Below are 49,450 nucleotides of genomic sequence, written 5' to 3'. Positions count from 1 at the left end.
GATTGGTTCAACTAACCATCCGTGAGTGACCTCACGGATGGAAGTTTCACTTTATCCCGCACAAACGGGCTGTAAAACTTCCACCATAAATTTTGGAAATCAAGAGCAGTTTAGGTGGGAAGTAACAGCCCGTAAGTGCCCGATTGGTTCAACTAACCATCCGTGAGTGACCTCACGGATGGAAGTTTCACTTTATTGTAAAACAAATTCATGAAAAATTTTTTCGGGATTGGTAATGACTTGTTCCATTAATTTTACGGCGTGAAGGAGGAGGTACTTATTTGATAAACGTTCATATTTGGATAATTGTGGGTGGTTAAAAATGGAACGTCCGGGCTTGGCATTGGCCTCGAACATCCAAACCTGCCCACTCTTGTCGACTCCAAAATCAAATCCAATTTCTGCAACGATTCCATTTATGTTTTTCTCGATATATTTACTAAGAGTAAGAGCTGCTTCAACTAATTTTTTTGTTTTTGTCTTTCGTTCCTCATGATCGGGAAAAATCTCTTCTAATGTTTTTATTTGGCCCCCCGCTAACAGATGGGTTGTCGGGCTACCGCTGCCGGCCACTTTACAGCCAATTGTAGTCACAACCCATTTTCCGTCCGGCAATTTATTTGTATGGATGCGAAAATCGGCAATATGTTGATCAACACGGAAGAGCTTGACTCCTTGTTGAATAATATATGGACCTGACAGATGTTCTTGCAAAAAATTACATAATTTTGTGATGTTGGCACATTTGATTAATCGATTGTTACCCGCATTATCCCGGAATCGGACAAAAATCTCATCATCTACGGTCTGGATTTGATATATACCTTTGCCGGAGCTGCCGTGATCCGGTTTTACATATAGAAAACCAAATTCGAAGAGCATATCCTTTAATGCTTTTTCTTCAAAGGGAACTGTTTTTGGCAAATATTTGTTTACAGCTGATTCATTTACCAAACGGTTATAGATATCCAGTTTATTAAAAAATCCGGGATTAAACCAAGGAATGGCATATTCTTCTTGCAATCTTGTTTTTAAGGACTGAATATTTTGCAGGTTTTCAACAGCACGGTTTGGCAGTCGGTCATAAATAACGTTCGGTAAAGGAACTTCAATTTGTTTCCATTTGTTTTTATGGTAAACATAACCGGTAACGAAACCTTGCTCCCAATCAATATGCTGGATGCCGAACACGACAGGTAAAACCCCGACTTGCTCAAAGGTTAAGAAAAATTTAGACAAGGAATAAGAGCGTGAGCCCATTGGATTACCAGGAAATCCGGTGAAGCCGGCGGTAAATATTCCGACAATCGGGCCGATAAAAAGACTCCCCTCCTTTTCAAATAGATGAAGTCGTAAAGGTAGATCAGGAATATGCAGGTGATTTGCAAGGCTTTTTGTCATCGTAATGGTCTTTGTGTGCTCTTTTTGTGGAACCGCCTTGCAAGAAACAGTTAATGAACCGAAAGTAATTGTTTGGATGTCTGAAAATTTTAGCTCACTAGGGTAATAAAGGATTAACTCATTGCTATTCATGATTTCAATCGGATAAGATTTGAACATGTTTTGCTCACCTTTCTCAATTGGTGTTAGAATCAATCGGTGCTAATAATGAAGGATAATGTCCGGTTAACAAAAGATAAATCCTGTTTGAAATGAAGGGAATCAATAATCATGATTATTTCTCCAGCGGTCAAATTTGCCCAATACCCGAACAGCCGTTATAATTTAAGGATGGAAGTAAATGGGTAATCTTAGGAGAAATCGGTATCCTTTTTCATATTAAACAGCATATGTACATTCGCCCATTTAGGTGCATCATTTATGTTACAATGTAATAATTATCTTCAAACTCCACTTGTAGAAGTAAGAAAGGTCGATCCACATGCAGACATTAATCACGATCCTTTTCATGGGTATTGTTGGTGCAATTATTGGAGGCATAACAAACTCTATCGCCATTAAAATGCTATTCAGGCCTTATGAGGCAAAATATATCGGCAATTGGCGCCTTCCGTTTACGCCGGGGTTAATTCCGAAAAGACGTGACGAACTGGCTAAACAAATGGGCCAACTTGTCATTAATCACTTATTAACACCTGAAGTTATTCAACAAAAATTGACTGATCCTAAAATATATGACTCTTTACATCAAATTTTAGTAAAGAAAGTAGTGGAATTTTTTCAGTCGGAAAAAACATTAAATGAATGGCTTGAACATATTGGAATGATGAATCATGACGGAAAAATGGAAGATAAATTATACATATTACTAAATAAACAAATGACCCATTGGATAAATGAACATAATGATCAATTACTTCAAGAACTTATTCCGGAAACAATTTGGGAAAAGTTGGATAAAAATGTCAACAAGATATCAAAGTATTTGTTAATTAACGTAAAACAGTTTCTTGTTAGTCCAAGCGGGTATCACTTGATTAAACATCATTTTGATCAGTTTTTTGAAGGCCGGGGTAGATTATTAAACATGTTGCACCCATTTTTAGACAACCGCAATATGATCGAACGATTGCAGCAAGAACTTGTAAAAATAATTGAAAACGATCAAACGGAAAAAGCTGTTACTCAGGTTTTACAAAGTGAACTAGACAGAGTAAAGTCTTGGACGGTTGAGGAAGGTGTGCAAAAATTGTTGGGAAAAGAAGGAAAAGACTTGATTTGGGAAGAGTTGAAAAAATTTTTCTTCCACAAACCGCTTAAATCTTTCCCCTTGACCGATCTCAAAAATACAATTATAAACCAAATGATTCCAACTGTTGTTCAAAAGGGAATGGAGAAGCTTGGGAGTACGTATATAGAAAAATGGATGAAAAAATTAGAAATTCCTGAATTGGTAAAAAACCAAGTTGACTCCTTTTCGACGGAACAATTGGAAGAAATCGTTGTTGGCATCAGTCGGCGAGAATTGAAAATGATTACCTATCTTGGAGCTTATTTAGGAGGACTAATCGGAATTTTGCAAGGTTTTATCGTCATCTTAATGGGTTAACCCGTCCGAAAAAAGATTTGAGGGCGGGTAAAAAAATTGAGCACGCTCTCGCTTTTTTGAACATAGTTTGTTATAGTTAGAGAACATAGTTAAAAGAAGGCCTTTTCCTGTTTGGATATGGAGCCTTTTTAATAAAGATAATGGAGGTCCGAAATGGCTGCAAATATTTTTGATACCGCTTATACTTTGGAGAAAAACATTCGTGAAAGTGCTGAATTTGTCGATTTGAAAATTCAATATGCAAGTTTATATGCCGATGAAGCCGCAAGAAAACTTTTTGATGATTTTCGTACAGTTCAGATGAATTTACAAGAAAAACAAATGACCGGGCAACCGATTAGCCAAGAAGAAGTTGTTCAAGCACAACAAATGGTTTCGGTGATCCAGCAAAATAATAAAATCACTCGTTTAATCGAAGCCGAGCAAAAGATGAGCTCGGTAATTGCAGAGATAAATAAAATTGTTATGAAGCCGTTGGAAGAATTATACAGTCAGCAACAAGACCAATAACGATAAAGAACCCTGCCGTCGACGATTACTTGTCACGGCAGTTTTTTTCTATAAAAGGGTTCATTCCTCTGTTCTATACATTCACTTTTTTACATAGGTATAAATAAAAGCATTTTTGTCAGTTCATCGATACATCATGATTTGGCATAAGGGGGCATGGATGATGATTTATCGGCTACTTGCCATGAATATTGACGGAACCATTTTGCAATCGAACGGCAAATTACATAAATCGGTGAAGGAAGCTGTTGAATATGTTCAATCAAAAGGTGTGATGGTTACCCTTGTTACATCTCGAAATTTTGCCTTTGCAAAACGTATGGCAAAAGCACTGAAATTACAAACGATGGTTATTGCTCACCACGGTGCATTTATTGCTTCATCATCCGATCAAGCAATATTTGTCAAAAGAATTGATGAGCAAATTGTTCAAGATATTATCCGATTCTTGGAAACTTTTTCATGTCATATTCGAATCGTGCATGAAAAATATTCGGTCAGCAATGTCCCATTAAAGAATTCTATTGTAACGAGGGCGGTTATTGATACGAACAGTTTTTCCACCTATCACCATCAATTTGTAAAAAATCTTGGAGAATATGTTGAAGAAGAACAAATCCATCCCACACATATTGAAATAGACTTTCCGGATCAAAAAGTAGCCAAGGAAGTGAAAATCGCCCTGCAAAATATGTTCTACGAAATTGATCTTTATCTGTACGATAACCAATTAATTATTTTGCCAAATGGGGTGTCTAAATTAACCGGATTACTTTATTTTTGTGAAAAACAAAAAATTTCTCTTAATGAAACGGTTGCCATCGGAAGTGATATAGATGATTTGGATTTCATTGAAGCAGCAGGTTTAGGTGTTGCAATGGGAAATGCCCCGATTGCTGTGCGGAAGGCGGCTGATTGGGTAACACGGTCGAATAATGAGCACGGTGTATCCTATATGGTAAGAGAACATTTTCGAAAACAACAGCCCATCTCCTTTTTAGAAAAAATAAACAGTATAAAAAAATCATCCATCTAAAAGGGTCTCGCTCAATCGGAGACCCGTTTTTTTATAGGTTAAGAGTGTGTACTTATAAATTGGTCTTTAGCGAAAAATAGTTATAAAAATTATCAATTTAAAGAAGGATTTTTCTTCGGAATTGCGAATATGTATTATTAGCAGTTTTTAAGTTTAATAAGTTGAAAACGTTTACAAAAGGAGATGAGGTAAAATGATGAACACCCCGCTAATTTTAACACAAATGATTGAAAGGGCAGAAAAATTTTTCCCTAACAAGCAGGTAATTTCACGGACTTCAACAGGTGTGCAAAGATTCACGTATAAGGAATTTGGTGAACGGACAAGGAGATTAGCAAGTGTACTGACTAAGTTTGGCATTACGAGAGGAGATAAGGTAGGAACCATTGCTTGGAACCATCACCGCCACCTAGAAGCATATTTTGCCATACCATGTATTGGAGCTGTTTTACATACGATCAACATACGCTTGTCCCCTCAACAAATTGCTTATATTATCAACCATGCCGGGGACAAAATTTTACTCATTGATGAAGACCTTTTGCCGATCGTAGAAAATTGTAAAGATGAACTGAAAAATGTTGAGGCGTTTATTATTATGACCGATCGGCCGGAATTACCGGAAACAAGTTTAAGTCCTGTGTATCACTATGAAGATTTACTGAGTGAAGGAGATGCATTATTTACTTTTGTAAAAGATATTGATGAAAATGACCCTGCCGGAATGTGCTATACTTCTGCCACAACCGGTTTACCAAAAGGTGTGCTTTATTCACATCGTGGAATTGTGTTGCATAGTTTTGCTCTTGGTCTGGCTGACGGGGGATCGGTGAGTGAAAAGGATACGGCCATGCCAATTGTTCCAATGTTTCATGTAAATGCATGGGGTCTTCCTTTTGCGTGTGTGTGGTTTGGCTCAAATCTTGTTTTACCGGGTCCAAATTTTACACCGAAAATTTTGTTAGAATTAATGGTATCAGAGAAAGTAACCATTTCTGCCGGAGTTCCGACCATTTGGATCGGTGTTTTAAAAGAATTAGAAAACGAAAACTATGATTTGTCACATGTCCGTTATCTTTTATGCGGAGGTTCAGCGGCACCAAAAGGAATTATTAAAATGTTTGAAAAGAAATATAATATTCCATTTATGCATGCCTATGGAATGACCGAAACAACTCCGCTTGCCTTAATTTCCAGATTAAAGAGCGAACATGACGAGTTACCGGAAGAAGATATTTATGAATTAAAGGCGAAGCAAGGGATTTTAGTCCCCGGCCTGGAAATGAAAGTAATTGGTCAAAACGGAGAAGTGAAATGGGACGGTATCGAAATGGGGGAACTATGTCTTCGTGGTCCGTGGATCGCTTCCAGTTACTATAATGATGATCGTTCAGAAGAGACTTTTAAAGACGGCTGGCTCCATACGGGAGATGTAGTTACCGTTGATAAAGGCGGGTTTGTTAAAATTGTTGACCGAACGAAAGATTTAATAAAAAGCGGCGGGGAATGGATTTCATCTGTTGACATTGAAAACGCACTAATGGCCCATGAGGCTGTTTTTGAAGCTGCTGTCGTCGCCATACCGCATGAAAAGTGGCAAGAAAGACCCGTTGCCTGCGTTGTGTTGAAAGACCAATATAAGGATAAAATAATTGAGGATGAATTATATGAATTTTTGAAACCCCAATTTGCTAAATGGTGGTTACCGGATAAAATTCTTTTCATGAATGAAATCCCGAAAACATCGGTTGGTAAATTTTTAAAACGTGCGTTAAGAGATCAAGTAACAGAATTATTGAATGTTTAAGGAAAATTATATTGCAATAAAAAAAGAGGGACGGCTATGTTCCTCTTTCTATTGGAATATCACTGTTCTTTTAACTGATTTCTTCATAATTTAATTAAATAGAAAAGGATTCATTCCCGATTTCGAAATAATTTTTGATTTTTAGTAACAAATTGTTTACAATAATTATTGGGAAACAGTAAATCTCATATACGTTTGAATCAATTTTTCTTGTTTTCTTATCAGGGTCCAAAATGGAGTAGGGGATAATTTGTGACTTTTAGAACATTCTGTGAAAGCATATTAGGAATAGTTACAAATTAATAACATTCCATAATGGATTTTCAAATAACCCAATTTTTTATTAATAGGACGTGGAGGGGAATAGCATGTCAAATGTAATGGAAGATGGAAACATGGAAAAAACTTTACCTCAAGGTGAGCGCGATCTTTTGGATCAGTTGCTTAAGCCGGAAGTACAACAATCATTAACGGTGTTAGTGGAACAGCTTCCAAAGTTAACGGAATTAATAACGGTCCTGACAAAAAATTTAGAAGTCGTAAAATCCCTGGTTACCGATGAAGTCTTGAAGGAGGATACGGTGGGGGCCATTAAAGAAGTGGCGGAACCGGTGATTCATTCAGCGAAACATTTAGCAGCTAATGTAATTGAAGCAAAAGACCGTGCCGAAGAAAGTCAAGAAGTCATCGGTATTTTTGGTTTGTTGAAATTGTTAAAAGATCCACAAGCTCAAAAAATGTTGCGTTTTCTTAATGCTTTCTTAAAAGTTGCGGCAGAAAAAGAACATAAATAATCAGGTCAATTGTGTGTATCTAAGGGAAAAGATTTTTACATATGAACGGAGGAAGAAAAATGTCGAAGGAAATTGTCATTTTAGGTGGGGGCTATGGCGGTGTATTGACCGCTTTGACAGTTCGTAAATATTTAGATGAAACAAAAGCCAAAGTAACAGTTGTGAACAAATATCCGACACATCAAATTATTACAGAATTACACCGACTTGCAGCAGGAAATGTTTCGGAACAACGAGTTGCTTTACCTTTGAAAAAATTGTTTAAAGGAAAAGCGATTGATTTCATTGTTGCAGAAGTGGAATCTTTTTCGGTGGACAATAAACAAGTAAAACTATCGAACGGTGACACGTTAAGTTATGACATGCTTGTTGTCGCTTTGGGCAGTGTAACCGGATATTTCGGCATCCCGGGACTCGAAGAAAACAGCATGGTGCTCAAATCTGTGGATGATGCAAAGAAAATTCGTGAACATATTGAAGAGAGAATTCGTCAATATGCGGAAACGAAAAATCCGGAAGATGCGCATATTCTAATTGGTGGTGGCGGTTTAACCGGGGTCGAACTAGTCGGTGAAATTGCTGACTTGCTTCCGGAATTGACGAAAAAATATGGTGTTCCCCGAAGTGAAATAAAATTGCAACTTGTCGAAGCCATGCAGAAAATTTTACCGGTGCTGCCTGATACTTTAATTGAACGGGCTCAAAAAAGTCTGGAAGCACGTGGTGTTGAATTTTTAATTGGTCTTCCGGTAACAAAAGTGGAAGGCAATATCGTTTCATTGAAAGATGGCAGTGAAATCAAAACCAATACTTTTGTTTGGACCGGCGGAGTTCAAGGGAATCCATTAGTAGGCGAGTCCGGATTAGAAGTAAACCGCGGTCGTGCTTCCGTAAACGAATACTTGCAATCAACTTCCCATCAAGACGTGTTTGTTGTGGGTGACAGTGCAGTTGCTTTTGCCCCGGATGGTCGTCCATATGCACCAACAGCACAAAATGCATGGCAAATGGGCGAAACGGTTGGTTATAACTTATTCGCTTATTTGGAAGGAAAATCATTGGAAGTATTCAATCCGGTTAATTCAGGAACATTGGCCAGTCTTGGTCGGAAAGATGCAGTGGCTTCGGTCGGAGCAAATGGGACGGAATTACACGGAATCCCTGCTTCTCTATTAAAAGAAGCAAGTAATTTGCGCTATTTATCTCATATTAAAGGTTTATTTTCATACGCATATTAATGATACAATTGAAGCAAAAGCGCCGGAATTTTGTTATCCGGCGCTTAATCTTTTTTTATACATGAAATAACAGCAGTTTCCCATCCGGTGATACAAGGCGGTGCGTTTTATTCAATAAATCTTTTTCAGTTAACATTGTTTCTGCTAGCTGTTTTGCCTCTTGGTCACTTTTTGCCTCAATGGATTCATCCAATAATTTTTCCCCTGCTTGTTCAAAAGCCGTTAGTTTATAAATTGGCATTAAATTACCCCCATATCTTTTCAATAATAAATTTTTATCCCGCAATACTTAATTGATTCGACAAATTAATGAAAATTCCTGCATTCCGTCGGGAAATGTGTAAAAAATTTGTGTTTCCTTCGTGCATTATATATAAAAATATGGCATAATAAAAGAACATATATTCGTGCGATTAAGGATGGGGAGATTATCGTGAAATCAATCAAATTTATTCATTGTGCGGATTTGCATTTGGATAGTCCATTTGTCGGGCTAAAAAATATACCTGCCGCTATATACGAAAAAACAAAACGCTCAACTTTTGCATCATTTTCAAAAATTGTTGAGGTCGCGATTAAGGAAAGGGTAGATTTCGTGATTATTGCCGGAGACTTATATGATGGGGAAGACCGCAGCATCCGGGCACAATTGTTTTTGCGAAGAGAAATGGAAAGGCTCGAACAGGAAGGGATTGGCGTTTTCCTCGTCCATGGAAACCATGATCATTTATCCGGCAGTTGGACGAAACTTGAATGGCCTAAAAATGTTTACCAGTTTCCGGCTACGGTAGAGGTCATTCCATATGAAACGAAAAATAAAACACGCATCCATTTCTACGGCTTCAGTTATCCAAAGAAACATGTCTTTGAACGGATGATTGATCATTACCAAAAAAAAGACGGAGCGGATTATCATATCGGTATTTTGCATGGCCACGATTCAAATAATCTTGCTCATTACAGCTATGCTCCATTTAAAGTGAAGGAGTTAATCGAAAAAGATTTTGATTATTGGGCACTTGGACATATTCATAAATCACAAATTTTACATAAAGAGCCGATGATCCTGTATCCCGGTAATATTCAAGGAAGACATAAAAACGAAACGGGTGCAAAAGGTTGTTATTTAATCGAGATGGATCATTTTGAAACAAGATGGAAATTTATCGAAACAGCTCCGATCCGTTGGGAAACGTGGGAATTAACCGAAAAAGAACCGTTTCGTTGTTTTGATGATTTTTATCAAACCATCATCGGAATAAAGGATTACTGGCGGCAAAAGGGAACCAATGTATTTTTACAAATAAATTTTAATGAAAACCAGTTTGATGTATTGACAGACCGTATCGATCTTGAAGATATGTTACAACTTTTACAAGAAGGTGAAGAACAGCAAGATTGTTTTATTTGGATTTATCAACTCGATATTCAGGAAAATGACACGAACAGGCAAGTTATTTCCGATGATTTTTTTCAAGAATTATCAAAGCAATTTCAACATGTTGATATAAAAGAACCGCTCTCTTTTCTTTTTGATCATCCGAAAGCAAGAAAATATTTAGCCCCTTTAACCGAGGGAGAACAACAACAAATTTTACATGAGGCTGAAAAACTCCTCTTTCGTCTATTAAAAGGGTAAAAGTTCGGAACTAGGCGTGCTGCCACGGATGAAAATGTTTTTCGCGAGGGGTGAAGATAATGATTATAAAAGAGTTAGTCATCTATGGGTACGGAAAGTTTGAACAATACCATCTAAAGTTACAGCCATTTTCTTTAATTTATGGAAAAAATGAAGCAGGCAAGTCTACCATTATGTCTTTCATCCATAGCATTCTTTTCGGCTTTCCGTTGAAACAACAAAGTGAATTACGATATGAACCGAAAACAAGTTCTAAATATGGCGGTCGGATTGTTTTGGAAGACCCTGATTGGGGCATTGTCCAAATTGAACGGGTGAAAGGAAAAGCAATCGGTGATGTAACGGTAAAACTTGAAGACGGCACAATCGGTGATGAAGAATTGTTGCAAGTGATTTTGGGTGGTATGGAAAAATCGACCTATCAATCAATCTATTCCTTTGATATTCATGGGTTACAAAATGTCCAAAAGGTGAAAGGGGAAGAGCTTGGGAAATTTTTATTCTCGACAAGCGCGATTGGAACGGAACAAATTATGGAAACAGATCAGTTCCTTGATAAAGAAATGGACAAGCTGTTTAAACCAAACGGATCAAGGCCGGACATCAATAAACAAATAGCAAAGATGAAGGTGCTGGACAATCAATTAAAGGATGCTAAGAGAAAAATTATAAACTATGAAACTTTGTTGCAAAATTTAACGAACACGGATAACCAACTGGAAGCTAAACGGAAACAAATGGCGGATATTCAACAGGAAATTTTTGAAAAGAAAGAATGGAATCGGATATATCCGTTGTTTATGCAGAGAAAAAATCTTGAGGAGAAACTCACGGAACTGGGTGAATTTCAGTTTCCAAGTAACGGAATTACCCGTTATGAAAAGTTGGCAGCTGAATTACGTACAACAAAAAAACGGCTCGTCCCGTTAAATGAACAATTGGAGGAAATAACAAAAGAGCTCGAAACGATTGAAGTAGATGAACGGATTACGGAGAATAAAGAACCAATCCAATTCATTGTCGAGGATTTACCGAATTACCGTCAAGAAGCCGGAAAGTTGAAAGAGCTAGCCGTCCAAATCAACCAAATTGAGGATGAGTTGCTGCAAATAAAGACTAAGTTACATTATCAAGGTGATCTGGAAGCGATCCGGCAATTTGACTTAAGTTTTGCCAAAAAAGATCAAATCATGGAGCTGGTGAAGAAACAAAGTCATCTGGATGAAAGAAAAAGGGAACTGGAGAAAAATGAAAATGAACTGGGGCAAAAATTAAAGCAGCAAAAATCATTTGTAAATGAACTTGCTCGTAGCCGCTTAAATAAAAAAGAACGGCTTCATTTGGAGAATGTACTCAAGCAGGAGCAAGAAATAAATAAAATTGAAAGCGAACTGAAGTGGATTGACAGTCAACTATCCCAGATACAGAACAAACAATCGATTAAAAAATCAGGAAAAACGACCTTATTGTTTGTGTTTGGTTGTATTTGTATGATTACTCTTGCCTTATTTTGGTTTGATTATTGGCAAATAGCTTTGGGAATTTTATCGGCCTCAGTTTTATTTTCCCTGGTTCTCGTCATAACAGGATGGAGAAAAGCGTCGGATGCAACGATCAAAATGAATGAACCATTAATTTTGAAAAAGAGGCAATTGGAAAAGAAATATGAAGAAATTCAGATCACTTCAGAAGACATTGAACAAGCCCGTGAAAAATTGAATAAAGATCAGCTTATTGCTAAACAGGAAGAAATTGAGAATATTCGGCTCGAACAATTAGAACGGCAATTTGACGAATTAGTTGCAAGTTTTGAACATTGGGAGAATGAAACAAGGGCCATCAATGATGAATTGCTGGAAATGGGAAGAAGTTACTTTTTACCGGACTATATGGCGAAACATCATTTAATGGAATGTTTTACACTGCTTGAACAGTTGAAAACACGCTGGAACGAAAAACAACGAATGTCCCAACAAATTGAGCATTTGAAAATGATCCAGACAGAAAAAGAAGCGATTTTATCAAAATATGATTGGCTTTTTCATGCTTCCTCGCAAAACTATGAGGAAAGAGTACTGCTGCTCAAAACAGAATTGAATAAACAATTGGAGCTTGAGAAAATTCAAGCTGAGAAACTGGCAAAACAACAAGAGCTCGTTAACCAAATTGCGACATGTAAAGCGGAATTGAAGCAAGTCGAACAGGAAATTAACGTATTATTCCAACAAGCAAACGTTGAAACGGAAGCTCAATTTTACTTAGTTGGAGAAAAAAATGAAAAACGGAACGAGTTATTGAATGAATTCGAACTTGTTAATAAACAGTTGGCTCATTCGAACTTAAATCTTCCGGATGGAATGAACCTTATCCCTTCCTATGTGGATGAAACAACATTTACCGAATTGAACCGAATAAAAGAGGCGATAGGCAAAGAAATTGAACAATTAGAGAAAGAACGGGTATCTATTCGCCATGAAATCACGTTGATAGAAGAAGGCGGTACCTATACAGAACTGTTACATCAATTTCATCAAGAAAAATACGAACTGGAAGAAATGGCGCGAACATGGGCTGTGTTTCAGACGGCAAAATATGTTTTGCAAAAAGGGATGGAAAAATATAAGGTTGAACGTCTTCCGAAGGTTCTTTTACAAGCTTCTAAATATTTTTCCTTTATCACCGACGGGGCTTATAAGCAGATTTTTCTTGATCAAGAAAGTGACCAACTGTTTGTCGAACGAAAGGATGGTATGCTTTTTACTCCTAATGAGGTCAGTCAGGCAACAGGAGAACAATTGTATATCAGTTTACGCTTTGCCTTGGCTGTTCTTAGTCATAAGCAAAACCCATATCCGTTCATTATTGATGATGGTTTTGTTCATTTTGATGAAGACCGGCGAGACCAAATGATGTACTTGTTAAAGGAAATTTCTGCTGAATCCGGTGTTCAAATTCTTTTCTTTACATGCCATAATATTTTTAAAAGCTATTTTGATAGACAGCATTCGGTCGTTTTCCTTTGAATTTTTAATAATAATAGAGTTCGGGAATTCGATAAAAATGACGTAAAATCTATTTATTATGGTAAATAAGTTAATAGGAGTCGGGAGGAACGTGTATGACTAAAGGAGTCCGCTTTTATGAGGCTGGTGAACAGGTTGAACAATATTTTTTAATTAAAAATGCTGCCAAAGGAATGGCCAGTAACGGGAAGCCGTTTTTAACTTTAATTCTCCAAGATAAAACCGGGGCCATTGAAGCAAAACTTTGGGATATTACCGAAGAGCTAGAAAAAACATATGTTGAACAAACGATTGTTAAAGTACTCGGTGATATTCAAAGTTATCGGGGGAAATTACAATTGCGGATTCGGAAAATTAGAACGCTGTCCCCGCAAGAAAACATTCCGGTGGACATGTTTATTGAAAAAGCACCGGTTGAAGCAGATGTAATGCTTAGTAAAATTAATCAATGCATTTTTGAAATGACCAATCCGAAAATTCAGCGGATTACCCGTTATTTGATGAAAAAATATGAAAAGCCGTTTTTGGAGTACCCGGCGGCCACGAAAAATCATCATGAATATTACTCCGGTCTTGCTTATCATGTTGTATCCATGCTCGATTTGGCAAAAGCGATTGTCGCGCTTTATCCGAGTCTGAATAAAGATCTGTTATATGCCGGTGTGATTTTGCATGATTTAGGCAAAGTCATTGAATTATCGGGTCCAGTATCACCATCTTATACAATAGAAGGAACATTGCTTGGACATATCACCTTAATGGTCGGTGAAATTGGAAAAGCAGCCGATGAATTAGAAATTACCGGCGAAGAGGTTACTGTCTTGCAACATTTAATCCTCAGTCATCATGGAAAAGCTGAATGGGGGAGTCCGAAGCCGCCGCTGATCCGAGAAGCAGAGGTCTTACATTATATTGACAATCTTGATGCCAAAATTAATATGTTAAACCGGGTTCTTGATAAAACAAAACCCGGTGATTTCAGTGAACGGTTATTTGCCTTGGACAACCGATCTTTTTACAAACCAAGCTTTCAAGAATAAGCTTGTCATAAAAAATCTCCTATATGAATATGCTTGTACAAATAATAGTTTTAAAGGATAGGAGGTTTCGTTTATGGTTGTCCCATTTTGGATTTGGTTGGTTGTGGCCGGTATTGTGATCAGTGCATATATGACGATTCGAACTAATCGGGAAGAAAAGGAAATGGAGTTAAGAGAAGCAGAGCAAGAAGGAGACATTTATATAAAAAGAATGGAAGAAGAAAAGGAAAAACGGAAACAGTTTTATGAAGCATAAGAGCATAACAGGCAAAAAACAGCTTTCCCAAGCGTGGTCGATAATTTTGACCTCATGGGAAAGCTGTTGTTGTGAATATTGACTTCATCCTTCGATTGAAATTGTGGATGAAGGAGGATCATTTATTTTTTAGATCCTGTCTCAACGGAATTTTTCAAAATGTCTTTCAAGTCTTTGTCATTGATTTTTACATCTGCATTTTTAACTGCTTCATCCACAGCTTTTTGAACGGTAGCTGAATCAAGTTTTGATTGCTTCACTTTATCTACCAGTTCTGATTTCATTTTGTCAAATGATTTGACATCTTTTTTCTCTGTTACTTTTGTTGCTTGGATGATATGGTACCCATAGTCCGTTTTGACCGGGTCACTAATTTCATTTTCCTTAAGCTTATATGCGGCAACTGTAAACTCACGAACAAGCTGATCAGGGTTCAACTCACCTAAATCTCCGCCTTTTTCAGCTGTCGCTGTATCTGTTGACAGTTCTTTTGCCAATGCGGCGAAATCTTCACCATTATTTAATCTTTGTTTCACTTGTTTTGCCGTTTCTTCATCAGCAACAAGAATATGGCGTGCCGTTACCGTTTTTGTTTCAATCCCGTATTGTTCTTTTAACTCATCATTTGTCACTTTGATTTTATCTTTTGCTGCTTTTTCTTGGAGAAGTGAAAATTCAAGTATGTCTTTCAATTCATCCTCACTTGAAATGCCCATTTGAGCTAACCAACTTTGGAAATTATCTCCATAAGCGTCCTTGTATTGTTGTAAAGCATTATCTACTTCTTTATCAGAAACCTTATATTTGTCAGACAAAACTTGTTTGTAAACAAGTTCTTTCAGAGTGGATTCGCCATATCGGTCTTTAAGTGTTTGATAAAACTCATCTTGGCTAATATTTCCCGCTTCCGACTCAACAATTGCTTTCCCGTTATTGCAAGCAGTTAAAGTGAGTAGACCGGCTGCCAATGTAAAAGTTAACAGGTATTTCTTCTTCATCAGATTGAACAACTCCTAATCATTTGATTTAATGCTTGTTTCATTTTACCACAAATTTAACTATATCATAATAAAAACAAACAAAAAAATATTTTCTGTATCAGTTGAAATTACAGGATCAATTGTCATATTTCGGGAAATTGGTAATCGTCAAATAACCGGATATTTTTTTCTACCTTAACGACGAGTAAAGTCTCCCATGTTAAAATTTTCGAGATTAAAAAAAGAATGGAGGGGACTGTTTACCCGCATGCGTCCGATTAGTTCAACTAACCATCAGTGGGGGATAGATGACTCACCGATGGAAGTTTTACTGTATAAACTAGGTGTTTTCACTAAACAATTTTTGCACAAATACATAAGATATATTGAATTCGATAAAGGAGGTATGACAGATGACAGTACCGAATGCCAGCCCGTTTGTCCTAATTGTCGTGCTGTTTATTTTATTAATCATTGTAGGGTGTTCGTATTTGTAATAAGAAAAAATGAACCTTAAGTGATAAACAAGTGAATGTATAAAGGAGGTGTCATTATGTCTGAAGGATATCATGGTGGAGGATTTGCATTGATTGTTGTCTTGTTTATCTTGCTTATCATCGTCGGTGCAGCGTACATTTGGTAAATAATGCAGGTAGAAGAAATTCCGGCACCGTTTTGCCATACCTGTATAGTCAACTTGTATTGACTTAAATCGAGACGACCGGAAAAATAGTAAAGGGGCAATTCATCCAATGGATTGCCCCAAAAATTTATCACACCTTAACAGCAAGTCAAGTCCTCCCTCTCAAGATTTTCAAATTTACAAAGAAGATAGGTGGGGGACGGGCTGCCCGCATAAGTCCGATTTGTTCAACTAACCATCAGTGGGGAGAGATGCCCCACTGATAGAAGTTTCATTTTATGTAAACAACATCGCCACATATGATGAGAGCAATAAAATTATCGTAGAAATATTTGTAGTATGGATGATGGTATGATGTTTCTCTTCCGGGATCTCTTTTTGGATACAAAATCTATACATAAGAATATTCAAGTAAAAAATGATAATAGTGGCTAAAATAAGAAAAACAATAAGCAAAAGCATCCCCTCCCAGTACGTCAAGCATAACTTTCTCTATATTAAATCACTCTTCACCCTTAACATCCACTTCATTAGAAATTAAGATTCTTTGATGGTCAAAATTGCGTAGTATACACTATTTTACTCAATAATACTTTTTTTCGATAAATGAAAAGAAGTTTTAAAGTATTAAGAGGTAATTCCGTTTTAAATAGATATTAATAATGTAATATAATATACATCAAAAGCAAAGTAAAAATATATGTATAATCAATGAACAAATATTTAGAAGCCAGTATGAAATATCTCCATCTACCTGTAGTATAATAAGTACAGTTGAAATCCCAACCCTAAAGGTAAAAAATTTTTCTTAGCTTCTATCAGGATTTAGTCAAAAGATTAATTCTATCATAACTGCGATGGTATTAAAGACTATATGGATTCGAAAACAACCGTCTTAAATGATTGTGATAATGTTTAGTCGAACTTGGACATGTTTTTTTGCATACAGATGCCAAATCATTTAAGTACTAACATACTTTACAGTGGGTTTTATAAAAAATCAATGAGAAAATGAAAAAAGATTTTGACGGAAGATGACAAAAGATGACAAGTTGAAGGATGATAGACAATGATGGATGAATTGTTAAAGCGGATCGAAAGGCTGGAATATTATCAACAATTACTACTTGAGATCGTGAATACTAATGATTACCCCTTCACAAAATTAATCATTCAGAAAAAACTAGGGCCGGAAGAAGTTTTGGAATTCCAACAGCTTTGTGAATATATGAACAATAAACTCCAAGAACAAAAAGCGGAAGGATTATTATATTTTTATCCGCTTCTTAAAGAGTTCTCTGATAAATTGAACAGAAAACTGGAGGTGAAAGAAACCGTTGAATCCTGTTTACAACAATATCTTTATGTTGAGTTAATGACCGAATTTAAGAAATGCTTACTCGGCTAAACCACTTCTTTTTCCTTGTTATCTTTTTCTTTTATATCCTTATGATGTATGTTCAGTTTTTCTATATCTGTGTATGTTTTTTTGAAAATATCCATAAAGTCATCACCGTATATATTACGGACGATGGCTATTAACTCTAATATATCGGGATATTTGCCATAAATATCTTTCAAAGGCTTAGCACCCATTAAAATTGCATGTTTTGACGGATCAAATTTCTCTAGTAATTCAATGATAAGGTTTTCGCCTTTTTCCGTTAAACGGATATACGTATTTCTTTTATCCTCGACCTTCTTGGAAAAAGTCAAGTAACCCCTTTCTTCCAACTTTTTTGAAAAATTGAAAGCAGTTGAAACATGCATGACACCAAATTTGGCAATATCGGATATAGATGCTCCGTGTAAATGGTAGGCGATCCATAAAATATGATGTTCGTTGATGTTCAAATTGTATGGTTTGATCCATTGTTGCCAGTCTTTTTCTATGGCCTTCCAAAGTGCTTTTCCCAATTGTGAAATTTTTTGTGTAAATAAAAGCGCTTCAAGTTTTGAAAAATCTTCCATATCATCACCTTCTACTTTTTGATTTAACATTGTGGTAAAAAAGAAAAAATTAATGAAAACTCAGGCATCCGAGCCTTTAGGCGACTCGGGACGTGTAGTAAACCCAATAAAAATAACACTTCATTTCAAATTGAACAAATTCCGACCTTTTACCTATTTCCCTTTTTACACTATTCTGTCATGTATGTTTCAAAAAATTTTATTATATTATTTCAAAATTCTACATTGATCACAAAAAATCCTTTTTATTTTGAAAAAATTTTTTGTTTTTATAATATAACTTTATGGTCGCACCAAAAATGTTTTACGTAAATTTTTAGAAAAGATTTGTATATCGGTCGAAAATTCCGTAAATTTTAAAAAGTACGCTTTTGGGTAAAGGAAAGAGAACTTGGGTTACTTTCCAAGTTCTCTTTCACTGAAAAGCAATTAGGCGAAGGTCATTTTGCTTCTTTCCATGATTTTCGCGACGATTGGATAGACAATAACAATGGCGATTGTGTTCAACAAAGCTGTTGGCAACACAATTGTTGTAAACATTAACATGAATGCACCATCCAATCCAATTATTAAAAATGCAGAAGCAAGGAATATAGTTCCTGAAATAATCGTGCCAATAGCCGTTAATACAGCATTGCTAATAATGGAACGATTCTTTTTGACTAGTAGGAACAACCCGTAAAATGCAAAAGCCGAGATAAATTTATCAATGATGTTTGGAAAAAAGCCACCTGGTACACCAGTTGTTAATCCGGAGATAATTCCGGTTGCCAGACCGAGTAGGATAATATTTTTCTTATCGGGAAATAGAATAATTGCCAAAAACATCATTAGTAAACTGAAATCCGGTTTCATGCCTCCTGCACCAATACCGGGGATCAATATATGCAATGCAGCCCCAATCCCCACAAATAAAGCCATAATAACTAATTCTTTTGTTTTCATCTCTATTCTCTCCTCTGCTGTTCTCTTCTCAACTTAACTCCTTTTGTATCCTATGATCAAAAGCGAGTTGGTTTGACTGTATTATAACATACGTTTCTTTTCGATAAAAGATATTTTTCAAAAAGTCTGGAAAAGAAGTTTTGATACACGTGCTGTATGCATGTTTGCTCATCTGTATGAAAACGATCTATTTTATAAGACCATTTGTTTCTTCTTCTCTTTTTATTATATGAGCATAATCATATTTGGTCGGCAATCGATTTAGCGATCTTTTGCAAATCTTCTTTTGTATACTCGCTTGTATGTGTCTTCCAAACGGCACCAAAGCCGTCACCTTCACCATATCGCGGAATCAAATGGACGTGATAATGGAAAACGGATTGTCCAGCATATTCTCCATTGTTGTTTAATAAATTTAACCCAATTGGATTGTATGCATTTTTAATAGCGTTTGCAATTTTCGGTACGGCAGAGAACAGCTTGCTTGCTACATCCGGAGTTAATTCATAAATATTTGCCTGATGGGTTTTCGGAATGACAAGCGTATGTCCTTTTGTCACTTGAGAAATATCAAGGAACGCTAACACATTTTCATCTTCATACACTTTAGCAGATGGAATTTCTCCGTTTAAAATTTTACAAAAAATACAATCCGACATTTCTATCATCCTTTCTAATTTCATATTGTTACCTATTTTATCATATATTACCAAGAATGGGTAAAAGTAGATGAGGATTGAACAGGAAAATCTTCTGATGTCCGACTTTTTAGGAAAGTGCAGATAATCTCTGTTGAAAATGTAAACATTAACGTAAAAAAGGCAAGACCTGTGTTCAGTAACTGAACATTGGTCTTGCCCGTGCGAAGGGAAAATGAAAGCGGGTTTGTTACTACTCAATCAGGCAGGTTTCTAAAGAATCTAAAGCATTCAAGCTCATCATCCCCGTTTCTTCATAAAAATTATGAACGACTTCGGTTGATGATCTTTGACAAACACCTCATTTATTGAAGTGGGTTTTCTGAATGCATAGCTCTTTTTAAAACGAGTTCAGTATCTTTCGTAAACACCCCATTTGAATAAAAGTTATTTTCCCTTCAAAAATTAGCATAACCAGATTTAAAAAAATCATACGACGACAGAAAATAATTTTTTTATCTGCCGTAAATTTGCTAAACTAAAATTAATATACTGGACAAGCAACGAAAATTAATTCAAAGGAAACATAAAGATATCTTTGACTGTTAAGCAATGTAAAGGAGAATGATCATGAGCTTACTAGAAGTTCGGTCGCTTTCAGGCGGTTATACGAAAAAAAATGTGTTAAATGAAGTGAGTTTTGAAATTGAAAAGGGGGAGATTGTAGCACTGATTGGGCTTAATGGGGCCGGCAAAAGTACGACTATCAAGCATGTTATCGGTTTAATGGAACCAAAAAAAGGGGAAATTCGTATAAACGGAAAGACGATTCATGAAGATCGTGACGGTTATCGAAAAAAATTCTCCTATATTCCGGAAACACCGGTCTTGTATGATGAATTAACCCTGGAAGAGCATTTAAAATTGACTGCCATGGCTTATGGGGTGCCGGAGGATGAATATAACCGGCGAATCGATCAATTACTGAAAGAGTTTCGTATGCAGAAAAGGCTAAAATGGTTTCCCTCCCATTTTTCTAAAGGAATGAAACAGAAGGTCATGATCATGTCGGCATTTTTAGTGGAACCTGAACTTTATATTATTGATGAACCGTTTGTAGGATTGGATCCGTTAGCTATACAAAGTCTCTTGCAACTTTTACAAACAAGGCAAAGCAAGGGAGCGGGTATTTTAATGTCTACGCATATTTTAGCAACAGCAGAAAAATATTGTGACCGTTTCGTTATTTTACATAATGGGGAAATCAAAGCAAAAGGGACGATGGAAGAGCTGAGGAAACAATTCAATTTAAAGGATGCCAGTTTGGACGATTTATACATTCAATTGACAAAGGAAGACACCAAAGATGAATAGAGATCGACTTTGGAATGAAAGATTCATGGAGCGCTTAAAAGAGTTGCTTCGTTACGGTAGGTACATATTTAATGACCATCTTTTAATTGTATTACTTTTTGCCGTTGGTGGCGGGGCATACTATTATAAAGACTGGGTAGCAACGTTGGATGAAACATTCCCGACAGCCGGACTTTTTGCGGTTGTTTTTGCCTTATTATTAACGAATGGGACGGTTATTACGTTTTTAAAGGAGGCTGATAAAGTATTTTTGCTTCCTATAGAAACAAATTTGACAAGTTATTTTGTCCGAGCGTACATATTAACAGTCCTGTGGCGGTTATCTATTACGTTCATTGTTTTGCTTATTTTGATACCCATTTATTTGCAAACAACCGGTACCGGAAAAGCATTGCTTGTCTTTAGTGGCTTACTGGTTTTGCTTCAATTTCTCAATCTTTATACTCGCTGGAAAGTTGATTACGATACGGATCAGGCATCGGTTACATGGGATTTAACTGTACGACTGTTATTAAACGGTTTACTGGTGTTCTTTTATATCAATAAAAGATATGCGCTTTTTGCGATTGTCTGCATCATTTTCGTTATTTATGCGGCCTATTTTCGTAACAAAATGAAAAACAGCGGGCTCCCGTGGGAACGGTTGATTGTTAATGAAGAGCGAAGAATGGCGTTTTTTTACCGGATTGCGAATTTATTTACGGACGTCCCACAATTACGAAACCGGATAAAACGCAGAAAATGGGCGGATATGTTTATGAAAAGTCGTCGCTGGACACCAAGCAGCACGTATTCGTTTCTCTTTGTTCGAACTTTTTTCAGGAGCGGTGATTATTTCGGTTTGTTTATGCGATTAACTGCCATTGCTGCTCTGCTTATTTGGGGCTTGAACGGTTCATATATTGCTTTTGCGATCGCGATACTTTTTATTTATTTGACCGGTTTCCAACTGATTAGCCTATGGAAACATTATGATGCGGTCATTTGGCCGGATCTTTACCCGGTCGGTGAAGACACAAAGAAAAAAGCCTTTTTAAAAATCATGTTAAATATATTATGGACACAAAATATTATTTTTACGGTTAGCTTCATTACCTCATTTGAATTTCAAAGAGGGCTCCTGTTGTTTCTTGTTTTAAGTGGATTTTGCTATGCTTTTGTTTTTCTTTATTGTAAAAAACGAATTGAAAAACTGGATTGATTCATATACGAGGTGGTCAGGAGATGGAATATGAAAGAAAAGCTTATGATGAGCTTTTACAATGGCAGAGAGAAATCCGAAAGAAAGGGAGTCTTTTGAACCGAATTTCCAAACAAGCACAAAATAAGATGAGTCAACTGATACCTGAAAAAGCTCAAAACGTGATCACCGAGGCTGTGAAAAAAATGGTCACTGCGGTACTATCCGGTTCAAATCTTCTTTTTACCAATGACTTTCCTAAAACATATTCATTGGAAGAAAAAGAAGCACTGATTAAAGAGCAATTGGATAAATATCGAAAAGCTGCGACCGTGGAAGGCGCCGGAACAGGTGCTGGGGGGATTTTACTTGGGTTGGCCGATTTTCCGCTTCTTTTATCAATAAAGTTGAAATTTCTTTATGATGTGGGAAAAATTTATCACTATCCTTTAGATCAATATGAGGAACGACTCTTTTTATTAATGGTTTTCCAACTTGCTTTTTCCAGTGATGAAAAACGGATTGAGACTTTGGAAATAATTGAAAATTGGGATAGAGAAAAAGAGCGGCTCGTTGATCTTGATTGGCAAACATTTCAGCAAGAATATCGCGATCATATTGATTTTGTGAAAATGCTGCAAATGGTGCCGGGAATCGGTGCCGCGGTGGGCGCTTATGCAAATTATAAATTGCTGGACAGATTAGGGGGAACGGCGATATTTTCTTACCGAATGCGTTATTTTAATAATTTAAAAAATATTAGGGTTGAATGATCAGGGGGGATTTGCTTGCTCCCCTTCCCGGCAGTTTTTGTAGTCGTATAGATAGATAATGAATTTCATAGAATAGAAGTTTTTTCATAAAATAAGTAATACTCCTGATATCACATCAAGATCATATCAGGAGGATTTTATTTCGGGTCTTTACAAAATATTAGAAAAATTCCCGTGTCATTCCTTGCCTGTATGGTGAAATAACTTTTAAAATTGATTTTGATATTGCACAGCTGCAGTGAATAATGTTTTTGCTGCTATTAACATTCCTTGTTCATCAATATCAAATTTCGGGTGATGATGTGGAAAACAGTCTTTCTCATGAACTGGTTTTGCCCCGGTGAAAAAGAAAGTACCTTTCACATGCTGCAAGTAATAGGCAAAATCTTCGCCGACCATCCGTTTCTCACATTCTATTACATTAGTGACTCCCGGTACATTTCCGGCACATTTGGCGAGAAATTCCGTCTCCTCTTTATGGTTAACGACAGGCGGATATCCTCGAAAATAATGGTAATCATATGTACAATCATTGGTGAGACAGGTGCTCTTAATCATTTTTTCAATGAATTGTTCAATCTGATTGCGAACTTCTTCGTTAAACGTCCGTACCGTTCCTGTTAACTCCACTTTATCCGGAATTACATTAAATGCATGTCCGCCATTTATTTGCCCAATGGTAACGACTGCAGACTGAATCGGATCAATGAATCGACTAACAATCTGTTGCAAATTTAGGACAAGTTGGCTGGCGGCTACTATTGGATCTTTGGCAGCATGGGGATAGGCTCCGTGTCCGCCTTTCCCGTTTATCGTAATTGAGAAGCGATCGGCGGCAGCCATAATCGGCCCCGTACGAAAAGAAATTTGTCCGACCGGTTCCGTAGACCATAGGTGAGTTCCAAATATAACGTCCACTCCGTCCAAACAGCCGTCTTCGATCATTGACTTTGCCCCGCCCGGAACATATTCTTCCGCATGTTGATGGATAAAAACATATTCCCCGGAAAGCTCATCTTTCAAATCGAAAATGATACTGGCAACAGATAATAATGTCGCAGTATGTCCGTCATGACCGCAAGCATGCATCACGCCGGGAACGGTTGATTTATAAGGAACGTCTTTTTCATCTTGAATTGGTAAAGCGTCAAAATCTGCCCGCAATGCAACGGTTTTTCCCGGTTTAGCGCAACGGATACGGGCAACTACGCCATTTCCACCGACATTTGTTTGAACTTGGACACCTAAATTTTTATAAAAATTTGCGATATATTTTGCTGTCTCAAATTCTTTAAATGACAGTTCCGGATGTTGGTGCAAATATCTTCTTATTTTTACCATGTGATCATAATTTTTTTCCAATAATTGATAAGCTTTTTCCAACATATTCATCCCCCTGATTCGTATAGAATTATTCATCGATTTCATTGAGACCAATATAATATTCGTTCAAATAGGATGGTCCGGCATACATTTTTATTTTATTAACCTCAATACTTCTGTCTTTTTCGTCGGGGAAAGCAAATTCTTCCATATCTTTCCATGCCTTAAAAGCTTCTTTACTTTTCCAGAAGGTAATAATAAGATACGTATGATTTTTCATTGGCCGTAAAATGCGGGCTGCAAGAAATTCGTCTGCATTGTCCAATCTACGGGGGCGTTTGCTTAATTCATGTTCAAATACCGGAGAATCTTCATCTCTGACCGGAATATAGTGGAATAGTGCATATCCTTTGACCGGAACACTACCGGTAGATTCCAAGATTTCGTATTTTCTTGGCATTTGGAACACAGTTTTTCCGTTTGTTTCGTGGAACAATAGAGCATGATCAGACCCGAAGAACAAGGTAATGTTTTCTTTCTTGAATTTCTCGGCGATTTTTTGTAAAAAGTCTGCAGTACCTGTCGTTAAATAGACATATTTCATCATATTTCACCTCATTTTATGAGCATATTCGTTTTAAACAAATTGTCGTTAATGGTATGGTTGAATTAGAATGTAATCATTATTTTATTGCAAAATTTGATTTTAGCCAAACCGTTTAAGTTGATCCCACTCGTAGCGGTGTGGAGCGGATGATAGGCCCCTACTGAATACATGTCGGTTTTTGAAATGATTATTATAAAATAGTAATGATAATTTAACAAATTTATGACAAATATTAATGAAATCTATACAATGACCGTAAAAACATGTATAGTGATGATGGTCTATTTATAACTATTATAATTTAATAACAAAATTTTTTTAACTTTTTATTGAAAATATTTATTTATTTGGCAATGTTATAATCGAAACTTGCTACCAGCCTGATAAAAATACGAAAGGTGATTACTGTATATGTCCAGACTAAAAAATGACACTTTCTTAAAAGCTGCCAGAGGGGGAAAAACAAATCATATTCCGGTCTGGTATATGCGGCAGGCAGGACGGTCACAACCGGAATACAGGAAATTGAAAGAAAAATACTCTTTATTTGAAATCACTCATCAACCGGAGCTTTGTGCCTACGTGACGAGACTGCCTGTTGAACAATATGGTGTAGATGCGGCTATTTTATATAAGGATATTATGACACCGTTACCTGCTATGGGTGTGAACGTTGAAATTAAAGGCGGGTTCGGTCCGGTCATTGATCAGCCGATTCGGACTTACCAAGATGTTGAAAGATTGGGGCAAATCGATCCGGAACATGATCTCCCGTTTGTGTTGGATACGATCCGGTTATTAACAACCGAACAATTGACCGTCCCGCTAATCGGGTTTGCCGGGGCACCGTTTACTTTGGCGAGTTATATGATCGAAGGCGGTCCGTCGAAAAACTATAATAAAACAAAGGCGTTTATGTATAGTGAGCCTCGTGCTTGGTTTTTGTTAATGGAGAAACTGGCAGACATGACCATCGCTTATGTAAAAGCACAAATTCATGCCGGAGCCAGTGCAATCCAAATTTTTGATTCTTGGGTGGGTGCATTAAATGTTCAGGACTACCGGAATTTTATGAAGCCGACAATGTTACGGATTTTTTCTGAATTAAAAAAAGAAAATGTTCCACTCATTTTGTTCGGTGTCGGTGCAAGTCACTTAATAATGGAATGGAATGATTTACCTGTTGATGTGATTGGACTGGACTGGCGGTTGGAAATTCGCGATGCCAGGGCGATGGGAATTACGAAAACCTTACAAGGAAACCTTGATCCTGCTGTCCTTCTTGCACCTTGGGAAGTGATTGAAGAGCGGGTGTCTGACATCCTAACCCAAGGTATTACACAACCGGGATATATTTTTAATTTAGGCCATGGAATCTTTCCTGATATAAAGCCGGAAACGATAAAACGGTTAACCCAATTTATTCATGAATTTAAACAATAACGGTGAAGGTCTGTAGTGATAATAGGACGGCTTTTCGGCAAAATAAATACGAGGTGATACGAATGAGCAAGAAAAAAATCGGGCTTCTCGTTATGGCTTATGGAACCCCGTATACAGAAGAAGATATTGAACCGTATTATACACATATTCGGCATGGCAGAAGACCCGCAGATGAATTAATTGAGGATTTAAAAAGTCGTTACCGGGCAATTGGCGGTATTTCACCACTGGCTGAAATAACAAAATCCCAGGCAGAAAAGTTAACGAAATATTTAAATCGAGTTCAAGATGAAGTTGAATTCCAATTGTTTATCGGTTTAAAACATATTCACCCGTTTATTGAAGATGCGGTAAAAGAAATGCATAAAGAAGGAATTACTGAAGCTGTCAGCATTGTTTTAGCACCGCACTACTCGACCTTTAGTATTAAGGGATATAATGAACGGGCGAAGAAAACAGCCGATGAACTCGGTGGAATCCAGATCGTTTCCGTTGACCAATGGTATGATGAACCGAAATTTATTGATTTTTGGGTAAATCAATTAAAAGCTACGATAGAAAAAATGCCGGGAGAAGAGCGCAATCATTCCGTTGTCATTTTCTCGGCACACAGCTTGCCTGAAAAAATTTTACAAGCCGGTGACCCGTACCCCGATCAATTAGCCATGACAGCAAAATTAATAGCTGAGAAAGCCGGTATTGATGCATATGCTGTTGGTTGGCAAAGTGCCGGTCAAACAGCGGAGCCTTGGCTTGGTCCTGATGTGCAAGACCTAACAAAAGATTTACATAAGGAAAAAGGCTATAAAGCATTTATTTATTGCCCAATCGGGTTTGTTGCAGAACATTTGGAAGTCCTATTTGATAATGATACAGAATGCCAAATCGTCTGTGAAGAAATTGGAGCAAGCTACTACCGCCCGGAAATGCCAAACGATCACGATCAATTCATCGAAGCATTGGCAAATGTTATTTTAAACAGATTAAATGAATAAGGAATATAGAAAATGAAAAAGCTGTCTCATCTGATTCTGTTATGATGAGACAGCTTTTTAGTGTTTTTCTTATAAGTTTACGTTTTAACTCAGCCAGTTCCCGGATTATTTTAAGATTAGTCCATATCTTTTAAGCCGATGCATTTATGACAAACATTTCCATAACATTCATGTTGTTCCTCAATTTCTTCGCCGCATTTTTGGCAATACTTTGAAGGTAGGTTTTGGAAAAATTCGAGAATACTTAAAATCATTTGAATCGCCCCTTTTTTAATTTGTATTACCATTGTATTATAACAAGATGAAAAATGCAACTGTGTTTTAAAACAAATTATTTATTCTATCCGCGAGTCAAAATTTGTTATCGAAAGATTTGGGGTAATGTGTGGTAGATAGATGGGTAGCCACTACGGTAATTTTGTCGACGTTAAAAAGAACCTTTAGATTAGGAAATAGTTCGAATAATGTAGTATAGTGAATTTTAGAATACTTGGTATAGGAGGTATCTTTTTTGAAATTAACCATTATTGGTCCGTGGGGCGGGTATCCGAAAGTGAATGAAGCGAGTGCCGGGTACATATTAGAGCATGACGGTTTCAATCTTTTAATAGATTGTGGAAGCGGGGTATTGTCAAAACTTCAACAATATATAAAACCAACTGATCTTGATGCTTGTATTATTAGCCACTATCATCCCGATCATAACGCCGATATTGGTGTACTACAACACGCACTTTTAATTGACATGTACTTGACCGGGAATAAAAAAACACTTCCTATCTATGGTCACGATTTAGATAAGGAATCATTTGCAAAGCTTTCTTATAAAGATATTACAATCGGGATAGCCTATGATCCGGAAAATGAGTTAAAAATCGGTCCTTTTTCGATCCGTTTTTTACGCACTATCCATCCCGTTCCGTGCTTCTCATTCCGAATTGAAGCGGATGGAAATGTATTTGTGTTTACCGGTGACAGTGCTTTTCAAGAAGCATTTATCGATTTTGCAAAAGATGCAGCGCTTCTTTTGTCCGAATGTAATTTTTATGGTAACATGGATGGCAGTAGAGCCGGCCATATGAACAGTAGGGATGTAGGAAAATTAGCCGATCAAGCACAAGTCCAAAGACTGATTTTGACTCATTTGCCCCATTATGGCAATCTTGAACAATTAGTTTCGGAGGCCGGTGAACGATACAAGGGACCAATTCACTTGGCAAAACTTGGGGATATATGGAAGATATAGGAGGAGTCTTACATGCTTTACGTTGATAATAAAGGAATAAATGACCCGCAAATGAATCTGGCCATTGAGGAGTACATATTAAGAAATTTAGATATCAATGAGTCTTATTTACTTTTTTATGTAAACGGGCCGTCAATTATCATCGGTCGTAATCAAAATACGATTGAAGAAATTAATACCGAGTACGTTGAGGCAAATGATATTAAAGTGGTCCGTCGAATGAGCGGCGGTGGTGCGGTATACCACGATTTAGGTAACTTAAATTACAGCTTTATTACGAAAGATGAAGGTAATAGCATCCAAGATAATTTCAAAAAATTTACGAAACCGGTAATTGATGCGTTACGGAAACTAGGTGCCAATGCAGAATTGATGGGGAGAAACGATATTGAAATCGACGGTCGCAAAGTTTCCGGTACTGCCCAATTTGCAACGGGCGGCAGAATGTACACCCACGGAACTTTGATGTTAAACTCCAATTTGGATAATGTCACAAAAGCATTGAAACCGAAAAAGGAAAAAATTGAATCCAAAGGTGTTAAATCTGTTCGTGCTCGGGTCGGTAATATTTCCGAATTTATTGATCGGCAAATGACGATTGAAGAGTTTAAACAGTTTATTTTAGAAAATGTATTTGAAGCGGAAGGCAGTGAAATTAAAGAATATGTACTGACGGATGAAGATTGGAAAAACATCGAGGAATTATCAAAATCGAAATATCAAACATGGGAATGGAATTACGGAAAATCACCGAAATCCAATATTCAAAATTCAAAACGTTTCCCGGTTGGTACCATTGATGTTCGTTTACAAGTTGATAAAGGCATTATTCAAAATGTGAAAATTTACGGGGATTTCTTTGGCTGGGGGGATGTAGCGGATATTGAAACAAAATTGAAAAACGTTCGCTATAATAAATCTGCCTTACAAGACGCATTAAAAGATATAGATATAAAGTATTACTTTGGCAATATCGAAATGGAAGATTTCTTAAATTTAATATACTGATTTTCAAAGGCTGTCCAAAGTGTTGACGTTCCTTTTTGGACAGCCTTTCTCTACTCTCAGCGGTTGTGTGGAGAGGAATCTATCGGCTTGCGTTAGAAAATACTTGACACATAAATTTTTGCAATTATAATTAATTTATTACTAATTTGTTTTTTGAATATAATGGTTAACACCAAAACTGTAAAGCTTACACGCAAAGGATAATATTTGGGGTTGTACGAATGGCGGATTTTGCATAAAATTTCCGTCAAACGTTTTTTGGTGCTAATCAGATAAACTACTTTGGAGGGAAATGGTTAATGGGGAAGTTGAGAAAAAGTGTTTCTTTCATCTTGCTTGCGAGTCTGTTAATTCTTGCAGGTTGCACGTCAAATAAAGAGTCTTCATCCGGTGGAAACGGCGGCTCAAATTCGAAAAGTGGAGGAGGAGAAACATATACAATTGGAATCAGCCAATATGTGAATCACCCGTCTTTGGATGCGGCAACGGAAGGGTTTAAAAAAGCATTGAAAGAATCAGGGTTAAAGGTGAAATATGATGAACAAAATGCTCAAGGTGATCCGAATAATGCCAAAACCGTGGCACAAAATCTTGTTAATGGCGGGGTTGACTTAATTTTTGCCAATGCAACACCAAGCGCTCAGGCAGCTGCGGGTGCGACAAGCGATATTCCGATCGTATTTACATCGGTAACCGACCCGATAGGAGCTGAATTAGTAAAATCAATGGAGTCACCCGGAGGAAATGTGACGGGAACGGCAGATATGCATCCCGACTCGATTCCAAATACAATTAAATTTATTGATGAACAAATGGATGTAAAAAAAGTCGGGACGATTTATAATGCCGGTGAGCAAAATTCAGTGAAACAAATCGATGAAATGAAAAAAGCGATAAAAGGTACTGATTTACAATTGGTCGAAAAAATTGTGGCTAATACTTCTGAAGTTAAGCAAGCCGCAGATGCACTTGTTGACAGTGTTGATGTGATATATATTGTTACTGATAACACGGTTGTTTCGGGATTAGAATCCGTCATACAAGTTGCCCAGAGCAAGGATATTCCATTATTTGTCGGAGAATTGGACTCCGTTAAACGGGGTGGATTTGCTGCATACGGTTTTGACTATGCCGATATCGGTTATGAAGCCGGACAACTTGCAATTCAAATTTTAAAGGATGGGAAGAAACCTAGTGAACTTCCTGCCCAATATCCGCAAAAATTGAAGCTGGTTATTAACAAAACCGCTGCTAAAGAAATGGGGATTCAATTAAAGCCGGAATGGGATGAATTGGCGGAATATGTTGAATGATATCGTGAGGAAGAAAAGTACCAAATTGGTTTAATGGGCAATCCGTAGAGCATGGATTGAAGTTTCACCAAATATATTGTATAGCAATCTATAATAACGGAGTCAGTCATATATGTCTGTACTCCTTTATTATTTCATGGTCATATTTTCTAGTAATCTTTTGAAATACAAATTTGTTTTGTGTTCTTTTTGTTACATGTGGATTTTAGGAGGGGTTGCATTGGAAACGAATGTACTGGATAAACCTGCAAACCAATTTAAACTTGGTTTACAAGGCGGCGCTACAATTGCCATCGGGTATATGCCGGTTGCAATTACATATGGGTTTATTGCCAAAACAACGGGGCTGACTCTGGGTGAAACCGTTTTAATGAGCCTCATTGTTTATGCGGGTGCATCCCAATATATGTCTCTGGATATGATTTCTAAACAGATTGGAGTCATTGAAATTATTTTGACGACGTTCATCGTTAATATTCGTCACTTGTTGATGAGTGCATCGTTAAACGAAAAAGTAGAGCAAGACAAACCGATCAAAAAGGCGCTTTATGCTTTCGGTATCACTGATGAAACTTTTTCTGTTGCAGCGGTTCAGAAAGAAAAATTGACAACTGGTTATATGTTTGGACTAACGTTCATAGCTTATAGTAACTGGGTTTGTTTTTCCGGTGTAGGCTATATTGTTGGTGCCAGTCTTCCTGAACTTTTTCAAGAAGGAATGTCGATTGCGCTTTATGCAATGTTCATCGGGCTGTTAGTGCCGTCGATGAAAGGGAGTAGGAAAGTTGTCTTTCTCGCAACAGTTGCTGCCTTATTTAATAGTTTATTTGTTATGACGGAAGTTTTGTCAACGGGTTGGGCAATTGTTTGTTCAACATTAATTTCGTCATGCCTTGTTGAACTCATTATTCTGTTGAAGAAAGGAAAGGAGGATGGACCGAGTGAATAGCCAAATTGTTTGGATGATTATTGGAATGGGACTGGCTACGTACATTCCGAGAATGATTCCCCTTGTTATCTTACAAAAATTGCAACTACCCGTGTTTTTGCAAAATATCCTGCAAAACGTCCCTTATGCGATTCTTGGTGCACTCATATTCCCAGGCGTATTTTTTATTCATGAGGACATCTGGTTCGGGGTTGTTGGTGCGGCGATTGCTTTTACCTTTGCCTCTTTTTTCTCGAATGTTGTTGTTGTCGTAATCGGGTCAATCTTTGCATTGTCTGTCGTTTCTTTTTATTTTTAATTTTTAATTTAGAAAAACAAGGGGAACATACAAAAGTGGGATACTAACAAATGGTTGGTGAATAGGTTGAGAAAGAAAATAATCCTCATCTTTTTGACATGTTATGTTTTATTTATCGGTTTTCTTTATTTGTATTTATTTAATTGGAACACGGGAGCGCTGTCGGCGGATGAAATTGGAACCGCAGTAGATCCGGCAACCTTCCTTACTGGAGAAGAACTGGTCTTGTCCGAGCAATATTCAAATATCCGGAATCTTTTGTTTTTCTTGGGAATTCCGTATGAATGGCTGTTTTATTTGCTCATTTTACTGCTTGGAATTGGAAAAGTTTTTGAAAAATGGGCAGAATCAACTTCAAAAAGATGGCTGTTTAAAAGTGCGATTTTCACCTTTTGTTTATCCTTTGCTTCTTTTTTATTCTTTTTTCCACTGGGATTTGTCGGCTACCGGTTATCAAAAAGTTACGGTCTTTCGAATGAAACGTTCCATGGTTGGATGAGGGATCAACTAATTGACTTTTGGATTGAATGGGTGTTTTTATTTATTATCGTCACATTCCTGTATTGGTTAATCAGGAAAAGTGAAAAACGCTGGTGGTTATATGCTTGGTTTCTCTCCATACCATTTACAGTATTTATGATGTTTATCCAGCCGGTTATCATTGATCCTTTATACAATGATTTTTATCCGTTAAAAGACAAGGCTTTGGAAGATAAAATTCTTTCGTTGGCAGCTAAGGCGGATATACCCGCGGAGCATGTCTATGAAGTAAATATGTCGGAAAAAACAAATACGCTCAATGCCTATGTGACAGGAATCGGTTCGAATTCGCGAATTGTCTTATGGGATACAACATTAACGAAATTAGATGACGAGGAAATTTTGTTTATCATGGCTCATGAGATGGCCCATTATGTGGAAAAACATATTTATTTCGGGATTGCCGGTACTCTATTATTATTATTGGCAGGGTTATTTATAACGGCAAAATTGTTGGACGTTTTATGTGATAAATATGGCGGGATATTGAGGATTTCTGACAAAACAAAACTTTCTTCTTTACCGCTTATTTTACTTATTTTATCGGTCTTGTCCTTTGCAGCAAGCCCGATATCCAACGCCGTCAGTCGTTATCAAGAAGAACGAGCCGACCGTTATGCCATTGAAATGACAAGAGATGTCGATGCAGGGATTTCAACTTTTCATGAATTAACAAGAGCAGGACTTAGTCAAGTAAATCCACCGAAACTTGTGAAATGGTTTCGATATGGCCATCCAACCATGAAGGAGCGGATTGAAATGATTGAAACATATGAGCAAAATAAGTAGATGCTGTTATTCAGGGTCCGGGCAAAAGAAAAGGTCCGGTCCTTAACTTTTTACTGGAATTGATTTTGTCGCAAAGCTTCATTATCGGTGGTTTAAACTGGATGGGGGAAACGAAGACCCAGAAAAAAACTGCTAAAACAGCAGTTAGAAGGTTGCGTGTAAAACTTAAGCTAAGCATTTAATTGTTCTTCTATTTCTGTCAATTGTTTTGCAAGAAGGAAAAATGATTCTCTATCACATTGATCAATTGCTTCATCAATTTTTTCTTTAATCACTCTTCTCTTTTCCTTTAAGAGTGCTTCTTGAATCAACAAATCGATGTAGACCGATTGAATAAATTTATCCTTTTGTTGTGTATTCTCTAATGATGCTTTTGTCAATTCAGCAAAAGAATTTTCCCTTTTCATAACGTTTCCTCCTCTCATTTTTTACTTCCCTTAGACTTCAGCCGACGAAAAATAATTATTAGTAACATTATATTCGTAAACGGGTAAAAACTCAACCTATTTTATCTAATGTTCAGAAAAAGTTTTAAATGGTGATTGTTATATTTATTTATAAAAATACAAAATGTCTATGGACTATATAGAAAAAACATGATAAAATAAAACTGTATGTGTGCTTAAAATAAAAAGGAGGAAATTATGTCGAAGAAAGTGGTAAAAACATGTTTTGAATTTCAATTTGATTCAATGATCATGGCCATCATCCCCGAGCAGTATGGAAGCAAATTATATTCAAGGGTATTAAAAACAGATGGAGAAGTATTGATTCCGTACAGTCCCTTGGAAGTTATAAAGAAAAGTTGTCATTTATATGCTTCCAGTTTTGAAGGAAGAAAAGAAGGGACAAAGGAGTTAATTGGTGTCACACATAAACCGCCCATCGTCATTGATCCGATTCAATCCATTTACTTTTTTCCGACTGCATCCCCGAAACAACGGCATTGTATGTGGATTTCCCACAGTCATGTTCTGGCCTATAATAATGCGGGAAGTCTGAATACGGAAGTTATTTTTACTAATAAAATGAGGCTTCAAGTTCCGATGTCATGCGGATCTTTTGATAAGCAAATGTTAAGAACGGCATTGTTAAAAACAAAAATTGACCCAAGATTTATTCAAGCTGAAAGAAACAGACAAATTTTGTATCAAAGGTTTGAACAAGGGCTTGAGGCAATGGAAAGAAGAAGTCATTATGACGTATCTTTGGACGAGCCTTTTGGACGATCATATTGGTCGTCAAATCGTTTAAATAAATAATTTGTCAATAAACTTTCAACGTAATTACGTAATCGCGGATTGAAATAACTGTGATATTCTTCATACCCCTTGTAAATGAACAGGTAAGTCGTAAATGTATCATCCCATTTCGTTTTTTGTACTTTCATCCCTTGCTTTTTTAACTCTCTTTTTACATAATATAATTCTTTATGGACAAGATTTAATATGTGTTCGACTAGTTCAATATATGGATTCGGCAGTTTGAACGGACTGCTTTTAAATACAGATAAATCTTTTTCCAATACTTTAATTAACATTGGGTAATAAATGGCTTTTTCTAATAAATCCCTGCTTTCTGAAGGAATCCTTGTCATTTTCCCTTCCTCCTCAAGAACAAAAGTTCGTATATACGAATATCTTATTAAAATTTCTTCTAAAATGCAAACCGCTATTACTGAAATCCCTCTCTTTTTTTATACGTTAAGAAAGTATAAATTTCCAGCAAAGAAGCGAATTCGACGTAGTTGGAAATTTTAAGAATTAAGTATAAGTGCTCTTGCGGCTCTGCTTTCGCCTAAAGGCTCGGACGCCCGAGTTTTCTTTACAAAACCGGCTAAAATCCGGAAAATTCAAATCATCCTTTTCCAATGATATAATTGGTTTTATTAACAAATGGTAAAATAAAAGGATTTTTTGATCTTTCTATTTTGGTCATATTTTATGATATAATTTTCTAAAAAACACTGAAGGGTTTCATCATACTGCTTGTAATCTGACCAAGGGAGATTTTATATGGATTTTTCGAATATGCAAGAAAACCTTATGGAATTAATTCAAGATTACCGTTCTTTTGGTCCAATACCGGGACTGGTTTTACCGATCATTGAAGCCTTCTTACCTTTTTTACCTTTATTCGTATTTGTGACTGCCAATGCAAGTGCATTCGGGTTGGGATGGGGTTTTTTGTTTTCATGGATTGGTGCATGTACCGGTGCGTTGATTGTTTTCTCAATTGTTCGGAAATATGGACAGAAACGGTTTTTAGCGTTTTTAAAAAATCATAAACAAGTGAAAAGACTTGTAGACTGGGTGGACAGGCATGGATTCGGACCTTTATTCCTGTTAATGTGTTTTCCGTTTACACCTTCTGCAGTCGTGAATATTGTCGCCGGTTTATCGAGAATAAGTATTTATCAATATGGTGTGGCGGTATTAGCAGGAAAAATGGTCATGATTTTTAGCATCAGCTATATCGGACATGATATCCCGTCATTAATCCATAATCCAAAAAAGACGATCATACTAGGGATTGTGATTGTCATTCTCTGGTATATTGGTAAGCGAATTGAGGCCCATCTGGATAAAAAAATAGAATCGGATCGAATCTCGAATTTGAAATCAAAGGAAAAGGGTGAGCAAGACGAATAATCGGGGCTCTTTCTGAAAATGTCGTTTAAAGTTATGTAAGGAGGCAGATGCGGATGTCACTGCGATTTGTTAGAGGTCGTTCCGGCAGTGGAAAAACAACTTTCTTGTTAAATGAAATGAAGGAATCATTGCAACAAAAACCTGACGGGAAACCAATCTTTTTGATTGTCCCGGACCAAATGACATTTTTAACTGAATATAAAATGGTGTCGCAACCGGATCTTAAAGGTATGATTCGATTGCAAGTATATAGCTTTACCCGACTTGCCTGGCGAATCCTTCAAGAAACAGGCGGGATTACCCGGCTACATATCAGTACGACCGGTTTAAATATGTTAATTCGGAAAATTGTTAATGAAAACAAAGAAAAGTTTCTTGTTTTCAAACAAAGTGCCGAAAAAAACGGTTTTATTGACCATCTGGAAAAAATAGTAACAGAATTTAAGAGATACTGTATTACCCCATCGGAACTAAATAATGAGCTCGAAACCATTTCCAAAGAACCGACACTAGAAGGAAAAATTCATGACCTAGAGCTGATTTATGAGCAATTTGAAAATGCAATTAAGCAAAAATACTTAGCTTCAGAAGATTATTTAATGCTTTTGGCTGAAAAAATTAAGGAATCGGAAACACTAAAGGATGCCGAAGTTTTTATCGACGGGTTTTACAGTTTCACCCCACAGGAATATTTAGTCATCGAACAGTTGCTTAAAAGTGCAAGGAGGGTGACAATTGCCTTAAATGGTGAAAGAACTTATCGTGAAAGTTTACCGGGAGAATTTCATTTGTTCCGAATGACGGGAGAAACCTATGCGACCGTTTATGAGATTGCCAAGATTAACGGAATTGAAGTAGAGGAAGATGTCGCTTTAAATCAATCAGTACGCTTTCAAGATGAATCACTTGCCCATCTTGAAAAATATTATGAAACGCTCCCTGTTCAACCATTTACAAAGGATGCCAATATTTACTTTTGTGAAGCTACTAACGCAAGGGCGGAAATTGAAGGAGTCGGGAGGAAAATTGTTGTCCTCGTTCGCGATCGGGGGTACAGATATAAAGACATCGCCGTTCTTGTCCGAAACGGTCAAAATTACCAAGAACTGTTTGAGACGATTTTCCATGATTACGAAATACCTTATTATATTGATCAAAAGCGACCGATGCTAAACCACCCGTTAATCGAATTTATTCGTTCATCTTTGGAAATTATAACGAGCTATTGGCGCTATGATCCTGTTTTTCGTGCGGTTAAAACCGACTTGCTTTTTCCATTAAATGCAAATATTCATGTCATGCGGGAAAAAATGGACCGACTTGAAAATTATTGCTTGGCATACGGTATTCAAGGGGATAAGTGGACGCGGAAAGAACGCTGGCGCTATCGGAGGATTAGCGGACTGGATCGGGATTTTCCTCAAACCGATGAAGAAAAACAGTTTGAGCAAGAATTGAATGAATCCCGTTTGATGATCGCCGCTCCGATTAACCGTTTAGCAGGCAGATTGAAGAAAGCAAAGAACGGCAAAGAGCTTTGTGCCGCTTTGTTTTTATATTTAGAGGAGCTTGATATACCTGCTAAATTGGAAAAAATGCAGCAAGATGCCGAGGAAAACGGGAAATTAATGCTAAGTCGTGAACATGGACAAGCCTGGGACGGTGTTCTCCAATTACTAGATGAATATGTTGAAATATTAGGAGATAAAGAACTATCGATTAAACAGTTTTCCGAAATTATTGAAGCGGGCCTTGAATCCCTACATTTTTCTTTAGTTCCTCCTGCGATTGATCAAGTGGTCATTGCCGACTTGGAATTATCAAGACTATCAGACATTAAGGCTGCGTTTGTCATCGGTATGATTGACGGAATTATGCCGATGAAATTTCAGGAGGATGGTATTTTGACTGATGAGGAAAGGGAAAAACTGCTCTCATCCGGTTTAACGCTCGCTCCTACCAATAAAATGCGCTTGCTGGACGAAGAATTTATCGCTTATAAGGCATTTACGACTCCGGCGGAACTTTTATTCCTTAGTTATCCGTTAGCAAATGAAGAAGGGAAAGCGTTAATCCCTTCACCGTATTTAAAACGTTTGGAAGAAATGTTCCCGAATGGAAACCATTTATTTTTTGGAAATGAGGTAAGTGAATTACCAACGGAAGAACAACTTGAATTTTTATTAAACCGGAAGCAGGCACTAACACATGTAACGTACCAGTTACAAGCTTACAAACGTCATGAACCTATTGATGCGATTTGGTGGGACGGATATAACCTGTTGATGACCGGCAGGGACAGAGACTCGGCTGTAAAGGTACTCTCAAGTTTATTTTATGAAAATAAAGCAAAACGGCTCTCAGCATCTACGGTTAAAGATCTCTACGGGGAAGAAATAAATGGGAGCATTTCAAGAATGGAAATGTTTAACCGCTGTCCGTTTTCACATTTTATGTCCCATGGCCTTCGTTTACAAGAAAGAAAGATTTACCGCCTTGATGCACCGGATATCGGTGAGATGTTTCACAGTGCACTGAAATATGTCGGAGATCAGGTAATGAAGGAAAATTTGTCTTGGGGAAAATTAACCAAAAGACAAATCCGGGCATTGGTTGCTGATGCGGTTACATATCTCGCTCCGAAGTTGCAAAACGAAATTTTATTAAGCTCCAATCGCCATCAGTATTTATTGCGGAAGTTGGAACGGGTTATTTTACGCGCGACCGAAGTCATTGAGGAACAGGCAAAATCAAGCAAATTTGTTCCGTATCGTATGGAATTATCATTCGGACCAAACGGAGAACTTCCACCGGTGTTGTTTCAATTAAAGAATGGAATGAAAATGGCATTAGCTGGACGAATCGACCGAATAGATAAGGCAGAGAACGAAAATGGTGTCTTTTTAAGAATCATTGATTATAAATCGAGCAGTCATGATTTAAACATCGGGGAAGTTTATTACGGCCTTGCTTTACAAATGCTTACGTACTTGGATATATTGGTTCGCTACTCAGAACAGCTCGTCGGTACAAAAGCTGACCCGGCCGGTGTCCTATATTTCCACATCCACAATCCAATTATTAAAAGTAAGAAGTTATTGACAATAGAGGAAATAGAAGAGTTAATTTTTAAAGATTTCAAGATGACCGGATTAGTTTTAGCGGATCCGGAAGTTGTTCGGATGATGGACCAAACATTGGAGCGTGGGGATTCAAAGATTATTTCCGCAGGTTTAAAGACAGATGGTACGCTAACAGCTCGTTCAAAAGTAGCAAATAAGGAAGACTTTTCCCATTTGCGGCAATATGTAAGGCAAGTATTTGAAAAGACCGGGAATGAAATCGTCGAAGGGAATGTCGATATTGCGCCCTATAAAATGGATGATCGAGTTCCTTGTACCTATTGCCCGTTTAAATCTGTTTGCCAGTTTGATCAGACGTTAAAGGAAAATAATTATCGAATATTACCTTTACTAAATAATGAGAATGCAATGGAGCGGGTTAAGGAGGTTGTGAAATCTTGAATATACCACAAAAACCGGCTGAGGCCATTTGGACAGATGACCAGTGGAAGGCAATCCATGCAAGAGACAGAGATATATTAGTGGCTGCGGCCGCGGGTTCAGGAAAGACGGCCGTTCTTGTCGAGAGAATTATTCAGCGAATTCTTGATGAAGAAAACCCGATAAATGTTGATGAATTACTTGTTGCCACGTTTACGAACGCTTCTGCTGCGGAAATGCGTCATCGCGTCGGCATTGCTCTTGAAAAGCAAATCGCGGCCCGTCCCGATTCCGTGCATTTACGGAGACAATTAAACCTATTGAATCATGCAACAATATCAACCTTGCACGCATTTTGTTTAGAAATTGTCCGAAAATACTATTATTTAATCGATATTGATCCGGGGTTTCGTATCCTTGATGAAACAGAAGGGATATTGCTTAAGGACGAAGCAATTGAAAGCCTGTTGGAAGAAGAGTACGGTAAGGAAAATAATGAGGCGTTTTTCAAAGTTGTCGATATGTATACCAATGACCGCAGTGACGTCGCTTTACAAGATTTAATTTTGAGATTATATGAATTTTCCCGAGCCAATCCAAATCCTGACAAATGGCTTGATGATTTAGTTGCTAATTATGATATTAAAGAAGAACAATCGGTGGAAGATCTTCCGTTTATCAAGCCGCTATTATTTGATTTAGAACTGCAACTAAATGAAGCCAAACGTTTTTTTGAGAAAGGTTTGGAATTGACGAAAGTACCGGGTGGACCGTATAAACGTGCGGAAAATTTCCAAAATGATTTACTCCTTATGGATTCGATTATTCGTGCGAAAAACGAATCCTTTCAAGCTCTTTATGATATTTTTCAAAACATTAAGTTTACGACTCTTAAAACATGCAGAGGTGATGAATTCATTCCTGAACTGATAGAGGAGTCGAAAAACTTACGGGATCAAGGGAAAAAAATCATTCAAAAATTACAAGTGGACTTGTTCTCCAGAAAACCGGAAACATTTTTAAAAGATATGCAGGAAATGAAACAACCGGTTGAGACATTGGTTCGCCTAGTTAAATCTTTTGCAGAAAAATTTGATGCGTTGAAGAGAGAAAAAGCCGTTGTTGATTTTTCTGACCTTGAACATTTTGCGCTTCGAATACTTGGACAAACGGATGAATCCGGTATTCTTCGGCCGACCGAGGCAGCCCTTGCCTATCAGAAGCAGTTCAAAGAAGTTTTTATTGATGAATATCAAGATACGAATATGGTGCAAGAAACCATCCTTCAATTGGTGAAAAAACCTACGGAAGAAAATGGAAATCTATTTATGGTCGGGGATGTTAAACAGTCTATATACCGGTTTCGGTTAGCTGAGCCGAATCTATTTTTACAAAAATATTTATCTTTTACCCATGATGGAATAGACCATGGTCTTCGGATTGATTTAGCGCAAAATTTTCGCAGCAGACAGGAAATTTTGGATGCAACGAACTTTCTGTTTAAACAAATAATGGGGGTTCAAGTTGGAGAAATTGAATATGATGAAGCGGCAGAATTAAAAAAAGGTGCCGCCTATCCGGAAGATGAGCACTATCCCGTTGAACTGACAATTCTTTATCGAGAGGATGATGAAGAGGATCAATTGGAGAAGAATGAGGATAAAACAGAGGACCATGACACTGAGACGGTTTCATTTACAGAAGAAGAATTACAACAATCGGAAATGGAATCCCGATTTGTAGCGAAAAAGATCCGGGAGCTCATCGATAGTGAAAAACAAGTTTATGATGCAAAGAAAAAAATGTATCGACCGCTTCAATACCGGGATATTGTTATTTTGCTTCGTTCCTTTACTTGGGCACCGCAATTTATGGAAACACTGAAGGAATACGGTATACCCGCCTATGCAGAGCTGGCGGGAGGATATTTTCAAGCTTCCGAAGTGTCGATTATGCTCTCTTTATTAAAAGTCATCGATAATCCTTATCAAGATATACCGTTAGTTTCAGTTCTTCGCTCACCGATTGTCGGATTACATGAAGAAGAGCTTTCCCGGATTCGAATCATTGATCGAAAGGTAAGCTTTTATGAAGCGGCAAAAAAATTTGAACGGGTAAGAGGAAAAAATGAATTTGAGGAATCGATTATTTACAAGTTAAATCTGTTCTTTTCCCGGTTGAAAAAATGGCGTACGCAAGCAAGACAAGGTTCTTTATCTGATTTAATCTGGCAATTGTACCGGGATACCTACTTTTACGATTATGTCGGCGGTTTACCCGGGGGAAGACAGCGACAAGCGAATCTGCGTGCTTTATATGATCGGGCACGGCAATATGAATCGACTTCTTTTCGCGGTTTGTTCCGGTTTTTGCGCTTTATTGAACGAATGCAAGAGCGTGGTGATGATCTCGGGGTTGCGAGAAGTTTAGGGGAAAAAGAAGATGTCGTCCAGCTCATGACGATTCACAGCAGTAAGGGGTTAGAATTTCCGGTCGTATTCATTGCCGGTCTTGCTAGGGAATTTAATATGTCAGATCTGAATAAACGTTACTTATTCGATAAGGAATATGGATTTGCAACGGAATATATCAATCCGGAAAAGCAAATTGTCTACCCGTCTCTGTTTCAAATGGCTCTGCAAAGAAAAAAACGGCTTGAATTAGTAGCGGAAGAAATGCGTGTGCTTTATGTTGCCATGACACGGGCAAAGGAAAAACTTTATCTCATTGCCTCAAGCAAAAACAAAGAAAAATTACTGGCTAAATGGCAAAAGTATCTGGAAGAAACAAATTGGTTATTAAATGATTTTGATCGTATGGAAAGTAAAAATTATTTGGACTGGATCGGTCCGGCCTTAATCCGCCATCGCGATGGGGAGGGATTGCGTTTACACTCGTCCGACCGTTTGGATAATGAAACTGTACAGGAAATTGTTAACCATTCGTCCCAATGGAAGATTCATTTGATACCAAGTCAAGAATTGGTAAGTACAGAAAATGGAGAAAATGCCGGTGATCATTTCTTAACTTTTGTGAAACAGGGAGAGTTGGTTCCTGTTGAGTCTGCATATAAAGAGCAAATTTCTCATCAGTTGAACTGGCAATATCGCTACCAAGCGGCAACCGTGCATCGCAGCAAACAATCTGTCTCGGAAATCATACGACTGAAAGAAATACGTGATGAATATAGCGGTGAAGAACTAATCCGACCGTTTAAAAAGCCTATTACAAAAAGGCCCAAGTTTATGCAGGAAAAGACGTTGACTCCTGCAGAAAAGGGAACAGCCATGCACTTAGTCATGCAACATATTGATTTACGCAGGATGCCAACTGTCGAATCGTTAACAAACCAAATTTTTTATATGCAAGAGAAAGAATTGCTGACAGAAGATGAGGCAAATATGATTCATCTGGAAGAGATTGTTCAATTTTATCATTCAGATTTAGGGCAAAGAATATTGGCGGCCGACTGGGTGAAACGAGAAGTTCCGTTCGGCTTTACTGTACACCCGAAAGAAATTTATCCCGATTGGTCGGAAGGGGATGACCCGGTTTTTGTTCAAGGGATCATTGATTGTTTATTTAAAGATAAATCCGGTCTTGTTTTGGTCGATTATAAAACGGATCAAATCAGTGACCGATTTACAAAAGGGTATGATGAAGCAAAGCCGGTATTATTACAACGTTATCAAACACAAATCGATTTATATCGGAGAGCGGTTGAAACCATATTGGCAGTTCCCGTAACGGATGCATACTTATACTTTTTTGACGGTGGCCATATATTGCCGGTTAAGTGAAATACACCCGTACAGGATACATAAATAAATAACCTGTACGGTTTTTTATTTCACCTAAAAGGCGGTCCAAGACCCTCACCTCAAGATTTTTGAGTTTACAAAGAAGATAGGTGGGGACGGGCTGGCCTCATGTGTCCGATTGGTTCAACTAACAATCAGTGGGGGGATGCCCCACTGATTGAAGTTTCACGATAGCTAAGTTTTACTAATTATTCTGTCCGGAAGGTTGGTCTACTAGATCAGGGTCGACGGCATTCGTTGCACTAAATCCATTATTTGTAATGGAAAGTCCTCCAATATTCCCTGAACCGGAGCCTTGATTTTGTTTCGTATTCGACTTTGGTGCAATATTCAATGTGTCGCCAAAATTAACAACACCACCGCCTATATTAATAAGTTGAATCGAACCGATGATGGCTGGCATGTTTACCATCCTTTATCATAAGGTTTAAGCTTTCAAACACTACTTCCTTATAATTTATGAAAATTGACGCAATATGTTCTTATTCCGCTTGATTTGTTGCTTTCTGAATATTTTCAGGCTCGGCAATTTGTCTAATCTCTTTTCGGCGATTTTCTAAATTAATATTTTTATTACTGCCAATCTGAATAATGGCTGAACTCGTTGCCCCTAAAATATTTATTCGGTTAACAACAATACAACCACACATATGTTGGTTTCGGAAATAAATTTGCTGATTTATTGGCGGAAGTACAAGCGGCAGGGAAAAAATGCCGTAATTTATTACATCACCTTCATTTTCTAAAAACAACTCTTTATCGCGTTTAACCGCAAATGTGTCGCTTTTGGCGTTAATAATGGTGCTGTCGCCAATGAGTAAATGTGAGGAAAAAGTAAGAATTTGTATGCCTATTCTTTCCACCTTTGATATACGTTTTAACATATTAACGTGTCGCTATAGGGACGAATGGACCAATTAACAAGGAAGATGAAGGTGAATCATAGGCACACACCATTTGCATCGAATCTGTGTCTCCTACTAAAACAGCAGAGGAGCTGGCAATCGCAATAATATTTATATTCACTACATGCAAATCATGATTAATCACTTCCAAGATCATTCTTTTCCTCTCCCTTTTGTCCTTTCATTGGAAATTGGCGTAAAAAAGCGTAGATAGCTTGTTGTATGTCGTGAATAGTCATTTGATAAATTTCTTGTTCTTCCTCGTTAACAGATAAATTGCGACGAGTTTTGGCTAATTTTTGTGAATAAAAGGCGAGTCTCTCCGGCAGTTGCCTGCGAATATCTTCTTGAATAAATGCTGCATAGGATTCATCCAGTTCAAGTCCCATTTCTTTTTTTGCTTTTTCAATAAATAATGGAAGTTCTTTTTCTAAATACGTATTGAATTTATCCTGTAATTGATTTAGTTGCACCTTACTTTTTTCACTTTGTTCTTTACGTAAAGGGGGTGTTGGAATTGAGAATTCATCCATTTCTTGAAGGTCTTGCGGGTTCAAGCCAATATTTAATGTCCCGTCCAACCGTTCAATTTTCAACTGATCAAAATGGTAGTCGATCCTTTCCACATTTATTGGCGGCTGATTTTTTAGTGTTTCAATCGTTTTCATTACATCTGCATGAGCCTTTTCTAATTTCGCTAATTTTTCCTCATGCCTTTTCAGTTGTGAGGCAAGTTGATTGATAAATGAATAGAAATCATTTTGCAACGACATCACTTCCTTATGCAGTTTGAATATAGAGAAAGAATAGTTGTGCCATTATATTAGCAATTCATCTCGCTCCTCCCCCTTGTACCGGAATGGTAAGGTGGTGAGCTGTAGTTGTACTTGTAAACCCTTCGTAGTCCGGTTCCGGTGCATCACCTGTAAATCCTCCGGTATTATATGCTTCTGTTCTCGCATTTATCGAGCCGGCTGTACCAATTTGTAAAACAGAGGAGTTCATAATGCTATTTATCCGCAGTATATTAATATTGATGGTTTGTTGGACATAAATGTTCATTTTTTTCACCTGTCAGTCTTCTTTTGATTATATCGGTTAGACATTAAAACTGTTCGGTTGGTCGACTACATCGCGGTCATAGGTATTTGTGTTGCTGCGATGGTTATATACATAAAGCTGCTCGGCCGTATTAAATGAACCTGCACCTGCAAATGTTTTGTTCATTGTATAGGGACTAATTTGATATACATCCCCCACATTAAAAACACTACTGGATCCGATTGAATTTACGTTGACAATTCCGACTACTGCAGGCATATTGCTCACTTCCTAACCCGTTTTCCCTTTATCCACCTTACGGGCAGTAAGACTCACCTCAAGATTTTCGAGTTTACAACGAAGATAGGTGAGGAGCGAACTGCCCACATGCGTCCAATTGGTTCAAATAACCCATCAGTGGGGATAAAGAGCCCCCCTGATGGAAGTTTCACTTTATTGTATGATTCATTAAAGGAAAGGTGCTATAGGTGCCTATATTTTGTACGTTAAGAAATTTCCAGCAGGGATGTAAATTCGATCTAGAAGTAGTAGGAAATTTTAAGATTTATTGTTTTGGTCCATAGCACGCGATTCGAACAATTCTATGGGCCATTTCGGCTTGTTTCTCAATTAAATTCGTCCAATATGAAAATATGCCAATTATTATCATTTAAACCAAACTTATGATAATATGTAAAAAGGGAAATGATGATTTGTGCCGAAATGGTTTTCAAGAAATTTCATACAAAATAGAGTTCATACAAATATAAATTTCCTGAAAAAACCTTTTTGGGTGTTAATCGAATTATTAATTGGGAGGAATTAAAAAATGACACATCTGCATATTACATCTTGGGTGGTTGCCATCATTTTATTTATCGTAGCTGTCCTTTTGACAAAAAATAAAAATGAAAAGCCTGCAAAAATCGTCTCGATGATATTACGTCTATTTTACTTGTTCATAATTGGAAGCGGTATTCAATTATACTTACTGGTTGATCCATCCTCGGACTATCATATAAAAGCTCTTCTCGGAATTTTAGTCATTGTATTTATGGAACTGGTTCTTGCAGGCATCAAAAGGGGTAAATCAACAACGATTTATTGGATTTTATGGTTTGTAATTTTGGCAGCAACCATTTATATGGGATTCACATTACCGCTTTAAAGGTCAATAACTATAATAAGATTAATCATTTCAACACAAGAGGAATAGGAATCATATAAATATATATATCGGTGAACCGAGATTAAGAGAATTGTCGTATTTTGTCAATTCTTTTCTTTTTTTTCGTTACAAATTCACTTAAATATGCTATTTTTATAGTTGTAACATTTTAATGACACTTTTTCATATGACAAAAGCAGGTGAAAGCTGTGGTAAAGACATACAATTATGAGTTTATTGATAAAGAGCAGCTTAAAAATTTTATTGAAAAACATCGTTTACGATTGTATACAAATATACTGGCGCAGATTTTTGTCGGAAATGGGACTTGGAAGGAAATACAAGAAATTCAATTCATCATGAAAGAACTTTTACCAGATATACGGTTGATTGGATGCACATCATCTGCGGCCATTCTGGATGGAAAAATTGTGGAAGGAAGAACAGTAATAAACTTCACTCTTTTCGAACATACAAAGGTAGAGACAGGACTTATTCAAATCACGGATCATGATAAAAAGGTTGAAACGGATAATTTGGACTTAAAAACGATTATTGCCTACACGACGCATCCATCGATCCAGACCCGTGATTTTTTTAACGATATTCCCGCTGAAAAAGAAGTAATCGTTGCAGGAGGCAGTGCAACGAATACATCCGACAAGGAAGTTTTGGTGTTCACGTCCGATAGTGTAACCTCTAATGGTATTGTTTTTGTAAAACTCTATAATCCTAATTTATTTATAGATACATACCATAATATCGAATATAGTAAAGTCGGTGAGTGTATTAAGATTACGGAAGCGGAAAATGATCGAATTTTATCTATCAATAATGAAAAGCCGATAAGATTTTTTGAACAGAGTTTTGGTTTCAATCTAAAAGACTTTCATCAGGCCGGTTGTGAGTTACCTTTCATTTTTTTAAAAAATGGTGAAGACAAATTTTGTTTTATAAAAGACATATTACCGGATGGGGCAATGAGGGCAAGCTTGGAATTACGTTCCGGTGATGAATTATTTTTGGTCTATTTTGACTTGGCACGTATGATCGAAAGTAGTTTACTGCAATTAAACAGGCTGGCGAATGATTCCGTTGAAACGGTTTTTACATTTATAAATATGGAGAGAAAAACTCTGTTTGAATCGTTTACAAGCCAGGAATTATATCATTTACAAGCGTTGGGTGAAGTGTCAGGGCTGATCACTTTAAGTGAAGGAATGTCGGGAAGTGTCAAAGATGTGACAACGAATTTTTCTGTTTCCGCAATCGCCTTATCAGAAACCGGAAAACTCCCGGATGCTAGTAAAAAAGATGTTGAAATAGTAATCTCAGAAATTAGCTCAGAACCCGAAACTGAAACACCGCCGGCAGCAAAAAGAAAAAAGTTTCATTATCATTTCACTTCAGAGATGAGTAAGCAATTATACTTTGCAAATACTATGAAACTTTTAACAAAACAACTGGCTTACCTTTCCTGCTCATTGGAAAAAGCCAATCGAATGCTCTTTTATGATAAAGATACTGACTTGCCCAACCGGTTAAAAATTACCGAAACGGTAGATAACTTAATTTCAGACAGTGTAAACAAAAAGTTTGCTGTTCTTTTTATTGATATTGACCGTTTTAAATTAATTAATGACAGTTTTGGCCATTATGTCGGTGATATGGTTATTGGTATAATTGCCAATCGATTAAAATCTTTGCTTACGGATGATATATTTATCGGTCGTTTCGCAGGTGATAAGTTTACTGTCATTTTAAGAAAAGAACTGGATGCAAAGCAAATAATGATCTTGGCAAATAAAATATTATTATCTATTTCAGAACCGCTTGAATATGAGGGTCAGGAGTTTGCCATATCGGCCAGCATCGGTGTAAGTTACTATCCGGATGACGGGAACGATACAGAAACAATTTTAAGAAATGCGGATACGGCGATGAACCGAGCGAAAAAGTATGGAGGAAACCAAATTATATTTTTTGCCAGTGAAATGAATGTACAAATTAAATATAAGTTTGAACTTGAAAATTATTTACGGCGGGCAATTGAAAAAAATGAATTGTTTTTATTATATCAACCGGTTGTAGACTTACAGACAGGTCAAATTAACGGGAGTGAGGCATTAATCCGCTGGAAACATCCGAACCTGGGGTTGATCTCCCCGATGGAATTCATCCCGATTGCCGAGGAAACGGGGCTGATTCATGAAATTGGAAAATGGGTGCTCATGGAAGGGTGTAGGCAAAATCAAGAATGGTTTGACAAAGGCTATGATGAATTGTTTATCTCCATTAATGTCTCCGCCCGTCAATTTCTGCATCCAACATTTGTCGAACATTTACATGGATCACTACAATATTCCGGAATGGATCCGAAAAAACTACATTTAGAACTTACGGAAACCGGTATGATTGATAATGTTGAAAAATCCATTGCAATTATGAAAGAAATCCAAAATTTAGGAGTAAGAATTTCCATTGATGATTTTGGGACAGGCTATTCTTCACTCAGTTATTTAAAAAATTTACCTATCGATACATTGAAAATCGACCGTTCTTTTATTAATAACTTTAAATCTGAAACGGTGGACTACTCCATTGTGAAGGCCATTATTACGATGGGTAACGGTCTGTCAGTGAAAGTAGTGGCAGAAGGAGTAGAAACCTATGAGCAGTTAATTGAATTGAAAAAAATGAACTGCGATTATGCACAAGGTTACTATATTGAAAAACCGGTACACCCTGACCGTTTTATTGAAATTATGAACAACAAAAAATTTCAAATTTCATAAGTTGATTAATTGTGATTTGTGAAAAAGGCTGTATTAGGTCAAAAACCTGTACAGCCTTTTATAGCTAATCGTGGGGACATTTATAAAGTCCAATTTTAAAGTTGATTTTAGGATCGTCAATTAGCAGGTAGGGTAGTTTAACTGTAAGCCCCCATTCAAACAACGCATATAAATCAACAGCACCTCTTGTTAAAATTG

The 49,450-nt window shown here is 37.1% G+C and carries 47 protein-coding genes; 30 read left to right on the top strand and 17 right to left on the bottom strand.

All coding sequences use genetic code 11. The annotated features are described in order from the left end of the window. Positions 1-192 precede the first annotated feature (192 nt). Positions 193-1,560 carry a YheC/YheD family endospore coat-associated protein gene (locus LIZ98_RS05665; RefSeq protein WP_227139146.1) on the bottom strand — a complete coding sequence of 456 codons (1,368 nt, stop codon included), beginning with the start codon at positions 1,558-1,560 and terminating at the stop codon, positions 193-195. 322 nt (positions 1,561-1,882) lie between these two features. Between LIZ98_RS05665 and LIZ98_RS05660 the strand changes: the two genes are divergently transcribed. The 6 genes from LIZ98_RS05660 (at position 1,883) to LIZ98_RS05635 (ending at position 8,395) form a co-directional block, all read left to right on the top strand. Further along, a complete protein-coding gene (locus tag LIZ98_RS05660) occupies positions 1,883-3,010 on the top strand; it encodes a DUF445 domain-containing protein (RefSeq protein ID WP_034769018.1) in 1,128 nt (375 codons plus the stop codon). 153 nt (positions 3,011-3,163) lie between these two features. After that, positions 3,164-3,520: a YlbF/YmcA family competence regulator gene (locus tag LIZ98_RS05655; protein ID WP_034769020.1), complete on the top strand. Its 357-nt coding sequence runs from the start codon at positions 3,164-3,166 to the stop codon at positions 3,518-3,520. 163 nt (positions 3,521-3,683) lie between these two features. Further along, positions 3,684-4,556 (top strand): HAD-IIB family hydrolase, encoded by an 873-nt coding sequence (locus LIZ98_RS05650; protein ID WP_034769022.1) that lies wholly within the window; start codon positions 3,684-3,686, stop codon positions 4,554-4,556. Positions 4,557-4,749: 193 nt separating this feature from the next. Continuing rightward, the gene (locus tag LIZ98_RS05645) at positions 4,750-6,363 is read left to right on the top strand and encodes a long-chain fatty acid--CoA ligase (protein ID WP_227139145.1); all 1,614 of its coding nucleotides are present in this window, start codon (positions 4,750-4,752) and stop codon (positions 6,361-6,363) included. A 368-nt stretch (positions 6,364-6,731) separates the two neighbouring features. Further along, a complete protein-coding gene (locus LIZ98_RS05640) occupies positions 6,732-7,157 on the top strand; it encodes a helical membrane plugin domain-containing protein (RefSeq protein WP_095141664.1) in 426 nt (141 codons plus the stop codon). Between the two features lie 59 nt (positions 7,158-7,216). Continuing rightward, complete coding sequence (locus LIZ98_RS05635; RefSeq protein WP_034769029.1) at positions 7,217-8,395, top strand: NAD(P)/FAD-dependent oxidoreductase; 1,179 nt, start codon at positions 7,217-7,219, stop codon at positions 8,393-8,395. A gap of 55 nt (positions 8,396-8,450) precedes the next feature. Here LIZ98_RS05635 and LIZ98_RS05630 read toward each other — a convergent pair whose 3' ends face one another. Then, complete coding sequence (locus tag LIZ98_RS05630; protein ID WP_034769031.1) at positions 8,451-8,636, bottom strand: YhzD family protein; 186 nt, start codon at positions 8,634-8,636, stop codon at positions 8,451-8,453. Between the two features lie 192 nt (positions 8,637-8,828). On the opposite strand from LIZ98_RS05630, the gene LIZ98_RS05625 reads away from it, so the two are divergent. The 4 genes from LIZ98_RS05625 (at position 8,829) to LIZ98_RS05610 (ending at position 14,353) form a co-directional block, all read left to right on the top strand. Next, positions 8,829-10,034: a metallophosphoesterase family protein gene (locus LIZ98_RS05625; protein ID WP_227139144.1), complete on the top strand. Its 1,206-nt coding sequence runs from the start codon at positions 8,829-8,831 to the stop codon at positions 10,032-10,034. A 59-nt stretch (positions 10,035-10,093) separates the two neighbouring features. Next, positions 10,094-13,057 (top strand): ATP-binding protein, encoded by a 2,964-nt coding sequence (locus tag LIZ98_RS05620; RefSeq protein ID WP_227139143.1) that lies wholly within the window; start codon positions 10,094-10,096, stop codon positions 13,055-13,057. Positions 13,058-13,152: 95 nt separating this feature from the next. Beyond that, complete coding sequence (yhaM, locus tag LIZ98_RS05615; protein ID WP_227139142.1) at positions 13,153-14,097, top strand: 3'-5' exoribonuclease YhaM; 945 nt, start codon at positions 13,153-13,155, stop codon at positions 14,095-14,097. A gap of 73 nt (positions 14,098-14,170) precedes the next feature. Further along, on the top strand, positions 14,171-14,353 hold the full coding sequence (locus LIZ98_RS05610; RefSeq protein ID WP_041902057.1) for a sporulation YhaL family protein: 183 nt from the start codon (positions 14,171-14,173) through the stop codon (positions 14,351-14,353). A gap of 122 nt (positions 14,354-14,475) precedes the next feature. On the opposite strand, the gene LIZ98_RS05605 is transcribed toward LIZ98_RS05610, so the two are convergent. Next, positions 14,476-15,351 carry a peptidylprolyl isomerase gene (locus tag LIZ98_RS05605; protein WP_227139141.1) on the bottom strand — a complete coding sequence of 292 codons (876 nt, stop codon included), beginning with the start codon at positions 15,349-15,351 and terminating at the stop codon, positions 14,476-14,478. 395 nt (positions 15,352-15,746) lie between these two features. Here LIZ98_RS05605 and LIZ98_RS05600 point away from each other — a divergent pair, with 395 nt between their 5' ends. From LIZ98_RS05600 to LIZ98_RS05590, 3 genes are all read left to right on the top strand, one after another. Then, positions 15,747-15,830 carry a YjcZ family sporulation protein gene (locus LIZ98_RS05600; protein ID WP_072012650.1) on the top strand — a complete coding sequence of 28 codons (84 nt, stop codon included), beginning with the start codon at positions 15,747-15,749 and terminating at the stop codon, positions 15,828-15,830. 56 nt (positions 15,831-15,886) lie between these two features. After that, positions 15,887-15,976 carry a YjcZ family sporulation protein gene (locus LIZ98_RS05595; protein ID WP_108897779.1) on the top strand — a complete coding sequence of 30 codons (90 nt, stop codon included), beginning with the start codon at positions 15,887-15,889 and terminating at the stop codon, positions 15,974-15,976. A gap of 1,069 nt (positions 15,977-17,045) precedes the next feature. After that, positions 17,046-17,384: a DUF1878 family protein gene (locus LIZ98_RS05590; RefSeq protein ID WP_052480307.1), complete on the top strand. Its 339-nt coding sequence runs from the start codon at positions 17,046-17,048 to the stop codon at positions 17,382-17,384. Here LIZ98_RS05590 and LIZ98_RS05585 read toward each other — a convergent pair. From LIZ98_RS05585 to LIZ98_RS05575, 3 genes are all read right to left on the bottom strand, one after another. Next, positions 17,381-17,947: an HTH-type transcriptional regulator Hpr gene (locus LIZ98_RS05585; RefSeq protein ID WP_034769044.1), complete on the bottom strand. Its 567-nt coding sequence runs from the start codon at positions 17,945-17,947 to the stop codon at positions 17,381-17,383. The two genes, LIZ98_RS05590 and LIZ98_RS05585, sit on opposite strands and share 4 nt — an antisense overlap. Positions 17,948-18,376: 429 nt before the next feature. After that, the gene (locus LIZ98_RS05580) at positions 18,377-18,892 is read right to left on the bottom strand and encodes a tryptophan transporter (RefSeq protein WP_041846015.1); all 516 of its coding nucleotides are present in this window, start codon (positions 18,890-18,892) and stop codon (positions 18,377-18,379) included. 239 nt (positions 18,893-19,131) lie between these two features. After that, positions 19,132-19,551, bottom strand: coding sequence for an HIT family protein (locus LIZ98_RS05575; protein ID WP_041846016.1), 420 nt, complete (start codon positions 19,549-19,551; stop codon positions 19,132-19,134). Between the two features lie 603 nt (positions 19,552-20,154). Between LIZ98_RS05575 and LIZ98_RS05570 the strand changes: the two genes are divergently transcribed. From LIZ98_RS05570 to LIZ98_RS05560, 3 genes are read left to right on the top strand one after another with little or no spacing between them, the layout of a single operon-like run. Further along, positions 20,155-20,904: an ABC transporter ATP-binding protein gene (locus tag LIZ98_RS05570; RefSeq protein WP_269147486.1), complete on the top strand. Its 750-nt coding sequence runs from the start codon at positions 20,155-20,157 to the stop codon at positions 20,902-20,904. Further along, the gene (locus tag LIZ98_RS05565; protein WP_227139140.1) at positions 20,897-22,105 is read left to right on the top strand and encodes an ABC transporter permease; all 1,209 of its coding nucleotides are present in this window, start codon (positions 20,897-20,899) and stop codon (positions 22,103-22,105) included. Before LIZ98_RS05570 ends, LIZ98_RS05565 begins: the two co-directional genes overlap by 8 nt. A gap of 23 nt (positions 22,106-22,128) precedes the next feature. Further along, on the top strand, positions 22,129-22,857 hold the full coding sequence (locus LIZ98_RS05560) for an EcsC family protein (RefSeq protein ID WP_227139139.1): 729 nt from the start codon (positions 22,129-22,131) through the stop codon (positions 22,855-22,857). Positions 22,858-23,064: 207 nt separating this feature from the next. On the opposite strand, the gene LIZ98_RS05555 is transcribed toward LIZ98_RS05560, so the two are convergent. Together LIZ98_RS05555 and LIZ98_RS05550 are read right to left on the bottom strand one after the other, a co-directional pair. Continuing rightward, on the bottom strand, positions 23,065-24,243 hold the full coding sequence (locus LIZ98_RS05555; protein WP_227139147.1) for a M20 metallopeptidase family protein: 1,179 nt from the start codon (positions 24,241-24,243) through the stop codon (positions 23,065-23,067). 25 nt (positions 24,244-24,268) lie between these two features. Further along, the gene (locus tag LIZ98_RS05550) at positions 24,269-24,784 is read right to left on the bottom strand and encodes an antibiotic biosynthesis monooxygenase family protein (RefSeq protein WP_052480331.1); all 516 of its coding nucleotides are present in this window, start codon (positions 24,782-24,784) and stop codon (positions 24,269-24,271) included. A 414-nt stretch (positions 24,785-25,198) separates the two neighbouring features. Here LIZ98_RS05550 and hemE point away from each other — a divergent pair, with 414 nt between their 5' ends. Further along, positions 25,199-26,230, top strand: coding sequence for a uroporphyrinogen decarboxylase (gene hemE, locus LIZ98_RS05545; protein WP_041902432.1), 1,032 nt, complete (start codon positions 25,199-25,201; stop codon positions 26,228-26,230). Positions 26,231-26,292: 62 nt separating this feature from the next. Beyond that, the gene (gene hemH, locus LIZ98_RS05540; protein ID WP_095141658.1) at positions 26,293-27,225 is read left to right on the top strand and encodes a ferrochelatase; all 933 of its coding nucleotides are present in this window, start codon (positions 26,293-26,295) and stop codon (positions 27,223-27,225) included. Positions 27,226-27,341: 116 nt separating this feature from the next. On the opposite strand, the gene yhfH is transcribed toward hemH, so the two are convergent. After that, positions 27,342-27,479, bottom strand: coding sequence for a protein YhfH (gene yhfH / locus LIZ98_RS05535; RefSeq protein ID WP_072012652.1), 138 nt, complete (start codon positions 27,477-27,479; stop codon positions 27,342-27,344). 257 nt (positions 27,480-27,736) lie between these two features. On the opposite strand from yhfH, the gene LIZ98_RS05530 reads away from it, so the two are divergent. The 6 genes from LIZ98_RS05530 (at position 27,737) to LIZ98_RS05505 (ending at position 33,368) form a co-directional block, all read left to right on the top strand. After that, the gene (locus LIZ98_RS05530; protein WP_216406335.1) at positions 27,737-28,471 is read left to right on the top strand and encodes an MBL fold metallo-hydrolase; all 735 of its coding nucleotides are present in this window, start codon (positions 27,737-27,739) and stop codon (positions 28,469-28,471) included. Positions 28,472-28,483: 12 nt separating this feature from the next. Beyond that, positions 28,484-29,479: a lipoate--protein ligase gene (lplA, locus tag LIZ98_RS05525; RefSeq protein WP_108897784.1), complete on the top strand. Its 996-nt coding sequence runs from the start codon at positions 28,484-28,486 to the stop codon at positions 29,477-29,479. Between the two features lie 299 nt (positions 29,480-29,778). Then, complete coding sequence (locus LIZ98_RS05520) at positions 29,779-30,792, top strand: ABC transporter substrate-binding protein (protein WP_108897785.1); 1,014 nt, start codon at positions 29,779-29,781, stop codon at positions 30,790-30,792. A gap of 220 nt (positions 30,793-31,012) precedes the next feature. Next, on the top strand, positions 31,013-31,741 hold the full coding sequence (locus tag LIZ98_RS05515; RefSeq protein WP_227091242.1) for an AzlC family ABC transporter permease: 729 nt from the start codon (positions 31,013-31,015) through the stop codon (positions 31,739-31,741). Continuing rightward, a complete protein-coding gene (locus LIZ98_RS05510) occupies positions 31,734-32,039 on the top strand; it encodes an AzlD domain-containing protein (protein WP_034769071.1) in 306 nt (101 codons plus the stop codon). Before LIZ98_RS05515 ends, LIZ98_RS05510 begins: the two co-directional genes overlap by 8 nt. Positions 32,040-32,105: 66 nt before the next feature. Next, positions 32,106-33,368, top strand: coding sequence for a M48 family metallopeptidase (locus LIZ98_RS05505; RefSeq protein WP_052514558.1), 1,263 nt, complete (start codon positions 32,106-32,108; stop codon positions 33,366-33,368). 170 nt (positions 33,369-33,538) lie between these two features. On the opposite strand, the gene LIZ98_RS05500 is transcribed toward LIZ98_RS05505, so the two are convergent. Then, positions 33,539-33,775 carry an IDEAL domain-containing protein gene (locus tag LIZ98_RS05500; protein WP_034769073.1) on the bottom strand — a complete coding sequence of 79 codons (237 nt, stop codon included), beginning with the start codon at positions 33,773-33,775 and terminating at the stop codon, positions 33,539-33,541. Between the two features lie 237 nt (positions 33,776-34,012). Here LIZ98_RS05500 and LIZ98_RS05495 point away from each other — a divergent pair, with 237 nt between their 5' ends. Continuing rightward, positions 34,013-34,630 (top strand): competence protein ComK, encoded by a 618-nt coding sequence (locus tag LIZ98_RS05495; protein ID WP_052522564.1) that lies wholly within the window; start codon positions 34,013-34,015, stop codon positions 34,628-34,630. Here the strand turns inward: LIZ98_RS05495 and LIZ98_RS05490 are convergent. Continuing rightward, positions 34,564-34,965: a YhjD family protein gene (locus tag LIZ98_RS05490; protein ID WP_034769075.1), complete on the bottom strand. Its 402-nt coding sequence runs from the start codon at positions 34,963-34,965 to the stop codon at positions 34,564-34,566. The genes LIZ98_RS05495 and LIZ98_RS05490 overlap by 67 nt on opposite strands. 418 nt (positions 34,966-35,383) lie before the next feature. Here LIZ98_RS05490 and LIZ98_RS05485 point away from each other — a divergent pair, with 418 nt between their 5' ends. Genes LIZ98_RS05485 through addA form a run of 3 tightly spaced genes read left to right on the top strand, consistent with a single transcriptional unit; the run spans position 35,384 to position 43,322 of the window. After that, entirely contained in the window at positions 35,384-36,019 is a 636-nt protein-coding gene (locus LIZ98_RS05485) for a TVP38/TMEM64 family protein (RefSeq protein WP_227139138.1), read from the top strand. Between the two features lie 53 nt (positions 36,020-36,072). Further along, positions 36,073-39,543, top strand: a complete 3,471-nt coding sequence (gene addB / locus LIZ98_RS05480) for a helicase-exonuclease AddAB subunit AddB (RefSeq protein ID WP_227139137.1) — start codon at positions 36,073-36,075, stop codon at positions 39,541-39,543. Next, positions 39,540-43,322 carry a helicase-exonuclease AddAB subunit AddA gene (gene addA / locus LIZ98_RS05475; RefSeq protein WP_227139136.1) on the top strand — a complete coding sequence of 1,261 codons (3,783 nt, stop codon included), beginning with the start codon at positions 39,540-39,542 and terminating at the stop codon, positions 43,320-43,322. The genes addB and addA overlap by 4 nt, the downstream gene beginning before the upstream one ends. A gap of 205 nt (positions 43,323-43,527) precedes the next feature. Here the strand turns inward: addA and LIZ98_RS05470 are convergent, their stop codons facing one another. From LIZ98_RS05470 to LIZ98_RS05445, 6 genes are all read right to left on the bottom strand, one after another. After that, the gene (locus LIZ98_RS05470; protein ID WP_034769082.1) at positions 43,528-43,746 is read right to left on the bottom strand and encodes a spore germination protein; all 219 of its coding nucleotides are present in this window, start codon (positions 43,744-43,746) and stop codon (positions 43,528-43,530) included. A 79-nt stretch (positions 43,747-43,825) separates the two neighbouring features. Further along, a complete protein-coding gene (locus tag LIZ98_RS05465) occupies positions 43,826-44,227 on the bottom strand; it encodes a spore germination protein GerPE (protein ID WP_227091236.1) in 402 nt (133 codons plus the stop codon). Position 44,228: 1 nt separating this feature from the next. Next, the gene (locus LIZ98_RS05460) at positions 44,229-44,405 is read right to left on the bottom strand and encodes a hypothetical protein (RefSeq protein ID WP_034769086.1); all 177 of its coding nucleotides are present in this window, start codon (positions 44,403-44,405) and stop codon (positions 44,229-44,231) included. Continuing rightward, positions 44,386-45,015, bottom strand: coding sequence for a spore germination protein GerPC (gerPC, locus tag LIZ98_RS05455; protein ID WP_227139135.1), 630 nt, complete (start codon positions 45,013-45,015; stop codon positions 44,386-44,388). Before gerPC ends, LIZ98_RS05460 begins: the two co-directional genes overlap by 20 nt. A gap of 64 nt (positions 45,016-45,079) precedes the next feature. Further along, a complete protein-coding gene (locus LIZ98_RS05450; protein ID WP_227139134.1) occupies positions 45,080-45,310 on the bottom strand; it encodes a spore germination protein GerPB in 231 nt (76 codons plus the stop codon). Between the two features lie 36 nt (positions 45,311-45,346). Then, positions 45,347-45,568 carry a spore germination protein gene (locus LIZ98_RS05445; protein WP_034769090.1) on the bottom strand — a complete coding sequence of 74 codons (222 nt, stop codon included), beginning with the start codon at positions 45,566-45,568 and terminating at the stop codon, positions 45,347-45,349. A 550-nt stretch (positions 45,569-46,118) separates the two neighbouring features. On the opposite strand from LIZ98_RS05445, the gene LIZ98_RS05440 reads away from it, so the two are divergent. Together LIZ98_RS05440 and LIZ98_RS05435 are read left to right on the top strand one after the other, a co-directional pair. Next, entirely contained in the window at positions 46,119-46,457 is a 339-nt protein-coding gene (locus LIZ98_RS05440; RefSeq protein WP_041902422.1) for a YisL family protein, read from the top strand. Between the two features lie 209 nt (positions 46,458-46,666). Beyond that, positions 46,667-49,252 (top strand): EAL domain-containing protein, encoded by a 2,586-nt coding sequence (locus LIZ98_RS05435; protein ID WP_227139133.1) that lies wholly within the window; start codon positions 46,667-46,669, stop codon positions 49,250-49,252. Positions 49,253-49,450 lie beyond the last annotated feature (198 nt).

The sequence above is a fragment of the Caldibacillus sp. 210928-DFI.2.18 genome (assembly GCF_020554505.1).
Classification (GTDB): domain Bacteria; phylum Bacillota; class Bacilli; order Bacillales; family Caldibacillaceae; genus Caldifermentibacillus; species Caldifermentibacillus hisashii.
Note: the sequence above shows the minus strand (reverse complement) of the source record. Positions and strands in the feature narration are given on the sequence as shown.

Bases quoted from the DNA above. Each gene is read 5' to 3' on its own strand.
- LIZ98_RS05665 (WP_227139146.1), bottom strand. From the start codon at position 1,560: ATGTTCAAATCTTATCCGATTGAAATCATGAATAGCAATGAGTTAATC.
- LIZ98_RS05660 (WP_034769018.1), top strand. From the start codon at position 1,883: ATGCAGACATTAATCACGATCCTTTTCATGGGTATTGTTGGTGCAATT.
- LIZ98_RS05655 (WP_034769020.1), top strand. From the start codon at position 3,164: ATGGCTGCAAATATTTTTGATACCGCTTATACTTTGGAGAAAAACATT.
- LIZ98_RS05650 (WP_034769022.1), top strand. From the start codon at position 3,684: ATGATTTATCGGCTACTTGCCATGAATATTGACGGAACCATTTTGCAA.
- LIZ98_RS05645 (WP_227139145.1), top strand. From the start codon at position 4,750: ATGATGAACACCCCGCTAATTTTAACACAAATGATTGAAAGGGCAGAA.
- LIZ98_RS05640 (WP_095141664.1), top strand. From the start codon at position 6,732: ATGTCAAATGTAATGGAAGATGGAAACATGGAAAAAACTTTACCTCAA.
- LIZ98_RS05635 (WP_034769029.1), top strand. From the start codon at position 7,217: ATGTCGAAGGAAATTGTCATTTTAGGTGGGGGCTATGGCGGTGTATTG.
- LIZ98_RS05630 (WP_034769031.1), bottom strand. From the start codon at position 8,636: ATGCCAATTTATAAACTAACGGCTTTTGAACAAGCAGGGGAAAAATTA.
- LIZ98_RS05620 (WP_227139143.1), top strand. From the start codon at position 10,094: ATGATTATAAAAGAGTTAGTCATCTATGGGTACGGAAAGTTTGAACAA.
- yhaM (WP_227139142.1), top strand. From the start codon at position 13,153: ATGACTAAAGGAGTCCGCTTTTATGAGGCTGGTGAACAGGTTGAACAA.
- LIZ98_RS05610 (WP_041902057.1), top strand. From the start codon at position 14,171: ATGGTTGTCCCATTTTGGATTTGGTTGGTTGTGGCCGGTATTGTGATC.
- LIZ98_RS05605 (WP_227139141.1), bottom strand. From the start codon at position 15,351: ATGAAGAAGAAATACCTGTTAACTTTTACATTGGCAGCCGGTCTACTC.
- LIZ98_RS05600 (WP_072012650.1), top strand. From the start codon at position 15,747: ATGACAGTACCGAATGCCAGCCCGTTTGTCCTAATTGTCGTGCTGTTT.
- LIZ98_RS05595 (WP_108897779.1), top strand. From the start codon at position 15,887: ATGTCTGAAGGATATCATGGTGGAGGATTTGCATTGATTGTTGTCTTG.
- LIZ98_RS05590 (WP_052480307.1), top strand. From the start codon at position 17,046: ATGATGGATGAATTGTTAAAGCGGATCGAAAGGCTGGAATATTATCAA.
- LIZ98_RS05585 (WP_034769044.1), bottom strand. From the start codon at position 17,947: ATGGAAGATTTTTCAAAACTTGAAGCGCTTTTATTTACACAAAAAATT.
- LIZ98_RS05580 (WP_041846015.1), bottom strand. From the start codon at position 18,892: ATGAAAACAAAAGAATTAGTTATTATGGCTTTATTTGTGGGGATTGGG.
- LIZ98_RS05575 (WP_041846016.1), bottom strand. From the start codon at position 19,551: ATGTCGGATTGTATTTTTTGTAAAATTTTAAACGGAGAAATTCCATCT.
- LIZ98_RS05570 (WP_269147486.1), top strand. From the start codon at position 20,155: ATGATCATGAGCTTACTAGAAGTTCGGTCGCTTTCAGGCGGTTATACG.
- LIZ98_RS05565 (WP_227139140.1), top strand. From the start codon at position 20,897: ATGAATAGAGATCGACTTTGGAATGAAAGATTCATGGAGCGCTTAAAA.
- LIZ98_RS05560 (WP_227139139.1), top strand. From the start codon at position 22,129: ATGGAATATGAAAGAAAAGCTTATGATGAGCTTTTACAATGGCAGAGA.
- LIZ98_RS05555 (WP_227139147.1), bottom strand. From the start codon at position 24,243: ATGTTGGAAAAAGCTTATCAATTATTGGAAAAAAATTATGATCACATG.
- LIZ98_RS05550 (WP_052480331.1), bottom strand. From the start codon at position 24,784: ATGAAATATGTCTATTTAACGACAGGTACTGCAGACTTTTTACAAAAA.
- hemE (WP_041902432.1), top strand. From the start codon at position 25,199: ATGTCCAGACTAAAAAATGACACTTTCTTAAAAGCTGCCAGAGGGGGA.
- hemH (WP_095141658.1), top strand. From the start codon at position 26,293: ATGAGCAAGAAAAAAATCGGGCTTCTCGTTATGGCTTATGGAACCCCG.
- yhfH (WP_072012652.1), bottom strand. From the start codon at position 27,479: ATGATTTTAAGTATTCTCGAATTTTTCCAAAACCTACCTTCAAAGTAT.
- lplA (WP_108897784.1), top strand. From the start codon at position 28,484: ATGCTTTACGTTGATAATAAAGGAATAAATGACCCGCAAATGAATCTG.
- LIZ98_RS05520 (WP_108897785.1), top strand. From the start codon at position 29,779: ATGGGGAAGTTGAGAAAAAGTGTTTCTTTCATCTTGCTTGCGAGTCTG.
- LIZ98_RS05500 (WP_034769073.1), bottom strand. From the start codon at position 33,775: ATGAAAAGGGAAAATTCTTTTGCTGAATTGACAAAAGCATCATTAGAG.
- LIZ98_RS05495 (WP_052522564.1), top strand. From the start codon at position 34,013: ATGTCGAAGAAAGTGGTAAAAACATGTTTTGAATTTCAATTTGATTCA.
- LIZ98_RS05490 (WP_034769075.1), bottom strand. From the start codon at position 34,965: ATGACAAGGATTCCTTCAGAAAGCAGGGATTTATTAGAAAAAGCCATT.
- LIZ98_RS05485 (WP_227139138.1), top strand. From the start codon at position 35,384: ATGGATTTTTCGAATATGCAAGAAAACCTTATGGAATTAATTCAAGAT.
- addB (WP_227139137.1), top strand. From the start codon at position 36,073: ATGTCACTGCGATTTGTTAGAGGTCGTTCCGGCAGTGGAAAAACAACT.
- LIZ98_RS05470 (WP_034769082.1), bottom strand. From the start codon at position 43,746: ATGCCAGCCATCATCGGTTCGATTCAACTTATTAATATAGGCGGTGGT.
- LIZ98_RS05465 (WP_227091236.1), bottom strand. From the start codon at position 44,227: ATGTTAAAACGTATATCAAAGGTGGAAAGAATAGGCATACAAATTCTT.
- LIZ98_RS05460 (WP_034769086.1), bottom strand. From the start codon at position 44,405: ATGATCTTGGAAGTGATTAATCATGATTTGCATGTAGTGAATATAAAT.
- LIZ98_RS05450 (WP_227139134.1), bottom strand. From the start codon at position 45,310: ATGAACATTTATGTCCAACAAACCATCAATATTAATATACTGCGGATA.
- LIZ98_RS05445 (WP_034769090.1), bottom strand. From the start codon at position 45,568: ATGCCTGCAGTAGTCGGAATTGTCAACGTAAATTCAATCGGATCCAGT.
- LIZ98_RS05440 (WP_041902422.1), top strand. From the start codon at position 46,119: ATGACACATCTGCATATTACATCTTGGGTGGTTGCCATCATTTTATTT.